This window comes from Bradyrhizobium retamae, from assembly GCF_001440415.1.
GTDB classification, from domain to species: Bacteria; Pseudomonadota; Alphaproteobacteria; order Rhizobiales; family Xanthobacteraceae; genus Bradyrhizobium; species Bradyrhizobium retamae.
In genome coordinates this window covers 56,602-112,826 of record NZ_LLYA01000024.1, presented here as the reverse complement: position 1 = coordinate 112,826, position 56,225 = coordinate 56,602, and the positions used below count along the sequence as shown (strand labels likewise).

The window sequence follows — 56,225 nt, the reverse complement described above, 5'->3', positions numbered from 1 at the left end:
CTGGCGATCGCGCTGTGGCAACTCGCCGGCAGCGCCGGCTGGGTCAATCCGCTGTTCCTGCCGGCGCCATCAGCGATCGCGGTCGCGATCTACAAACTCGCCGTCAGTGGCGCACTCTGGCAGCACGTTTCCGCTTCCGTCGTTCGCATCGGCTCAGGCTGGCTGATCGGCACGATGGCCGGCGTGATCGTCGGTTTTGCAATCGGCCTCTCGACCCTGGCGCGCGGCGTCGGCATCACCTTCATCTCCGCGCTGTTTCCGATTCCGAAGATCGCGCTGCTGCCGCTCCTGATCCTCTGGCTCGGGATCGGCGAAGAGCCGAAGATCGCGACCATTGCGTTAGGGGTGTTCTTCTCCACCGCGATTTCGGTCTATAGCGGCGTCGACGCGGTACCGCGCAACCTGATCCGAATGGCGCAGAGTTTTAACGTGCCGTTCCATGCCATCGTCATCAGAGTGATCTGGCCCGGCGCGCTGCCCTCGATCCTCGCGGGTTTCCGCATTACGGCGTCGGTCGCGCTGCTACTCGTTGTCAGCGCGGAAATGATCGGCGCGCAGTTCGGCATCGGCGCCTTCGTGCTGCAGGCCGGCAATCTGATGCAGACCGATCAGCTCCTCGCCGGCGTCGTGATCCTGTCGCTGTTCGGGCTTGCGGTGGGCAAGGCGATCAACGTGCTGGAAGCGCGGTTGTTACATTGGCGGTGAATGGTTGAGCTGCCGTCATTACGGACTTGTAGGGTGGGCAAAGGAGCGTCAGCGACGTGCCCACCATTCTTGCGGAGATGGAAGTGGTGGGCACGCTTCGCTTTGCCCACCCTACGAATTCTCGCATTACCTCACGCATTCCCGCGATCTTCGCGGAACAGGTCGATCTTCTGCTGCACCGGGCGGTCGGAGAAAGAGAACAGCACTGAATCAACATCCGCTTCGTGCGTGACCCAGTGCCAGCTCGGCACCACGAACAGATCGCGCGCGCCCCATTCGAACGTCTGGTCGCCGATCCGGGTGCGGCCCTTGCCTTCGATCGCGGCGAATACGGTGGCATCGGTCGAGCGGTAGCGCGCGGTCTTGAAACCCTTCGGCAGTAACTGGATGAAGGTGCCGATGGTCGGCATCGCGAAATCGCCCGTCTCGGGATTGGAGAATTTCAGTTTCAGCCCGTGGCAGGCGTCCCATTCGTCGCGCGCCTTGGCGCGCTCCAGCGCCTCGCGGGTGTAACTATAGGGATAGTTGAAGATCGGCGAGGTCTTGGATTTTCGCTTCTCGTCGACCGGCAGCAAATTGTGGCCGTAGCGCGCAAAGCTGTCGCCGGCGGGCTTGGAGATCTTCTGCTGGTCCTCATTTGACCCTTCGGCAAACGAAGCATCGAAGAACTGCACCATCGGGATATCGAGACCGTCGAGCCAGAACATCGGCTCATTCGTCTCGTTGGAATGATCGTGCCAGGTCATCGACGGCGTGATGATGAAATCGCCGGCCTCCATCGCCGTGCGCTCGCCATCGACGGTGGTATGGGCGCCCTTGCCTTCGAGCACGAAGCGCAAGGCCGATTGGCTATGCCGATGAGCGGGCGCGACATCGCCCGGGACCACCATCTGCACGCCGGCAAACAGCGAGGTCGTGACCTTCGACTGGCCGCGTAGCCCCGGATTTTCCAGCACCAGAACCCGCCGCTCGGCTTCCTTGGCGGTGATCAGCTTGCCGGCCTCGGTCATGTAGTAGCGGATCGAATCGAACTTCCATAAGTGAGGCCGGCAGGCGCTGCGCGGCTCCGGCGTGACGAGGTCGCCCAGCACGTTCCACAACGCGGAGAGATTGTCGCCGTCGATCTTCTTGTAGAACGCCTCGCGTTCCGGCGTCTTCTGCACGGCTTCCATGGCAAGCCTCCCGTCATTCCTTGTCGGTAGATTGACAGTATACTTACAATATCGATAGCGTCAATGTGGTAAACCCGAACAGGCCAGAAGAATCAGGGAGGTTCCGATGAAGCTGCATGGCTATTTCCGCAGCAGCGCGGCATACCGCGTCAGGATCGCGCTCAACCTCAAGGGGCTCACGGCAGAGCACCTGCCGCATCACCTTCGCAAGGGCGAACAGATTGCGCCGGGCTATCTCGCGATCAACCCGCAGGGGCTGGTGCCGACGCTGGAGGGCGACGACGGCGCGGTGCTGACCCAGTCGCTGGCCATCATCGATTGGCTGGACGAGACCCATCCCAGCCCGCCGCTATTGCCAAAGGATCCGCTGCGCCGCGCAAAGGTGCGCGCCTTTGCGCTCGCCATCGCCTGCGACATCCATCCGGTGCAGAATTTGAAGGTGCTGGCCCGGCTACGCCAGCTCGGCCTGCCGGAAGAGAAGGTGACGGAGTGGGCGGCTTGGGCCAATCGCGAAGGCCTCGCTGCCTGCGAGACCCTGATCAAGGGCGAGAACGGGCCGTTCTGTTTCGGCGACACGCCGACGGTTGCCGACCTCTGCCTGGTGCCGCAGCTTGCCAACGCGCGGCGCTTCGGCGTCGACGTTTCGGTTTTTTCCCGCCTGCTCGAGGCGGAAGCCGCGGCAAAGCAAATAAAGGCATTCACCGATGCCGCACCGGACAGGCAGCCCGATGCCGAGTAAGTCACAACCGATCACCATGGACGCGGTCTATACCGCGCCCGGCTATCTGTTCCGGCGGATGCAGCAGATCGCGGTCTCTATCTTCGTCGAGGAGTGCAGCGCATTCGACCTGACGCCGGTGCAATATGCGTCGCTGGTGGCGATCCACACCCATCCGGGCATCGATGCCACCCGGCTGTCGGCGGTGATCGCGTTCGACCGCTCGACCCTCGGTAACGTCATCGAACGGCTGGAGAGCAAGGCGCTGATCGAGCGCAAGCCCTCGCGCGAGGACAAGCGCGTCAAGCTGCTCTATCTCTCGAAATCGGGCGCAGCCGTGCTACGCGACATCATGCCGTCGGTTGAGCGCGCGCAGCTCAGGATGCTGCAGCCGCTGAAGCCTGCCGACCGCAAGACCCTGCTGACGCTCCTGACGCAACTCGTCGATCTCAACAATGAAGCCTCGCGCGTGCCGCTGCGCGCCGAGGACGCGCTGGAGCATCTGGGGAAGCAGGGTGAGGGGGCGTTAGGGACAGGGGTTAGCTGATCGTCATTGCGAGCGCAGCGATGCAATCTACAGCGCCACAAGCGGAGGAATGGATTGCTTCGCTTCGCTCGCAACGACGGGTGGCTACATCTTTATTAACGCCTGGCGGTCGATCTTGCCTGTGCCGGTCTTCGGCAGTTCCTCGATGAACCGGATCTCGCGCGGATATTTGTAAGGCAATAGCTTTGCCTTGACGTAATCCTGCAGCTTCTTCGTCGCATCATTGCTGTCGAACTCGCCCTTGTTCATCACCACCACCGCTTTCAGGGTCATCCGGCGGTCCGGCAGCTCGGCCGCAAACACCGCGCATTCCCTGATGTCGGGATGCTCGGCAAGACAGAGCTCGACCTCCAGCGGATAGACCCACTGGCCTGAAATCTTGACCAGGTCGTCGGCGCGGCCGCGGAAGAAATGGAAGCCGTCGGCATCACGCACGAAGCGATCGCCGGTATAGATCCACCCCTCCTCGCGAATGGTCTCGGCGGACTTGTCCGGCCGGTTCCAGTACAGCGGCGTGTTGGAATCGCCGCGTACCCACAAGATTCCCTCCTCGTTGTCGGCGACTTCGCGGCCGTCCTTGTCCCTGAGCAGGATTTCATAGCCGGGCACGCGCAGGCCGGCGGCGCCGAGTTTTTTCTTTTCGGGGAGGTTGGAGAGATAGATGTGCAGGACTTCCGTCGAGCCGAGCCCTTCGATGATCTCGAGCCCCGTCAGCTTTTTCCAGCCGTTGAACACTTCCGCCGATAAGACTTCGGCCGCCGACAGCGCCATCCGCAGCGACGAGAAATCGGTTGTCGCCGCACCCTCGGCCTTGGTCAGCGAGGTGTAAAGCGTCGGCAATCCGTAGAACACGGTAGGCCGGTATTTTTCGATCGCCGCGAAGATCGCTGCTGGCTTCGGTTGTCCCGGCAGCAGCAGCGTCGCGGCACCGACCGAGAACGGGAAGGTGATGGCGTTGCCGAAACCGTAGGCGAAGAAAATTTTCGGCACCGAGAAGCAGATGTCGTCGGGCCCGAGCTTGAGCACACTGCGGGCAAACGCCTGCTCGCTATAGGCCATGTCGTGCTGCAGATGCACGATGCCCTTGGGGCGGCCGGTCGAGCCCGACGAATACATCCAGAACGCCATCTCGTCGCGGTGGGTGTCGGCTTCCGGAAGATCGGTGGCGAAGCCTTGCAGCCACTTTGCCGCGTCGACCGTGTTCGGCACGGCGTGCTCGCCCGCTACGCCATTGACCACAACAAGGGTTTGCAGCGGCGTATCCCTGCAGGCCTCCGCGTTGAACCGCGTCGTAAACTCTGCCTCGGCGACGGCTACAGTTGCGCCGGCGTCCGAGAGATAGAACTGCAGGAGCTCCGGCGGCGTCAGCGTGTTGATCAACAGCGGCACCAAGCCGGAGCGCACCGCGCCGAAAAATGCCGCCGGGTAGGCCGGCGTGTCGTCGAGGAACATCAGGATGCGGTCGCCACGCTTCAAGCGCAGCGATTGAAAGCCGTGGCCCCATTGCGCGGCCTCGGCGCAGAGCTCCGCATAGGTGCGCGTGCCGCCGGGGCCGGTCAGCGCCAGCCGGCCGCGGCGACCGGCCGCAAGATTATCGAACAGGATGCGGCTCGCGTTATAGCGTTCCGGGATCGCAAAGCCGATCTCGCGTGCGCCAGGGTTGTCGCGGGGGACCAGATCGGAAATTTCGGACGTCATGCCTGGCTCCCGATTTTCTTCGCCGCCTCGTAACGCGTCATGAATTCCGGCGACATCGCGCGCAGCCGCGCGTCGGCGATCCGCCCGGAGCGGGTGATGTAGCTGTAGGCAAAATCCATCAGGTCGAGCTTCATGTGTTCGGGGAAATGTTCGTACCAGTCGGCGCTGGTGCGCGCCGCCGTCACCAGCTTCTGCACGATCGGCTTGCGCTCGGCCTGGTAGCGGGCGAGGCCTGCGGGAATATCGTTATCCGCCTCCAGCGCCTTGGTTAGCGCGATCGCGTCTTCGATGGCGAGCCGCGTGCCTGAGCCAATCGAGAAATGCGCGGTGTGCAAGGCGTCTCCGATCAGCACCATGTTGCGGTGGGACCAGTTCTCGTTCCAGATCCAGGGAAAATTGCGCCACACCGATTTGTTCGACACCAGCGAGTGACCGTCGAGGGTCTCCGCAAAAATCTTTTCGCAGATCGCCTGCGACTGTTCGATCGTCATGTGCTCGAAGCCATAGGCCTGCCAGGTCGCCGCATCGCATTCGACCAGGAACGTGCTCATGGCGGGCGAATAGCGATAGTGATGCGCGTTGAAGAAGCCCAGATCGGTCCTCACAAACGTCTGCGACAGCGTGGCAAAGCGTTTGCTGGTGCCGTACCAGGCGAATTTGTTGGTCGAATGCGAAACCGAGGCGCCGAATTCCTTCTCAAACTCGCGGCGCACCAGCGAGTTCAGTCCGTCGGCGGCAACGATCAGGTCGTATCCGCCGAGTTCGCCGATCGACTGGATCGTGGTGTCGTACCGCGCCGTCACGCCTGCCCCGCGCACGCGCTGCTGCAGGATGGTGAGCAGTTCGAGCCGGCCGATCGAGGAGAAGCCGACGCCGTCGATCTCGACGCTCTCACCACGCAAATTGAGCGTGATGTTCTTCCAGCTCTCCATCCGCGGCGTGATGGCGTCGACCGTCTCGGGGTCATCGGCGCGCAAAAATTCCAGCGCCTGCTCGGAGAACACCACGCCAAACCCCCAGGTCGCGCCTTCGGGGTTCTGTTCGAACAGGTCGATTTGCGCGTCCGGATGACGGCGCTTCCAGAGATAGGCGAAGTAGAGGCCGCCGGGGCCTCCGCCAATGACGGCGATACGCACGTCTTCCTCCCAATCGACAGTATACTTACTAATTTGGGGTGGAGACTAATCTGTGCCGGATATTTGCGCTAGAGGAAAATATCGCCGGGAACCGTTCTGCGGCCCGCATCTACCTTAACGTTAGCGCACGAACCGGTACCCGTCGCGCCATTAGGGCATTTCAGGTTTGAAACCGCTTTCCGCCGAAGACGCGATAAGCTCGGCTGCAGCGAAAGATCGCCGCAGGCTGCGGGATTTAGCGCGCCGCGAATTGCGACAGCACTTCCTTGCAGGCAGGCGAAAGCTGGGCAGCGTTGGTCGCAAGACACTGCACGATCCGGCCACCGCCGGCGGGCACGCCGCCGCAAATCGTGCGCACGTCAGCACCGCAGGCCGAGCGCAGCACGAACAGCTCTTCGCGCGGCCGCATCGGTCGCAGCACGATCACGGTCGGCGCCGCCGTTGGCGCAACGGTAGCCGCGGCTCCCGCCGCGGCCGGAACCCCGCCGGCTGCGGGCGTTGCGGCTGCTGCTCCACCGCCACTGGCGGCGGCGACCGCCTTCTCGCAACCGGCCGAGAGTTTCCCCTTGTTCTTTTCCAGGCATTGCAGCGCAGGAGCGCCACCGGTCGGTACGCCCGCGCAGACCTTCGGATAATCGGAGCGGCACGCGCTGCGAATGGCGGAAATCTGGGCGCTAGTCGGCTGTCCGGCAGCGGGGGCGGCGGGTGCAGCCTTCGGTTCGCCGGATTTGGACGGCGCCGCTGTCGCGGCGGCCGGTGCCGCAGATTTCTGCGGCGCGGCTTCGGCCGGCTTGGCGGTGTCGACGGGCTTGGCCGTCTCCGCGGGCTTGGCCGCCGCCGCTTCCACCGCGCGCACCGCGCTCTGGCAGTTCGATGAAAGGCTCGACATGTTCTTTTGCAGGCATTGCAGCGCGGCCTCACCGCCCGGCGGCACGCTGGAGCAACGCGCGATGTAATCGGAACGGCATTGCGACTTGATTGCGTCGCGTTGCGCCTGGCTTGGCGCTTGCGCAAGCACGGGTGCTGCAATTGCGAATGTCGCGGTTGCCAGTAATGATCCAAGCTTTCTTGCGCGCGTCAACGTCTTGATCATTTGAATAAATCCTTTGTCGTCGCCGGAAGCCGCCGCTTCAGCCAAAATGAAATGTGCTTTCAGAAAAATTCCGGACGCATCATTTTCGCTTTCCGGTTTCGCCGCAAGCGGATTGTTGCTATTTTCATGGGATGGCGGAAAGCCGATTTCCGAATAAAGCCTTTTCCAGAACAAGACGGATTGAGGCACCAAAAATGATGGCTTTGCGTTCGCCTGCACGCTTGAGATCACACCGCACCGCCGCGCAAAAAGGCGCTGCCGCCTGCCGTGCAGCTTTCGCCGTTGCTGCAATGGGCATCTTAAGTGCCTGCGAACAAAATACTTTTGTCCCTCCGCCGCCGCCGAAGGTCGAAGTTGCGCCGCCCCTGCAGCGGCCTTTCACGCGCTATCTCGAAGCGACCGGCAATACGGCGGCGATCAAGAATGTCGATCTGGTCGCGCGCGTGCAGGGTTTTCTGCAATCGATCAACTACACGGACGGCGCCTACGTCAAAGAAGGCACATCCCTGTTCACGATCGAGCCGGACACCTACAAGCTGAAGCTCGAACAGGCGCAGGCCGCGGAATCCGGCGCGCAGGCCTCGGTGCGACAGACCGAGGCGGATTTCAAGCGCCAGCAGGAGTTGGTGCAGCGGCAGGCCGTTTCCCAGGCCACGCTGGATAATTCCACCGCGGCCCGCGACAATGCGCAGGCGAGCCTGCTGCAGGCCCAGGTCAATACCAAGATCGCGGCAGTCAACTACGGCTACACCAATGTGGTCGCGCCGTTCGACGGCGTCGTCAGCGCGCATCTCGTCTCTGTCGGTGAACTCGTCGGTGCCTCGTCGCCGACGCAACTCGCCACCATCGTGGCGCTCGACCCGATCTATGTGAATTTCAACGTCAACGAACAGGACGTGCTGCGGATCCGCGAGGAAGCGCGCCGGCGCGGCCTGACGCCCGATGATCTCAGGCAAGTACCGATCGAGGTCGGATTACAGACCGAGACCGGCTTTCCGCACAAGGGCAAGCTCGACTACGCCGCCACGACGCTGAACCAGTCGACCGGCACGCTGCCCGTGCGCGGCGTGCTGCCCAATGCGGATCGCGCGCTGCTGCCGGGATTCTTCGTCCGAATTCGCGTGCCTTTGGACCAGGTGCAGAACGCGCTGCTCGTGCCTGACGTCGCGCTCGGCAGCGATCAGTCCGGCCGCTACGTGCTGGTCGTGAACGGCGAAAATGTCGTCGAGCAGCGCAAGGTGCGCGTCGGGCCGCTAGAAGGCGAACTACGCGTCATTGAGGAAGGCCTCAAGGCCGATGACCGCGTGATTACCGCCGGGCTATTGCGTGCGATACCCGGCCAGAAGGTCGATCCGCAAGTGAAAATAGTCGAAGCTCAGCCGGCGTCGGCCAAGTAGGAGCCGGCCATGATTTCAAAATTTTTCATCGAACGGCCCGTTCTTTCCAACGTCATCGCGATCCTGATGATCCTGATCGGCGGCGTCAGCCTGTTCCGGCTCGCCGTTGCGCAGTATCCCGATGTCGTGCCGCCCACGGTGCAGGTTACCACCCGCTATCCCGGCGCCAGCGCGAAAACCGTGATCGACACGGTAGCGCTGCCGATCGAGCAGCAGGTCAATGGCGTCGAGGACATGCTCTACATGCAGTCTTACAGCGGCGCCGACGGCTCCTATTCGTTGACGGTTACCTTCAAGATCGGCACCGACCTCAACTTCGCGCAGGTGCTGGTGCAGAACCGGGTCTCGAGCGCGCTCTCGCAACTGCCGCAATCGGTGCAGAACCAGGGAGTCACCGTCCAGAAGCGATCGACGGCAATCCTCTTGTTCGTGACGCTGACATCACCGAAAGCGACCTATGACAGCCTGTTCCTGAGCAACTACGCCACCATCAACATTCGCGACGAGCTGTCGCGCCTGCCCGGCGTTGGGAATGTGACTGTGTTCGGGGCCGGCCAGTATTCGATGCGGGTCTGGCTCGATCCGAACAAGCTGCAGGCGCGCAACCTGATGCCGCAGGACGTGATCTCGGCGATCCAGCAGCAGAGCCAGCAGGTCACAGCAGGCCAGGTCGGGGCGCCGCCGGCGCCTGCAGGGCAGGCGTTCCAATATACGCTGAACGTCAGCGGCCGGCTCGACGACACTACTGAGTTCGAAAACGTGATCGTCAAGACCGGCAGTAGCGGCGACATCACGCGCGTGCGCGACGTCGGCTGGGTTGAACTCGGCGCCCAAACCTACAGCCAGATGTTCTCACTCAACAACAAGCCGGCCACCGGCATCGGCGTGTTCCAGTCGCCGGGCGCCAACGCGCTCGAAGTCGAGCAGGCGGTTCAGAGAAAAATGGCGGAGTTGGCGAAGGGATTTCCACAGGACATCAAGTACGACACGCCGTTCAACACCACCAAATTCGTCTCCGAATCGATCAACGAGGTCTACAAGACGCTCATTGAGGCCGGCTTGCTCGTGCTCGTCGTGATCCTGATCTTCCTGCAGGACTGGCGCGCGATGCTGGTGCCGGCGACGACGGTGCCGGTGACCATCATCGGCGCGTTCGCGGCGATGGCCGCGCTCGGCTTCACCGTCAACATCTCGACGCTGTTTGCGATCGTGCTCGCGATCGGCATCGTGGTGGATGACGCCATCATCGTGGTCGAGGGCGCAGCTCATAATATCGAGAAGGGGATGTCCGGCCATGACGCCGCGATCAGCGCGATGGATGTGCTATTCGCGCCGATCATCGGCATTACGCTGGTGCTGATCTCGGTGTTTTTGCCCTCGGCATTCCTGCCGGGGTTGACGGGCCGGATGTACGCGCAATTCGCGCTGGTCATTGCCGCGACCGCGCTGCTCAGCGCCATCAACGCGGCGACGCTGAAGCCGACGCAATGCGCCCTGTGGCTGCGCCGGCCCGCGCCGCCGGAACAGCGCAACTTCTTTTACCGGGGGTTCAACGCGGTCTATAACCGTCTGGAGGCCTGGTATGGCCGGGTGATCAGCCGTCTGGTCGCGCACAGCAATGTATCCGTCATCTGCGCGCTGATCCTGATCGCGATCGGCGGCTACGGCCTGTCGCGGGTGCCGACCGGCTTTATCCCGATCGAGGACCAGGGCTATCTGCTGGTGGCGGTGCAATTGCCGGATGGCGCGGCGCTCGACCGCACTCAGCGTGTGCTCACCCGCGTCAGCGACATCACCAGTAAAACCGCGGGCGTCGATCAGGTGATCACGATCGCGGGCATTTCCGCGCTCGACAATTCTTCCAGCCTCGCCAATGCCGGCGTGGCCTATCTGATCCTCAAGGAATGGAGTGCGCGCGGCGAGGGCGAGGATCTGCGGTCGCTGTTCGTCGGCCTGAACGAAAAACTGTCTGTGATCGAGGAGGCGCAGATCCTGGTGGTCCCGCCGCCGCCGATCCAGGGCATCGGCAATGCCGCCGGCTTTGCGATGCAGGTGCAGCTCCGCGACGGCAATTCCGATTTTAGCAAGCTGCAGGCAATCACGGGCGCGATGGTTTCCAATGCGGCGTCGCAAAGCGCGCTGCAGCGGGTCAGTTCGCCATTCCGTTCGATGGTGCCGCAGTTCGACGTCGAGGTTGATAGGGTCAAGGCGCAGACCATGCATGTCACGACCGACCAGATCTTCTCGACATTGTCGTCCTACATGGGTTCGAGCTTCGTCAACCAGTTCAACAAGTTCGGCCGCACCTTCCAGGTCTACGCACAGGGAGACGCGCAATTCCGCCTGACGCCGCGCGACATCGAAAAGCTGACGGTACGCAACAGCCAGGGCGACATGATCCCACTCGGCGCCGTGGCGAAGATTACGCCCGCCGTCGGCCCGTCGCTGATCAGTCTCTACAATCTCTATCCGTCGGCAACCATCATCGGGCTGCCGGCCACGGGTTACAGCTCCGGCCAGTCGATGAATCTGATGGAAGAGATCGCCGCCAAGACCCTGCCGCCGGGCACCGGCTTCGAGTGGACGGCGATGTCGTACCAGGAGAAGGTCGTCGGCGGCCAGATCTACTGGGCGTTTGGACTCGCCCTGCTGCTGGTGTATCTCGTGCTGGCTGGACAATACGAGAGCTGGTACGCGCCGATCTCGGTCATTCTCGCGGTGCCGCTGTCGCTGCTCGGGCCGATGCTGGTGCTGAGTGGGCTGAGGATCGAGAACAACCTCTACACCCAGATCGGCATTATCCTGTTGATCGCGCTGTCGGCCAAGAACGCCATCCTGATCGTCGAGGTGGCGCTCGAGCTCCACGTGCGCGACCGCAAGCCGCTGTTGGAATCCGCGGTCGAGGCGGCGCGGGCCCGTTTCCGTCCGATCCTGATGACGTCGTTCGCTTTCATCCTCGGCGTCGTGCCCTTGGTGCTCGCCACCGGCGCCGGCGCGAATGCGCGAAAATCGATTGGCATCACCGTGTTCTCGGGCATGCTGGCGTCAACGTGCCTGGCGGTGCTGTTCGTGCCGACGTTCTTCGTTGTGATCCAGCGGTTCGAGAACTGGCTGAAGGAGCGGAAGGCGAAGAGGGCGGGCGTGCAGGCGACGCCGAAAGTGCCGAGCGTGTCGTCTTAGCAGTCAGTTACCTCGGCCGGCGTCCCTTTATCGCATGCGCGCGCGCGTCACAAATGATGCGTCCCCCCGCATCCTCATGGAGGCGAGTGCGCACCCGCCTCTTGAGTGCTTCTGCGTCTGCAGATTCCATCGTGGCAATGATGGGGGCGATCGAAGGGGCTTCCAGGTTAATTTTCCAGAATTCGTCGAAATGCGCAAAAGTCCGCTGTACCGAGATCTCCCGCGTCTCCACGGCCTCGAGACCGGCACCTGTCCACAAGTCCTGCAGCGCTGGCATTGTGGATGCGTCCATCCGCGACGGGCGTGGAGGCGCAAGACCCATCGCACGCATCTCGACGTGGATCGGATCCAGGGGAAATCCGCCACCCAACATGTCCCACATGTAGGCCGCGACTGTGCCGCCCGGGCTGACCACTCGAACCATTTCCTCGACGCCTTTGGCTGGATCGGGAACGAATACCAGGACCAACGCCATGACGGCTGCATCGAAGCTGTCAGCGGGAAAGGGAAGCGCCATGGCGTCGCCTTGGCGAAACTTCGCCAGGCGCGCCGCTAGTCTGCTGCGTGCAAATGCAAGTTGCCCTTCGGACGGATCAATACCCTGAACGTCCACCGGAGCGCATCGCTCGACCAGGATGTCGGTGAAGGCACCGTTGCCGCAGCCGACGTCGATCCATCGCACGCCCATCGGCGGGGCCAGCCAATCGAGAAAGATCTCGCCGGCGAGTCGGCTTCAGACGCCCATCATGCGCTCATAGCTGGAGCCGTCATCGAAGCGAATTTCAGCCATTAGCTACACCCCCGCCGCCACCCTACCGGAAATTCGCGATCGCAGAGTGCCCCTCTGCTCGGGTTACACCCTCACCATCCTCTTGCCGCGGTTCTCGCCGGCGAGCAGGCCGATCAGCGCTTTCGGCGTGTTCTCGATTCCGTCGATCACGTCCTCCTGCACTTTCAACTTGCCGGAGGCGACCCAGGACTGCAGATCGGCAAGCGCCGCGGCGCTCTGGTCCATATAATCCATCACGATGAAGCCCTGCATGATGAGGCGCTTCACCACGATCAGGCCGGGCACGCCGCGCGGACCGTGGGCCGACGGTACGCCGTCATATTGCGAAAGCGCGCCGCAGCAGGCGATACGGCCGCGGTTGTTCATCAGCGAAAGGCAGGCTTCGAGAATCTCGCCGCCGACATTGTCGAAATAGACGTCGATGCCCTTCGGCGCGGCTGATCGCAGCGCCTTGAAGGTGGCGCCGTCCTTGTAATCGACCGCGGCGTCAAAGCCGAGTTCGGACGTGAGCCACTGGCACTTGTCCTTGCCGCCGGCGATGCCGATGACGTTGCAGCCCTTGATCTTGGCGATTTGCCCGACGATCGATCCGACGGAGCCGGCGGCAGCCGACACGACGACGGTCTCGCCTTGCTTCGGCTTGCCGACATGCAGGAGACCAAAATAGGCGGTGAGGCCGGCGATGCCGTAGACGCTGAGCAGATGCGTCATCGGCTCCATCTTCGGCATCTTGTTCAGATGCTTTGCCGGCACGGCGGCATAATCCTGCCAGCCGGTATCGCCGAATACGATATCGCCCGGCGCGAGGCTCGAAGCCTTCGAGGCGACGACCTCCGCGATGCTGCCACCAGCCATCACCGTGTTGGCCTCGACGGCGGCGCGATAGGTGGCACCGTGCATCCACGCGCGGTTGGCGGCATCAAGCGAAATATAGCGCGTCCGCACCAGCGCCTCGCCATCTTTCGGTTCGGGCACCGCGCCGTTGACCATCTTGAAATGCTCCGGCCCGAGCTTCCCGGTCGGCTTTTCGACCAGCAGGATCTGACGATTGACGATGTCGCTCATGGTGCTTTCTCCCCTCGGTGTCGCATTCTGGCGCTTTCCAGTGCACTGTCCGCGGAATAGCTGCTCGATTGCACAGATTGTGCGCCACGTTCAGAAAAATTCCAAATCCTCCGCGCGGCCGCCCTTTGCGACGGTTGCGTATTCGATCGCCAGGAATAATCCACCCGCCACATACACTCTGCGCTTTTGTTCCAGAGCCATCTCCTGCGAGAGCCCCACGGCATCCGCGATTGTCGCCGCGACATGAAGGGTTGCGTCGGAATTGCCAAGTCGCGCGGCGGCGGCGATGGCTTGCGGGTCCGCGCCCTTGTGGTGCGCCGCTGTGCAGATGATCGTATCGAACGACGGCGCCAGCACGCCGACGATCTCGTCGGCTTTCTTGTCGCGCGAGGCGCCAGTGACGAGAATCCAATCGTCGCCGCCATGAATAGCCGTGAGGCTCGCGTGCGATTGCCGGATGCCGTCCGGCGTATGGCCGACGTCGATCACCGTGAGCGGGTCTTGCTCGATGACCTCCAGGCGGCCGGGCCAGCGGACATTGCGCAGGCCCGAACGGATGGCCGCTTCGATCCGCTCGGGGGCCTTGCGCGGCTGCTCGCGTTGCAGCCAGAGCAGGAATAGCGTGACCGCGATGGCGGCGTTGTTGAACTGGAACGCTCCGGGCAGGCCAAGCTCGATGCGGCGAAAATCATGATAGCCGAACTGGAAATCGAAATGCTGCCCCGACGCGGACTGGGCCTCGTTGTCGACACTGATCTCGTCACGGACGAACAGTGGGGTGCAGCCGCGCCAGCGATGATACTCGACGAGATGTCGCCGCAGGTCGCGGCAGTTTTCACCATAGATGATCGTGCCGCCGGCGGCGCAGGCGTCGCTCTTGTCGGAGGCGATTAGTTCAAGCGAGTTTCCGAGCAATTCGACATGCTCGTAATCGACCGACGTGACGCAGGTCTCGCGCGCGCCGATCAGGCGGACTGGATCGTAGCGTCCGCCGATGCCAGCTTCGAACACCGCGAAATCGCATTCGCTCTTCTGGAAGTGCAAGCAGGCGAGCGCGAACAGCGCTTCGAAAGCGCCGAATTGTTCACCGCGACGGCTCGAGACGTCGGCGACGACCGCCGCTACCTTACGCTTCAGAAGGGCGAGCGCGTCGTCGTCGATTTCGACGTTGTCGACCTGTATCCGTTCGTTGAAGCGAAACAGATGCGGGGAAGTGAAGAGACCCGTGCGCAAACCGTAAGCGCGGCCGATTCGAGCGCACATCGCCGCCGTGCTGCCTTTGCCATTAGAGCCGGTCACCACCACCGAGATGCGCCGCAGCCGCGCGCGATCGACGGCCAGCATGTCCAACAGCTCTGCCATGCGCGCGAGGCAGACGCCGTCACCATATTTCGGCAGGTCGAACACTAGAGCAATCCCATGGTCGAGAAGGTGTGATGCCAGATCTTCAGGATTAGGTCGCCGCGGTCGGAATTCTCCAGCAGCCGGATCGCCGGGTTGGAATTGACCTCGATGACCTGCATGGAATCCGGTTGGCCACCGATATCTACGAACATGTCGATGGCCGCTACGCGAAGTCCGATCGCGCGCGCAGCCTGCCGCGCCAGCACGATGGCCCCCTCGGACGGTGCATCCGCCAGTACCATCGTGCCGCCAGCACTGAGATTCATCCGCCCGGGGATCTCGCGCCGTTCGCCATTTGCCGGCACAGTGTCGAGTGACGGGTCGTGATCGGACAGCGAAGCCGGCGAAAGGCCGCGGGCCCGCAAAGCGTCATTATGGGCCGCCAGCAGTTCGCGGAACGTGCGCACGCCGTCGCCCGAGATGAACGGCGGGCGTTTTCGCGCGCAGTAGAGCGCGTCATCGTCGAGCAGGAAAACGCGATACTCGGTGCCATCGACGATCGGCTGGATCAGAACGGCGTCATAATACTTCATCACCGCATCGAGATAGCGAACGAGCGCTGCTTCGCCGTGAACCGCTTGCGCGAAATCGCCGCGCGCTCCAGTGAGCGGCTTGACGAAGGCCGATCCACCCAATGCCTTGAAGCCGGCAATCGCGTCGCTGCGTTCATGGCCCGCCGGGCGATGCGCGCGGTGGCGATTGTGCAGGAAGAAATACTCGCCGCCGAGCGCGGGCACACCGGCGTCTCGGAGAATCCTGCTGGCAAAGAACTTGTCCGACGCCAGTGTCGAAGCCGTCGCGTTGTTCTGCGGATACCAGGAGCATCGGCCGGCGCCGAAATGAAGCAGCCTGTCGCGCGCGGCGATGCTGAAGATCAATCCCGAGCCGCCGTCGAGGTCGCGAAACGCCAGCCCGAATTCGGCAGCCGCAAACTCTGCATAGACCGCCTGGTCCGGATAGAAGCCCGGTTTTCCTTTTCGAAACTCAGTTGGGCTTCGCATGCGATCTCTTTTGAAACGTTCTTAATTCGACGTAGTCTTTTATTGCCAGATCGGTGCCGAATTCAGCAAGTTAATTGCGCGAGAAAGCGTTAACGAAGGCGATCGAACCTTTTTGCAAATTAGGCCGACAGCCATTCCGAGTTCTCAATTGTGCTGCAGGTCATATTGACTATGTGTCTCGTGTGCGCAAATGAAGCGCCAAATCGCCGCTGATTTCGCTGATTTTGGCACTTTGAGGCCCGAAGACCGAAACGTTCTACATCGAGACGTCAGGAAGAACGAAAACACATGAGCGCGTTCTATAGAGAGAAAGTCCTTTCTGTCCGCCACTGGACCGATACCCTTTTCAGCTTCCGGGCTACCCGCGATTCCGGTTTCCGCTTCCAGAACGGCCAGTTCGCAATGATCGGCCTCGAGGTCGAGGGCCGGCCGCTGCTGCGCGCCTACAGCATGGCGAGCGCCAATCACGAGGAAGAGCTCGAATTCTTCTCCATCAAGGTTGCGGACGGGCCGCTGACCTCGAAGCTGCAGAAGATCCGCGAGGGCGACGAGATTCTGGTCGGCCGCAAGGCGACCGGCACGCTGATCACCGACAATCTGATTCCGGGCAAGCGCTTGCTGCTGCTCTCGACCGGCACGGGCCTCGCCCCATTCGCCAGCCTGATCAAGGATCCCGACGTCTATGAGCGGTTCGAGACCATCGTGCTCGTGCACGGCTGCCGTCAGGTCTCCGAACTTGCTTATGGTGAAGATCTGGTCGCCAAGCTGCGCGACGACGAGTTGTTCGGGCCGCTGCTGTCGGAGAAGCTCTTGTACTATCCGACCGTGACCCGCGAGCCGTTCCGCAATCGCGGCCGCATTACCGACCTGATCTCATCCGAGCAGTTGTTCAACGACATCCACCAGCCGCCGCTCAATATCGAGACCGATCGCATCATGATGTGCGGCAGCCCGGCCATGCTGGAAGAGCTGAAGCAGATGTTCGAATCCGGCGGGTTCATCGAAGGCAGCGGAAACACGCCCGGCCATTTCGTGATCGAAAAGGCGTTCGTTGAGCGCTGACGGTCACCGTCATTCCGGGTTCGCGTCTGCGACGCGGCCCGGAATGACAGGCTCCCCATAGCCCGCCCCTTTCCCTCACTGCTATAACCCTCCCGTAACGTCGCTCGGCTCGTTGCCGACGCGACGATTGATAGAGCGTGCGTGCCGGTGCACAACGAGGTTGTGCGGCAAGGACTGCACTCGGCTCCACGTCATTACGCTGCACTGCACAAAGGCGACAGGTTTATTCGGACCGGGAGCATCCCGTTTATTTTTCAAGTCGCCGTCACTTCCGTGAAGGTCGCTTCGTATATCGTGTAGCGCCCGTTCCGGCCATTGAACTAAGCTGCCGTCCGGCAAGGATAATTTGGGTGAGGGAGTTCCATGGAAACGCTGCTGCTTCCGTTCTCGCCACGCTACATCGTGCTGACGATCTGCGCCGTCATCACGGCATTGCTGATCGGCATCGGGATCTTCGACAATAATCTGAAAGTGTGGGAGTTGCTGCTGCTGCCGATCGTGGTCTTCGGCGCGCTTACATTGCTGGGCATTCGCGATCTCGTGCAGAAGAACCACGCGGTGTTGCGCAATTATCCGATCTCGGCGCACATTCGTTTTTTGCTCGAAGAAATTCGGCCGGAGATACGGCAGTACTTCTTCGAGAGCGAGAAGGACGGCAAGCCGTTTTCCCGCGACACCCGCGCTCTGGTGTATCAGCGTGCCAAGATGGAGCTCGATAAGCGGCCGTTCGGCACCCAGGAGGACGTCTATCGCGACGGCTACGAATGGATGCACCATTCGATGTTGCCGAAGGCGGGTGCCGTCGAGCAGTTTCGCGTCACCATCGGTGGTCCGGATTGCACTAAGCCGTACTCGGCCTCGGTCTTCAACATCTCGGCGATGAGTTTTGGGGCGCTCAGCCCCAACGCCGTGCGGGCGCTGAACGCTGGTGCGAAAAAGGGCAGCTTTGCGCATGACACCGGCGAGGGCGGCGTCAGTCCTTACCACCGCGAGCACGGCGGTGACATCATCTGGGAAATCGGCTCGGGCTATTTCGGCTGCCGCAACCGCGACGGCACATTCAACCCGGAAGAATTTGCCCGCGTCTCCAGCGACGATCAGATCAAGATGGTCGAACTCAAGATCAGCCAAGGAGCCAAGCCCGGACATGGCGGGGTCCTTCCGGCGGCCAAGGTCTCTGAAGAGATCTCCAAAATTCGCGGTATCCCCATGGGCGAGGATTGCATTTCGCCGGCCACGCACCGCGCGTTCTCGACGCCGCTGGAAATGATGGTTTTCATCGGCGAGATGCGGCGACTATCCGGCGGCAAGCCGGTCGGGTTCAAGCTGTGCGTCGGTCATCCCTGGGAATTCCTGGCGATCTGCAAGGCGATGCTGCAAACCGGGATATATCCTGATTTCATCGTGGTGGACGGCAATGAAGGCGGCACCGGTGCTGCGCCGCTGGAATTCATGGACCATTTGGGCATGCCGATGCGGGAGGGCGTCAATTTCGTCCATAATGCACTGATCGGCATCAGTGCGCGTGACCGCGTCAAGATCGGTGCCGCCGGCAAGATCGCGACCGCATTCGACATGGCGCGTGCGATGGCGATCGGCGCCGACTGGTGCAATTCTGCGCGCGGGTTCATGTTCGCGCTCGGCTGCATCCAGTCGCTGAGCTGCCATACCGATCGATGCCCGACTGGCGTGAGCACCCAGGATCCGCTCCGCGCCCGCGCGCTGGTGGTGCCGCACAAGATTGAACGGGTCTACAACTATCATCACGCCACCCTGCACGCCCTGTCCGAGCTGATCGCCGCGGCCGGCCTCGACCATCCGCGGCAATTGCGGACGATCCACTTCTCGCAGCGATCCTCCACGAATGACACGTTGTCATTCGCGCAGCTCTATCCACAGCTACGTCCGGGCGAGTTGATCGAAGGCACCCAGGATCCGCGCTTCCGCGATGCATGGGCGATGGCGCGCGCAGTTTCGTTCCAGCCAGCGGGATAAAATCCCGGCGGTTTCCCCGCTGCCGCGCGGAGGCGAAGGGAGCGCGGCCGGGAGAATTTGCCGCTTCAAAGGCGGATGCCGAATTTGGCGAGCGTCCAGGCGGTGAGGAAGTAAAGAGCAATCGTCACCGCGCAGCCGGCGGCGAGGCTGGGCCAGAAGCCCACGCCCGCCCTGAGCAGCGCCGGCAATATCAGGAACAGCGGTAGCGACGGCAGCACGTACCAAAACGTCGATTCAGCCACACTGGCAATCCGCTCCGCATCGCCGGTGTCGTGCCAGAGCCACAGGAAGCTCAACAGCGAAAGCAGCGGCAGCGACACGATGAGCGCAGCGAACGCCGGGCTGCGCTTGGCGATTTCCGACACCGCCGCGATGATAATGCCGGACAGGGCGCATTTGATCACGAAGTAGAGCATGGGGTGCCTCAAGGGGCACTAGAACTCTCCGTGCAGCCTGCCGGAGAACACATGGACCGGGCCGCGGTCGGCATTGTAGGCGGGATTGGTGATGAACTGGTAGTCGGCGGTGAGCGTGAAGTTCTTGTCGATGGCGTAGGCGTAGTAGGTCTCGAGGATTCGTTCGTTGCTGTAGCTGAGACGGCCGTCGCCGATCAGCAGGCCGAGACCGCCGGCCGCCAGGAAATCGCGGTGCGCGCTGGAGAGACCATTGATTGCGCCGCCCAAACCGAACGTATCGCTCGGGCGTCCCCAATAGCTGCCCTTGACTGACAGGCCTGCCGAAACGCTGCGGTCGATGTCGGTAAAGGACAGGATTTCGTTGCGGCCGTCGTTCCAGCTCGCGCGGGCGAACAGGCCGACATCATTCATGATCTGTTGTTCGGCGTTGACGTAGAAACCGTATTTCAGGTTTTCGCGCCGGATGCTGGGCATGATGTCGTTGATGTCGAGCGTCGGATCTGCGGCGCTGATCGCCAGCGCATTGCGGTAGTTGCCGGTATTGCCGCGATTGGCGAAGATGCCGAGCCGCAATTTGCCGGGCTGATCGAACACAGTGTGACGTTCTTCGAACTCGACAACAGCTCCGCCGGTCTTGAAGGTGAGGACATCGCTGTTGGGAGCAGAGGGCACCTGAAACACGCCCGCGCGGACCGCCCAGTCCTTGCGATTGAGTTCGACCACCGCGCCGCGGGTAAATCCGGGGAGATCGGCCGGAAAGTCATAGGCCGCGGACGCCCACATTGCCCAGTTCATGAAATCCACACGCGGGTCTTTTGCGTAGGAATTGCCGTCAAAAAAATCTCCGACGGCAAATCGCCCGACCGTTACCGTGATCCGGTCGATGTCGCGCTTGCCCGGCAACTGATTGGCCGCATCGGCCACTTCTTCCTGTTCGCCGCCCAGCCCGAACGTCTGCCGGAAGAAATAGCGCTGTGCGCGGAATCTCGGATATTCGGCGCCGCCTTTTTGCGCTTCGCCGTTTGAAAAACCTGCCAAGCCTAATGTGCCGCCGATTCCGAAGCCCTGCGCAAGCTCCGGACCAAAGTAGAGCTCTCCGCCGTCCCACAACCGCCAGCCGAGAAAGGCTCCGACCGTCCAGGTCTCTCTGACGCGTCCGGCGCCCGGCAGGCTGTTCGTACCGTGATACGGCGAGCGGAAGCTTGGATAGCCCTGCGGAAGGAATGTCGTCTGGGCGTGGACGTTCCAGTCCTTGGACGCTGGAGGGGTGGGGGGCCTGATGGCGTAATCGCTCGATGTCGCAGAACCCGGCCCGTCCCAGATCTTGTAGTTCAATCCGAGCTTGACCGTATGGACCTTTGGATCGACCCTGACGTCCGGCAGCGGCACGTCCGCAAGTCCATAGGCTCGGGCGCCCAGATAGATGTAGTCGTATTCGAGTTTTGCGCTCCATCTGGCGTCGGCGGCATACTCGATGCCAGCGCCTGCGGTCCAGCCGAGATGTGTATGCCCACGCGTAGATAACACGCTTCCGTCGACATCATTGATGTCGACATGGGCCCTAGCCCAGGCGACGCCGCCGGTCACGTAGGGCAACAGCGTTCCGAAGGCGTAACCGACGCGGCCCCGTGCCGTGGCAATATAGTCGAAGGTCGTGTTGAAGAGAGCCGGCGCAAGCCTCGGACGATCAAGCGTGCTCAGGAACGAAACATCGGCTTCGCCCCCCAACACCAGGTTGTTCGGGAGCTGAAAATTGTAACCGGCCTGATAGCCGCCGATCAGGCCGGTGATGCTGTGGGGAAAGAACACGCCTTGCAGCGGCAGGGGACTGGCATCAGGGCCAAGGCTGCCGCCGCCATAACCGACATGGCCGCCGAGATAGAATCCGCTCCAGTTGTAGACGGCTCTCAGCGCCGGTGCCTTCAACGGCATATCTGCAGCGGCGGCAACGCCGTCAAATGCGAGCAGGCTCAGGCCTACGCCTGCCAGCAGATACTCTCGGGATCGGCTGCGACGGCTCATGATTTCTGTACTTCCAGCGCGAACATTCCGGCGACTTCTCTCATCATCACTGCAGATTTGCCGGCGCGCTGCCTACCAAGGAAATCGGTTAGAATTATCAGCCCGCCCGTTCTTGTGGATTGGTCGGTGGTTCCAGCCCCAGATCGGGAACAGGCAATCCGTTGGACAATCCTTATTGCGAGCAATTCGCAACTACAACAAGGATTGAACCGCTTCGTCTGAATGACATCGTCACGTGACATCCGCGCAACGCAGCCGCAGGAGCGGATGTTTCGAACGAAAACTTGGCTCGGGCGATCCGGGACGGATGCCGGTTCGCGCGCGTGAAGATAGCGACTCTTCAGGTTGTCGGTCTGCAGCAAAAAGGTGACCCGCCCGGGGGGACAACCGGGCGGGTCGGGTGCGGCACGGGGGTGGATGAGGCGCCCGTGCCGGACGCTGATCCACGACAGAAGCGTTTTCGAGCGAAGTGGCCTTCCGGTTCGCGTGAAGAAAACGCGTTAAACACGAGAAGCGCTTGCAGGGTCTGAAGTGGTTCGTTGAAGAAGTCGCTTCTCAGACAGCAACCGAGTCAGCGCGGAAATCAGTATGCGCAGGTCCGGACGCGGCCGATGTAATTGCCGAAAGCGTCGAACTGGCGAACCCAGCCGCAGCGGCGATAGCCGTCATAGTAGTAGTGGGGACCCGAAGCTGCGATGGCAGTGCCGACGATGGCTGCGCCCACGAGGCCGGCGCCGACACCCCAGTGCAGCGGCTTGGCCTGAGCCTGTGTGGAAGCCATGCCGCCGGTAACGGCAAGAGTAGCGAGAGCGAGAGCGGCGAACTTGGTCTTGATCGACATGGAAATCTCCATCCTGTGTTACGCGGCCATTGTGGTCCGCATGCCCAGTTGGACGGAGCGCGTTGAAAGGCGGTTCGAGACGGCGGCCGGAAATATGGTTTCGTCGTTTATTTCCTCGATATTTCAGATGGTTAGGATAATAGATCGCGATTTTATGCTTTACGAAGAAACAATTCCGGATCGAATTTGTCGACGTCATCGAGCAGTTCGCAGAACGCCCGCGCGCCGTGATCGAGCAGTTGTTCGCCCTTCTCCGCAGTGGCTTTGGTGGCGTCGCCCACTGCGCCGCTTTCGTTAAGGTCCTGCGCCTGCCACGCGAAAGGGACCGGCCGATGCGCCGAGAGCCAACGAAATTCCTTCTCCATCGAGATACTGGCAGGGCGAAAATCGGCGATCGCCTCGCTCCGCACCGTGTGCGGATAGCGCGCCAGCATGATGGAGGTCTCGACCGCGCCGCCATGAATGCCGTGACGCAGCTCTTCCGCGGAAAACAAGCCGTCCGGCGCGCCGAAGCGCGACCAGCTCGTGGTCACCACGAGCAGCCTGTGATGTGCGCGCAGATCCTGCGCGACCAGCGACATCGCCGCGCTGTTGCCGCCATGGCTCGTCACAATCACGAGCTTGCGGATTCCGCATCGCGCGACGCGCTCGCCGATCGCCGTCCACTCCTTCAATGCGGCCTCGGTCGGCAGCGTCAGCGTGCCCGGAAAATCGATGTGCTCGGTGGAGATGCCGACCGGCTGCAGCGGCAGAAAGGTGACGGGCAGCGCGACAGGCAACAGCTCGCGCACCCGCGCCAGATAGGCCTCGCCGATCAGGACGTCCGTTTCCAGCGGCAGATGCGGGCCGTGCTGTTCGGTGGCTGCCAATGGCAGCACCGCGATCCAGCGCGCGGCGTCGGCCGTGGCAATGTCGGGCCAGCGGATGTCGGTCCAGTCGCGGGGCGGAACGGTTGAGGCCATCGAGCGAAGCGTTTCTTTGGATGAATTTGCAGAGTAGTTTGTTAGATAGTCCGGGAATGGTCCGATCCCTGGACAAATCCTCTTGGGGACGTTGTCCTTAGCCTCTCATCATGGGCCAGAATGATCGACGGAGTCCAACCATGAACCCGGCCTTTTTGCTGCGAACGTTAACCGCAGGTCTTTTGGCGTTGGCCGCAGGACCGACGCAAGCGCGTGGCGAAACCCTCGACAAGGTGTCGTTCGGAACCAATTGGGTCGCGGAGGCCGAGCATGGCGGCTTCTTCCAGGCGGTCGCCGACGACACCTACAAGAAATACGGCCTCGACGTCACCATCGTTCCCGGCGGGCCCAACACCAACAACCGCATCCTGCTGACCGCCGGCAAGCTCGATTTCTTCATGAGCGCGAACACGCTGCAATCGTTCGACGCCGTTGCCAATAACGTGCCGCTGATTGCGGTCGCCGCGATCTTCCAGAAGGATCCGCAAGTATTCCTCACCCATCCGGAAACCAAAATTGCGAAACTCGAAGATCTCAAGCCGCTGACGCTGCTGGTGTCCAAGGAAGGTGTCGCGAGCTACTTCCAGTGGCTGAAGTCCGAATATGGGTTCAGCGAGAGCAAGGTAAAGCCCTACACCTTCAATCCGCAGCCTTTCATCGTGAACAAGCAGAGCGCGATGCAGGGTTACGTTACCTCCGAGCCCTACGCCGTCGAGAAGGCCGCCGGCTTCAAGCCTGGCGTGATCCTGCTGGCCGATCACGGCTTCAATGCCTATTCGACGCTGATCGAGACCCGCCGCGAGATCGTCGACAAGAAGCCGGACCTGGTGCAGCGCTTTGTCGATGCCTCCGTCATCGGCTGGTACAACTATCTCTACGGCGACAATTCCGCCGGCAACGCGATGATCAAGAAGATCAACCCCGAAATGACCGACGAGCTGCTCAGCTATTCCGTCGCCAAGATGAAGGAATACGGCATCGTCGATTCCGGCGATACGTTGCGCGACGGCATCGGCGCCATGAACGATGCGCGCGTGGCGAGCTTCTTCGACAAGATGGTGCGGGCCGGCGTGGTTCGCCGCGATATCGACTACCGCCAGGCCTACACGCTTCGCTTCGTCAACAAGGCCGTCGGTCTCGATCTGCGGCCGAAGAACTGACGCGAGATGGTCGGGCCCGCTTTGTCGGAGATGGATAGCGAAGCGGCGGGCCTTGCAGTGCGTCTGCGCGCGGTAAGCAAGACCTATGACAATGGCGTGACCGCGCTGGGGCCGCTCGATCTTGATGTCGCAAAGGGCGACTTCGTCTCGCTGCTCGGGCCTTCCGGCTGCGGAAAATCCACCGCGCTGCGGCTGATCGCGGGGCTCGGTGCGCCGAGTGCGGGCACGGTGAACGTTCCCCATCGCGCCAACAAGGCGGATGGGCGGCATCCCATCGGTTTCGTGTTTCAGGAGCCCACGCTGATGCCGTGGGCTAGCGTGCGCGACAACGTTTGCCTGCCGCTGAAGCTTGCGCATGCGGCGCCGGCCGAAGCCGACCGGCGTATCGAGGAGGCGCTGGCGCAGGTCGGCCTTGCCGAATTTGCGGATGCATACCCCCGTGAACTGTCGGGCGGCATGAAGATGCGGGTCTCATTGGCGCGGGCGCTGGTCACCGATCCGGACATTCTCCTGCTGGACGAGCCGTTCGCAGCGCTCGACGAGATCACGCGTTTTCGGCTCAACAACGACCTGCTGGCGCTGTGGCGCAAGCTGCACAAGACCGTCATTTTCGTCACCCATTCGGTGTTCGAGTCGGTCTACCTGTCGCAGCGGGTGATCGTGCTGACGGCGCGTCCCGGGCGCATCCGCGGCGAGTTTCGCATCGCGACGCCGGAGCCGCGGGGGGAGGAGTTTCGCACCTCGGCCGACTATGCCGGCTATTGCCGCGAGGTCTCGAATGCGCTGGCGCCTTCCTATTCCGGGCAGCGCAGCGCATGAGTTCCGTGCAGAACATCGGCCGCATGCTGCTTCCCGTCGTCGTGCTCGCGGCGGGCCTGGCGTTGTGGGAATTCGTTGTCCGCGTCAACGATATCCAGCCCTATGTGTTGCCGAGCCCGACAACCGTGTTTCAGACGCTCGTCAGCGACTGGCCGGTGCTGTCGGAATCGCTCGGCATCACCTTGCTCACCACGCTGGAAGGTTTCATCGCCGCAGCCATCGGCGGCGTCGCGCTGGGGCTGGTGTTCAACCAATCGAAATGGCTGGAATATTCGCTGTTTCCCTATGCGGTGATCCTGCAGGTCACGCCGGTGATCGCAATTGCGCCGTTATTGCTGATCTATCTGCCGCAGCAGACCGCGGTCATTGTCTGCGCCTGGATCGTCGCTTTTTTTCCGGTTCTGTCCAACACCACGCTCGGGCTGAATTCGGTGGACCGCAATCTGGCCGGGCTGTTTCAGCTCTATGGCGCGTCAAGGCTTCAGACGCTGCGGTACCTGAAATTGCCGGCGGCGCTGCCGTTCATCCTCGGTGGCTTGCGGATCGCGGGCGGCCTGTCGCTGATCGGCGCCGTGGTAGCCGAAATCGCCGCGGGCACGGCAGGCGCCGGCTCCGGTCTTGCCTTCCGGATCGCCGAATCCGGTTATCGCCTCAACATTCCCCGAATGTTCGCGGCGTTGTTGTTGCTGTCGGTGGCCGGGATTGTCATCTATGGGCTGCTGGCGCTAGTTTCGCATCTGGTACTACGGCGCTGGCATGAGAGCGCGCTTGGAAAGGAAAATTGATGGCTGCCGCGAATGTTTCGTCCGAGAAGATCGATCTGTTGATCTACGGACCTGTCAGGCCGATCCTGGAGAATGGCTTTCCGGATCAGTACGTCCTGCATATGGCGGAGAGCCGGGCTGACCTCGAGCGCTTGACGCCCGATACGGTCGCAAAGATCCGCGGCATGGCGGTCACCTATCACATGGTGCCGGCGGACGCGAAGGCGCTGTCGCAATTTCCGAAGCTTGAAATCGTCGCGAGCTTCGGCGTCGGCTACGACCACGTCGACTCGGCTTATGCGAGGGAGCACAATATCGTCGTCACCAACACGCCCGATGTGCTGACGGAAGAAGTCGCCGACGTCGCGATGGGGCTACTGATCGCGACCTTGCGCGAATTCGTCAAGGCCGACCGCTATCTGCGCTCCGGCCTATGGCAGACCCAGAACTATCCCTTGAGCGCCGGTTCGCTGCGCGACCGCAAGATCGGCATCGTCGGCATGGGTCGCATCGGACAGGCGATCGGCCGCCGGCTCGAGGCCTCGCGCGTGCCGGTTTGCTATCATTCGCGCAATCCGTCGTCGGCCGTGTCCTACCAGCATTATCCCGACCTGATCGAGATGGCGAAGGCGGTTGATACGCTGATCGTCATCGTGCCCGGCGGCGCCTCGACCGCCAAGATGATCAATGCCGACGTGTTGCAGGCGCTTGGTCCGCGCGGCGTTTTGATCAACGTCGCCCGCGGTTCCGTCGTCGACGAGCCGGCGCTGGTCGCGGCGCTGAAATCCGGCACCATTCTCGCCGCCGGACTCGATGTGTTTGCCAACGAGCCGAACGTGCCGGACGAGTTAATGGCCATGCAAAATGTCGTGCTGTTGCCACATATCGGCTCAGCTTCGGTGGTAACGCGCAATGCCATGGATCAGCTTGTCGTCGATAACCTGAAAAACTGGTTTGCCGGCAAGGCGCCGCTGACGCCCGTTCCGGAAATTCCGGTGAAGGGACGCTGATGTTGCTTAGGCGTTCAGGCATTACGGCAGCAGCGCTGACGGCGCTGCTCGCGCTTGCGCCGCAGGTCTCGGCGCAGGATGCCGCTGCCCTGAAGAAGGAAATGATCGGGCAGTGGGAACTTGCCACCACCGAGCGCAGCAAGACTTGCGTCGTCACGATGAAGGGCGATGCGACGCCGCAAGGGCTCAAGCTCGAGCTTGAGCCCGGTTGCGCCAAGGCGTTGCCGTTCACCAAGGACATCACGGCCTGGAATATCAAGGGGCTGGACATCGTGCGGCTGCAGGATGCGGCAGGCCAGCCGGTAATCGACTTCACCGAGGTCGAGAGCGGCATCTTCGAAGGCTTGCGGACTGGCGAGGGCGTCTACATCCTGCAGAACCTCGCGGCCGCCCGCTCGCTCGCCAAGTCGATGGACCAGATGATCGGCGACTGGTCGATGGTTCGCGGCAATGGACAGACGGTCTGCGGCCTGACGCTGACCAACACAGAGGCGACCGGGGATAATTTCCAGGTGTTCCTGAAGCCGAAATGCGATCCGGCGGTTGCGGCCTTCGCGCCAAACCAATGGCGGCTGGAGCGCGGACAGATGATCCTGATGTCGGCCAGAGGCGAGAGCTGGCAGTTCGAGGCCGACGACAATGCGCAGTGGCGGCGCGTGCCGGATACCGCCGATCCCCTGATCATGATCCGGGGGCAATAGGCGGTATCCCCGGAACCTGGATTTTTTTCTAGCGCATGTCGATCCGGCCGCGGCCGGATCGTCGTTCCCTGTAGCGAGACGGAATGGCCGGCCTGATGCCGCCAACTCGCAGCACAGGAGTTGTTCATGCGTTTCATGTCCATCGTTACTTCCCCGCAACCGATGAAGGCCCCGACGCCCGCCCTGATGGAAGCGATGGGCAAGCTTGCCGAACGCGAGATCAAGGCCGGCCGGATGATCGACATGGGCGGGCTGACCCCGTTGCAGCAGGGGGCGCGGGTCTCGATCGACGGCGGCAAGCTGCGAGTCACCGACGGCCCGTTCGTGGAGGCCAAGGAAGTGGTCGGTGGCTACGCCATCTTCGAGTTCCGCGACAAGGCGGAAGCGCTGGCCATGGCCCAGGAATTCATGCAGCTTCATCTCGACCACATGCCCGGCTGGGAAGGCACCTGCGAACTGCGCGCCATGGCCGGCCACGGCCTGGAAACGACCTGCGGCGACGTCGAATCCCCCGCGCACGCTTGATGGCGCGGCATAGCCGATCTGGTCGGCGGCGATGACGGCCGCCGACGTCAATCGCACCATCCTTGCGGTCTGGCGCATCGAACAGCCGCGCCTGATCACAGGGCTGTCGCGAATGCTGCGCGATGTGCCGCTGGCGGAGGATTTGACCCAGGAAGCCTTGGTCGCGGCGCTGGAGCATTGGCCCGCCGGCGGCGTGCCGGAGAAGCCCGGGGCGTGGCTGATGGCGCTGGCCAAGCGCCGTGCGCTGGATCATCTGCGCCGCCGCAGCATGCTCGCGCGCAAGCATGAGATGCTGACGCGCGACCTCGAGCAGGAGCAACTGGCGATGCCAGACCCGGACGTCGCACTCGACGACGATATTGGTGACGAGTTGCTGCGGCTGATCTTCACCGCCTGCCATCCAAAACTGTCGCGCGAGGCGCGCGCGGCGCTGGCGCTCCGAATGATCTGCGGTCTGACCACGGAAGAGATCGCGCGCGCCTTCCTGCAGCCGGAAGCGACCATCGCCCAGCGCATCGTGCGGGCGAAGCGGACGCTGTCCGAATCCGGACTGGCCTACGAAACGCCACGCGGCGAGCAGCTTTCGGAACGACTCGCCTCGGTGCTGGAGGTCGTCTATCTCATCTTCAACGAAGGCTATACGGCCGCCCGCGGCGACGAATGGCTACGGCCGCAGCTCTGCAACGACGCGCTGCGCATGGGCCGGGTGCTGACGCTGGTCGCGCCGCAGGAAGCCGAAGCCCACGGCCTGCTCGCGCTGATGGAGCTGAATGCTTCGCGCACCGCGGCGCGCACCGACGCAGCCGGCGATCCGATCCTCTTGATGGATCAGAACCGCGCGCTGTGGGACCGGCTTCAGATCCGCCGGGGATTGCTGGCGCTGGCACGAGCGCACGAGCTCGGCGGCGGGGGCGGATTCTATGCACTGCAGGCGGCGATCGTCGCCTGTCACGCCAGGGCCGTTACACCTGATGAAACCGAGTGGCCGCGCATCGCCGAGCTCTACGCCAAATTGGGCGCGCTGGTGCGCTCGCCGATCATCGAGCTCAACCGCGCCGTGGCTATCGGTATGGCCGAAGGGCCGGCGGCTGCGCTCGCGATCGTGGACGGATTGGCCGGCGAGCCCGCGCTGAAGACCTATCACCTCTTCCCAAGCGTCCGCGGCGATCTGCTGCACAAACTCGGCCGCGTTGCAGAAGCCCGCGCTGCGTTCGAGCTCGCGTCAACGCTTGCGACCAACAAGCGCGAACGCGAATTGTTGCGGCGGCGGGCCACTGAGACGAGCAGTGGCGCGCCGAAGTCGTTCTGACTTCAGATGAACCGGAATTGCGACCGCTCGCGTTTGGCGAGTTTCGGAATCGCCTGCCCGAGAATGATGTTCTTGAAGTGATCGGTCTGCTGATGCTCGGCGAAGGCCGCTTCGCCTGCGAATACCTCGTAAAAGAAGAATTCTCGTGGCTTTGCGATGTTCTGGTGAATCTGGAATGCCTTCACGCCGGGCTCACGCTGTGCCTGCGGCAGAAAATCTTTCAGAAGCTCCGCGACGGTGGCTTCCTCACCCGAATTGACTTCCCAGAATGCGGTGACGATCAGGTTCTGGTTTGCGTTGTTGGTAGCAGCCATAATGTTCTCCTGTGAAATATTAAGCACGTGCTCGTTGGAGCGGCGATGCGGATCACAATGGCTGATTTTTCGACAAGAATGCTTCGGTGCATGTCGAATAATAATGTCAACATCGAAGCCGGAACCAGCTTGGCGATGCGCGCGTTTCCCCGGAGATAATTTTGCCTGGAGCAGCCGCATGGCCAAAAAGACCGTGCTCGCCATCGGCATCGAGCCTTCCTTCGTCGACTTTAGCGCCTTCCCGGGGCTCACGGCTGAACTGATGACGAGCTATGTTGGAGCTCAGATCGAGCAGCTTCGCGCGATGGGCTATGAGGCCGATAGCTGCCTGATCGATCTCGGCGATACCGCCGAAGCGGTCGCCGCCGCGGCGCTGGGCGCAAAGCATTATGACTGCGTCATGATCGGCGCCGGGCTGCGCGAGCCGCGAGAGCGGCTGCACTTGTTCGAGCGGATCATCAACCTGGTTCACCTCGCCGCGCCGCAAACGCGCATCTGCTTTAACACCACACCGGCCGACACCGCCGAGGCGGTGCAACGATGGGTCGCGCCGTGAGCGCGCTTGCGCTCAAGTGGTGCGGAAGGCGCCGAGCAGGCTGCCGATGATCTTTTGCCCGCGGGCTCGGAGCCTTTTCGGATTCTCTGCCCCGGGCAGCAGCAGCGCTACCTCGCAGATCATCGCATCGACCATGCGGCTCAGGAGCTCGATATCCTCGAAATCGAGCTCGCCCTGGCGTTTTAGCGCGGCAAGCGTCGCGGTGAGCAGGGCCATCGGATGGGCTTCCTCGATCTCCCGGTAGCGCGCATTGCCGAGCACGGCCGGCGCTTCCTGGATGACGATGCGCGCATAGGCCGGTTCGAGGCAGGCGTCTAGATAGGCTTCGATGCCCTCGGTCAGGCGGTCCCATATCTTGCGCTCCATCTTCGCTCGCGCTTCGATCCTGGCCGCGGCCTCGATCTGCAGGGCGACGACGACGGCGTCGAACAGCGCCTTCTTGTCCTCGAAGTGGTGGTAGAAGGCGCCGCGCGTCACGCGCGCGGCGCGCGAGATCGCCTCGATTCCCGCCGCCTGATAGCCCTCGCTCGCAAAAATGTCCCGGCCGGCCGCCAGCAGCGCCTGCCTCGTGGCTTCCGTGTACTCCTCGCGGCGGGTTCGTTCGCGTCCAGCTTCCTGCATGCCCCCACATACCACTTGACGCCTATGATCCTACTAACATATAACATACATGCAGTATGTGAAATACATCTGGTGTGAATTCGAGCAGAAGAGCTCAAGGGAAGGAATGGGAGGAGGGCATGAACAGCGATCGAATGTTCGAATTGGCGCAGGCCCTGGCGAAGGCAAAGAGCCGTCAGGACGTGCCGGCGGCGTTAAAGGTCCTCCACGACGACATGGTGCTGGAAAACCCGGCCTTCGGAACCACCGCCCGTGGCCTTGCCGACAATGAGAAGATGCTGAGCCGGTTCTTCGCTTCATTCCCGGATTACAATGTCGTCCTGCAGGGCCACGCCGCCAATGACGATACGCTCGTCTGTTGGTGCCGCGTGCAGATGACAATGACCGGCGATCGTTTCGGCGTGGTGCCGAACGGCAGGCGCGCAGACCTCCCGGTGTTCATCCAGTTTGCGTTCAAGGACGACCGGATTGTCCACGAGCGATTCTTCTTCGACCTTGCCGAACTCTGCGCGCAGTCCGGCGTCTCGACCGACGCGGTACGCCGCAGGATATTTGGCGATGCCGGCGTCCGGCAGCTTGCCGCCGAATGACTTCCTCCCGCGAACCAGGCCCCGATGATGACAGTAGATCCACGCGTCAAACCGGTCGCCGCGATCAGGACGGCATCATTGTTCGACATCGTCGTCGATCTCAATCCGAAACTGAACATCGGCGATGGCCCGCTCGGTCGCCGCATCCTGTTCGGCACGGCCGGCGGCACCTTCGAAGGCCCAAAGCTGCGCGGCGAGGTGGTGCCCGGCGGCGGCGACTGGGCGCTGTTCCGCACCGATGGCGCGATGTCGCTCGACGTCCGCCTGACGCTGCGCACACATGACGGCGCGCTGGTGCACATGACCTACGGCGGACGCTGGATCACGCCGCCCGAATTGCGGTCAGAAATGGCTGATCCCGCGAAACGATATCAGGTTGACCCGTCGCGCTATTACTTCCGCACCAATCCGCTGTTCGAAACCGGGGCGGAACAATATGCCTGGATGAACGACATCGTCTGCGTCGGGTCGGGATACTTGGTCGAGGGCGGCATCGCCTACAACGTCTGCCAGATCGTCTGACGCAGGTGCCTTCACGCGGCCGGAAGCGATCCGCGCTGGCGGATGATCGTCCAGATCCAGGCTGCAGCGGCAAGCGCCACGGCGGCATAAGGAGCCCACGCTTGCGGCTCTCCCATCGTCCGCAGCGTTATGCCGCTCAGCAGGCACCAGAGCACGGGGATCGGCAGCAGCCATGGCACAAGCCCGCCGCGGGCAAGGAGCAGAACGCCGAGCGTCGCGATCGCCGTCGGATCCGGCGCGATGCCAAAGACCTCGGATGAGGCCCAGCCACGTCCCTGCAGAGGCGCAAGCAATGGCTGTCCGGCAATCGCGAAGGCAAGAATGAGATATCCTGTCCAAGCGACTGGCCCGCGGCGGTCAAAGGCAAGACCATCGCGCAAAGACAAGATGAGGAGCAGTCCAGCTTCGACGGCGAAAGCCAGCGCGATATAGGCGGCAGCCCAGTTGATGCTTGAATAACGATTCCACAGGAACGACCACCCGACGAAGATCCAGAGAACCGCCAGGATGAGTACGATCCAACGTGCCCAGATTCCCGGCCGCCACGTGATGAGCAGGATGATGAGCAGGCCGGTGGCAAGCGTCACGACGTGCAGAGGCCAAAGCGCCGCATTGTGCGTTTCGAACATCCGCCAGTAGACGCGCGGCGAAAACAGCAGGAAATCCTCCGCGCGATAGGTCCACCACTCCGACATCAAAGCGCCTGCACGTGGGCCGAGATGCGCTGCCGCGTGGCGAGGTCTGGCATCGGTCCGGCGGCGGCCGAGAGGTTTTCCCGCACGTGGTCGACGCGCGTGGTCGCGGGAACTGCGACGGTGACGGCCGGGTGAGACAGAATGAACTTCAGCATGAGCTGGGCCCAGCTCGACACCCCGAGTTCGGCCGCCCACTCTGGCAGCGGCTTTTTCCCAAGGCGATTAGTCAGCTCGCCCTGCCGGAACGGCCGGTTCACAATCACCGCGATCCCGCGCTCTGCCGCCAGCGGCAGCAGTCGTGCCTCCGCCTCGCGATCCACGACATTGTAGGAGAACTGCACAAAATCGATAGGCTCGTTTCGCATGATCTGTTCGACAAGATCATGACGGCGGCCTTCGGACGTGGTGATTCCGACGTAACGCACCGTACCGGCGGCTTTCATCTGGAGGAGCGTCTGCAGATGCGCCTTCCAGGCGAGCAGGTTGTGAACCTGAACGAGGTCGAACTTTGGCACGCCCCAGAAGCGACGCGACTGCTCGATCTGGGCCGGGCCTGCCGTCGCCGAGGACGTCCAGACCTTTTCGGCCGAGAATATTGCGGGCGGCCGCCCGAGCTTTTGAAGGCCGTAGCCTACCACCGGCTGCGACGACCCATACATGGGGGAGGAATCGATCATGCGGCCGCCACCCTCGAAGAAGGCGGCCATGACAGCAGCGCATTCGTCCCTGAGCACCGGATCGTTGCCGACGTTGAAGGTAATCCAGGTCCCTAGTCCGACGATCGGCATCTCCTCGCGGCTCGAGGGAATAGGACGGCGCGCGGGCTGGCCTTGCTGGGCATGCAACGAGCTTGGCAAATGCGCGGCAGCGGCCGTCGCCAAGGAAGCTTGCAGGAACGTTCGGCGTGTCGTCTGCATCCGAGGCTCCATCATCTCGGCGCACTGATCCCAATATGCTTCTCGCGCGCCATCCTCAGCTAAACAGCATTAGATCAGCTCCAGTCCCCTCAAACTTGCGTGACCGTTTCTGCCGACGATGATGTGGTCGCGCAGGGATATGCCGAGTGGCGCAGCGCCGCGGACTGAGGCAATGACGCTATTCGGCACGAGTTCCTCGTGGTTTGCCTCTTCGTCCTCCCTCATGGTGACGTTGGGAAATCGCGCCGATCGTCCTCACGGCCCGTTCCATGCGCAGGTCCCACATGTGGCCGCAGCTCAGACGGAGGCACCTGCGATAACGCTTGCTCGCAGCGAATGCCTCACCGGGCACAAAGCAAATCCCCGCGCGGAGCGCCTCCTCCAAAACGACGCGACTGCTGATTGAGGTCGGCAGCTCCACCCAGAGCACGAACCCCCCGCCGGCCGCAGGCGTGCTGCCTGCTGTTTACAGGGATCGCAGCCTGGGATCGAACTCGTCGCGTAGCGCATCGCCGAACAGGCTGAAGCCGAACACCGCAAGACTGATGGCGATGCCCGGGAAGATGGCTATCCAGGGTGCGCTCTCGGCGTATTCCTCGGCGCCGCCCTGAAGCATCAGGCCCCATGCCGGCGTCGGCTCCTGCACTCCGAGACCGAGATAGGAAAGCGATGCTTCGAGCAAGATTGCCTGACCCACGAAGGCGGTGATCATGATGAGAAACGGCGCCATTACATTCGGAATCATGTGCCGCAGAATGATCCGGGTGTGGCTGAAGCCGTTGGCGCGGGCGGCGTCGATGTAGGGAAGTTCGCGGATCGCCAGCGCACTCGAGCGAACGACGCGGGCGCAGCGCGGAATGAACGGTATGGTGATCGCGATGATCACGTTCTGCGCCCCTGTCCCGAAGATTGCGATGACGGCGAGCGCCATGATGATCAGCGGGAACGCCATGAATATATCGATGATGCGCTGGAGGATCAGATCGATCTTGCCGCTGAAATAGGCGCTCGCTACCCCAAGCACCAAGCCGAAGGTGGCGCCGACGAACGACGACGCAAATCCGACGAGCAGGGCAGTGCGCGCCCCGTAGACGATGCGCGAGAACACGTCGCGTCCGTATTGATCCGTACCGAGCCAGTTCTCGAGACTCGGTGGCTCGTGCATGCGATCGAATGCGTTGGCGACCGGGTTGTACGGGGCGATGAAATCGGCAAACATCGCAACCAGCACCATGACGATGATGACTGCGCCGCCGGCGGCGCCCAGTGGATTGCGGCGTGCAAAACGACCGATCGCCGAAAGCCTGCTCGGTGCCTTCCGCTCATCCGTCAGCTCGACCTTCGTCCCGAGGTCGGTCGCGATAGTCATGCAAAGCCTCTGATTCCAGCCATCATTTGTACCGAATCCGCGGGTCGAGCCACGCGTAGACGATGTCCACAACAAAGTTGGTGACCACGAATATCGCAGCCACCAACATGACCAGTGCCTGGGTCATCGTGTAATCGTGATTGGTCACGGAAGCGACAAACAGCTTGCCTAGCCCGTTGAGGTTGAACACCTGCTCGGTGACCACCAGACCGCCCATCAGGAACGCGAATTCAATGCCGATGATCGTCACCACCGGCAGTAGCGCGTTTCCGAGCGCATGGCGCCGGATGATAAGCTTCTGGACGAGCCCCTTGGCGCGCGCCGTGCGGACGTAATCCTCGCGCAGTACTTCGAGCAGCGCCGAACGCGTCATACGTGTCGCAACGGCGGAATAGCGGTAGCCGGTCGCCAGGGCCGGGAAGATGGTCATGCTCAGGTTGTGCAAGGGGTCGACCCAGAGCGGCACATATTTAATCGGCGGCATCCAGGGACTTCCGAACACCGACTTGCTGGTGATCAGCAGGCCAAGGATGATCAGGACGCCGAGCCAGAAGGAAGGCATCGCGATTCCGGCGATACTGAAGGCGCGCACCACGTAGTCGATCCAGGTGTTCTGTTTGACGGCGGAGATCGTGCCGAGCGGAATGGCCAGCATGATGGCGGTAAGCGTGGCCATGATCGCGATCTGCAGCGAAAGTTCGAAGCGCAGCGCGACCTCTTCCACGATCGGGCGTCCGGTCCACATCGACTTGCCGAAATCGAATCGGACGAAGCCCCAGATGAAATCCAGGAACTGCACTACATAGGAGCGATCAAGGCCCAGCTCGGCGTGGCAGAGATCGATCGCCTTGGGATCGACGTATCCGGCCCCACCCGCCATGCGCAGCACGCAGACGTCGCCCGGCACCAGCCGCAAGAGGAGGAACACGAGCAGCGCGGCGCCGAGCAGCGTCGGGATCATCAACAGGAGTCGCTTGAGGATGTACTGGTACATGATCGCTGCTGCAGCACTTCGCTCGCGGTGTCGCGGCGGTTTCCCATTCACTGCCTTGCTCTGGCAAGAGCCCTGGAAACCGCTGCTGTCGTCGACCGCCGCCGGGCGGTTACTTGTCGAGCCATACGTTGGCGAGATCCTGATTGAGGTAGTGGCTGGGACTGATCTTCCAGCCCTTCACGTAGGATCGGTGCGGAATGATCCGGTTCCACCACAGCGTGACGAACGAGTGCGCCTGCTCGTCAAGCACGCGCTTCTCGAACTGCCGCATCAGCTTGCGCTGCTCGGCCTCCTCGGGAGCACGGTTCATTGCCTCGAAGATCTTGTCGAGATCGCGATCGGTGTACCCGCCATAGCTCTCGTTGCCGATGTCCGTCGACAGGAACTTGCCTATGTCGAGCAGCGGATTGACGACCGACTGGCAGTTGAAGTCCATCGTCACGTCGAAATCCTGTGACCTGAGCCGCGCGTAGAAGGGTCCTGTCGGCTCCATTTTCTGCTCGACCGTCACGCCGATCTGCCGCCACTGGTCGATGAGCCACGTGCCCACGATCGTATATGGCTGGTCGACGGCGCGGTTGGACAACACAAACGTCAAGTCCGAAACGCCGGCCTCCTGCAGCAGCCGCTTCGCCTCGGCACGCGACTTGTTGATGTCCGGCCAAAAGCCAGGGATCTGTTCGAGCTCCGCCTTCGTCGCCGCCAGCGGGTGACCCGGGAACACGACACCGCCAACCGCCTTCACGATGGCGATGCGCGAAAGGCTCTTCGATCCGTCCCAGCGGTCGACCGCCAGCGTGAGCGCGCGGCGAACGCGGACGTCGTCGAACGGCTTCTTCTTGTGGTTGGGGGTGAACAGGAGCACGCAGTTCCAGTCGCTCTCCTGGACCGTGATGTCCCCGCCGAGTGCTTCGACGAGGTCGTCGCGGCTCTTCGGCGGGAAGCCGCGGAACTCGATTGCGGCTCGGTCGCCGCGGATCGCTTGCACGCGCACCGCCTGCTTATTGGAGAAGATCGCCTCGAAGCCGTCGAGATAGGGCTGCCCGGGAACGTGGTAGTCGTTGTTGCGCTCGCCGCGCACGGAGGCGCCTGCCTCTCTTCCCGCGAACTTGAAGGGCCCTGACCCCATGACATTCTTCTCGTACCAGCGGATGTCCTGGTCGAGCTTCGCCTTCGAGTAGATGAAGTTGTAAGGCGTCGCCAGCGCCGGGATGAAGGCGCCCGATGGATACTTGAGTTTGAATACGACCGTGTGGTCGTCCGGCGCGCTCACGCTGTCGACCATGACGAAATAGGCCACGCGCGCGCTGGTCGTGCCCTCCGGTGGGAAGATGATCTTTTTGTATGATGCGACGACGTCCTGCGCCGTCAATGGCGTTCCGTCGTGGAATTTCACGCCCTGCTTGATCTTGAACGTGTAGGTCCTGCCACCGTCGGTCGGAGTTGGCATTTCCGTGCACAGGTCGCACACGAAGTCCGTCGGTGAGGACGGATTTTCCGGATTGACCTTGATGAGCAGGCTATAGAACGGCGCAAAGGGATGGATCAGCGCGAACGTCGTCTCGCGGTGACCGTCCCAGCTCGGCGGCTCGTCCGGCACCACAAAGTTCAGTATCCCGCCTTTCTTAGGCGCAGCCTGACCTGGAGCTCCGGAGAAGCCGATGGCAACGGCCGCGCCGACCGCGATTATTGACGCGGCCCTGAGATATTTCGCAAGGTTCATGATCTTTCTCCCTCTGGAACACACTCCTCCTGGCTTTTATGGGCCGGGCTTTACGCCCCTGGTCGGTCGCCCTTCTTACGGGGCTTTCATTCAAATTACGGAACAAGCCACCCAATGGCCGGGCCGCAGTTCCCTGAACTCCGGGACAATCTTCGCACAACTGTCGACCGCAAGCGGACAGCGCGGATGAAACACGCACCCCCTCGGCGGATTCATCGGACTCGGCACTTCGCCTTTCACGATCCGATGGGCGCGCGCCCTCTCCAAGTCGGGATCCGGCACCGGCACAGCCGCGAGAAGCGCCTGAGTATAGGGGTGCAGAGGATTGCCGTACAACTCGTCGCAATCCGCCAGTTCGACGATCTTGCCGAGATACATGACTGCGACGCGATGGCACAGGTGGCGGACGACGCTGAGGTCGTGCGCGATGAACAGATAGGTCAGTCCGAACTGGTCCCGCAGGTCCTCCAGCAGGTTGATGATCTGCGCCTGAATCGACACATCCAATGCTGAGATCGCCTCGTCGCAGATGATGAATTCCGGACGTACCGACAGGGCACGTGCGATGCCGACCCGCTGGCGTTGGCCGCCGCTCATTTCGTGGGGATAGCGGTCGGCAAACTTGGGATCCAGGCCACACAGGCGGAGCAATTCCGCGACCCGCGCGTCGCGAGCTGCCTTGTTCGGCTCGGTCCCGTGCACCTTCATCGGCTCGGAGATGATCTCCCCGATCTTCATGCGCGGATTGAGAGAGCTGTAAGGATCCTGGAAGATGACCTGGATCTTCTGCCGCAGGGCCCGCATCGATTTCTGATCGAGATCGACCAGATTCTTGCCGTCGAACAGGATCTCGCCTCCGGTCGGATGCTCGAGCCGCAGGATGCACCGACCAGTGGTGGTCTTGCCGCAACCCGACTCGCCGACCAATCCGAGCGTCTCTCCTTTGCGGATGGTGAGGTTGATTCCGTCGACAGCCTTCACGCGAGCGACCTCTTTGGAGAAGAGAGCGCCCTCAATCACCGGAAAGTGCATTTTCAGGTTGCGAATCGTGACCAACTCCGGCGCCAGGGCGACGCGCCGTTCCGATTGGCGCCTATGCTCGAGCGCGACGTCCGGCACGACGATCGACGCCTGTACCGCCGCTTCGGCGCTCTGCCGTACCGCGCCGGTTGGTTCCATGGGGGTCATGACGATCTCGCCATCGATTCGGCTACGCTATGCGCCTCAAAGCATGCCGCGAGATGATCGCCGCCGTCGATCCGCTCCAAGGGAGGTGACTGACTCGCGCAGCGCGCAATGGCAAAGCCGCAGCGCGGTTGGAACGAGCAGCCGACGCCGAGGCGCGAAAGGTCGGGCGGCTGTCCCTGCACCGGATCGAGCCGAGCCCGGCGCGGCTGATCCATGCGCGGCACCGAACGCAGCAGCGCCAGCGTGTATGGATGGTGGGGATGGTGATAGATGTCGTGCGCAGTTCCACTCTCGATGATCCTGCCCGCGTACATGACATTGACCCTGTCAGCATAGCGCGCGACGATACCAAGATTGTGGGTGATGATGATCAGCGCCACGCCCAGACGCTGCGTCAGATCCTTCATCAGCTCGAGAATCTGCGCCTGAACCGTCACGTCGAGCGCCGTCGTCGGTTCGTCGGCGATGATCAGCTTGGGCTCGCAGCACAAGGCCATGGCGATCATCACGCGTTGGCGCATGCCGCCGCTGAAGTGATGCGGATACTGCCTCAGTCGACGCTCCGGATCCGATATCCCCACCATGCCCAACAGCTCGATCGCACGCGCGACCGCTTGGCCCCGGGTCATGTCGAGGTGCTGCTCCATGGTCTCGGTGAGCTGTCTCCCGATCGTCAGTACTGGATTGAGCGAGGTCATCGGCTCCTGAAACACCATGGCAATGTCTTTGCCTCGGACCTCTCGGATTTCCTCATCGCTCAGCTTGAGAAGGTCTCGGTCCTGGAAGCGAATGCTACCGCCAATGATACGGCCGGGCGGATCGGCAACCAGCCGCAGGATTGAGAGTGCGCTGACGGACTTGCCGCATCCAGACTCACCGACGATAGCCATCGTCTCGCCCTGATTGACATCAAAGCTGATACCGTCGACGGCCTTGACCACACCGGCCGCTGAGAAGAAGTGGGTTTGCAAACTGTCTATCTTGAGAAGCCTGGACACTCGCGCCTCTCGTCATCCGTCACTGTACAGATGGTCTTTCAGCCGTTCGACCTGGCCCGCCTCCATTTCGTCTTGATCTTTCGAGTCTCTCGGCCGCAAGTCAAACCCAATCCTGTGGTACTGCGACAATTTAGACTAAGGTCTTGAATGCATCGGCCCGGCTGGCGGACCAGCCGCCATGCATCCTGGTCATCACTGGCGCGACGCCGGAAGGCTGCCGGAAGGCCGTCGATTGCCTGATCAAGGATCGCGACGCTCTGTTGGCGTTCTACGATGTCCCGGCTGAGCATTGTTGCACTTGCGAACGATCAACCCGAGAGCGAGGGCGTCGGATCGCTGGAAGGGTGGTTGTGCATTATTCACCCTGAGACGGCAGGCCGCGCCGATGGCTCAGAACGATCCCGCCACCGAGCCGAGCGCGATGACGGCAACGAGGGCGATGAGTGCGCCGACGATGCCGACCATGACGATGTCGCGATAGCTGTCCCGGTGCGTCGATCCGCAGACGGCGAGCAGCGTGACGACCGCGCCGTTATGCGGCAGGCTGTCGAGCGTACCCGAACTGATCACCGCCACGCGATGCAGCAGCGCGGGATCGAGTCCGATCTCCGCCGCGCGCGTCATATACGTCGCCCCGAGTGCGTCGAGCGCAATGGTCAGCCCGCCCGATGCCGACCCCGTGAGCGCGGCGAGCACGTTGGTCGCCACCGCGAGCGAGACCAGCGGACCGCCGCCGATCCCGAGCACGGTGTCGCGCACGACATCAAAGGCGGGCATCGCCGCCACCACGGCGCCGAAGCCGACCAGGCTCGCAACGCTCAGGGCCGGTAGCACGGCGGCGTTGGCGCCGGCGTCCATGGTTGCACGCAGGGCCGGCAATCGCCGATGGCTGACGGCGAGGACCGCCACGATTGCGCAGGCGAGGGCTGTGATGACAGCCCATACGCCGCCGACGGCCGCAAGCGACGTTTCGCCCCAGCGAACCTCGGCGAGAAAGCGGGTGTCCAGCGCCGGCAGGATAAGCAGCGACATCGCGAGATTGACGATAATCACCACAATGAGCGGCAGCGCGGCGGGTACAACTGACGGCGGAACGTCGGTCACCGCACCGTGTACGATCTCCGCTGGATCGAACTCCCGCGCGGTGGTGGCGCGTTCGCGCAGCTTTTCGTCCGTGGCAAGACGGGCGGAAGGCATCGGCACGCCGTCGCCGAAGCCTTCGCCGTTTCTTTTTGAGTTGGCCACTTCGCGGTTGAGCCACCACAGGCCGAAGCCGAGCATGATCAACGATGCCAGAATGCCAAGGCCGGGCGCGGCGAACGGCGTGGTGCCGAAGAACGGCATCGGGATCGCGTTCTGGATCGATGGCGTGCCGGGCAGCGCCGACATCGTGAAGGTGGAGGTGCCGAGCACGATTGCCGCCGGCATCAGCCGCCGCGGGATGCCGGCGTTGCGAAACAGCTCGTGCGCCATCGGTGCGAGCACGAAGAAGGCGACAAACAGACTGACGCCGCCATATGTGACGAGCGCTCCGGCGAGCACCACTGCGAGCACAGCCCGCCGCCTGCCCAGCCGCCGCGTCATGAAGGTCGCGATCGCGGCGACCGAGCCGCTGTCTTCCATCAGTTTGCCGAACAGGGCGCCGAGCAGAAACAGCGGAAAGAACTGAGCCAGAAAGCCTGCCGCGCTGACCATGAAGGTCTGGGTCCAGTGTGCCAGCAGCGGCTCGCGGGAAAACAGTGCGGCAACCAGTGCGGCAAGCGGCGCGAGCAGCAGCACGCTCCAGCCTCGATAGGCGAACAAGATCAGCACGCCGAGCCCGATCAGGATGCCGAGAAGTCCCAACAGGGTCATCGCCCTCAGCACTCCGCAAGCAGTGCATCGAGATCGGCGGTGGAGCGCCGGCCGAGGTCGCCAGCATGCGCCTTGAGGAATGCGTCGGCGCTCTTGCGTCCTTCTTCCTTGAGCAGCGAAACGAACTCCCATTCAGCGTTGAGCTTAGATGATGCGCCGAACTCCGTGAGCGTGTCGGTCATGATCCGGTGCGTGCGCATTCCGGCCCAGCGCGCGCCCTCGCCGTGTCCGGGGTCCGCCACCTGGCGCAGCAGCGCGATCATGCGCAATTCCTTCATGAGCGGCGAGTTGAAGGAGATTTCGTTGAGGCGGTTGAGAATTTCGTTTGCCGTACGCGGCGGTTTCGGTCGTTCGCGCGGATTGATCTGCACCAGGATGGTGTCATGAGCGTCGCTTTCGCGCACCAGCGGCGTGAGGGTCGGATTGCCGGCATAGCCGCCATCCCAATAGGGTTCACCGTCGATCTCGATCGCCTGGAACATGGTCGGTAGACAAGCCGAGGCAAGCAGGACGTCGGCCGTGATCTCCGCATTGCGGAAGATGCGGCCGCGGCCGGTGCGCACATTGGTCGCGGTGACGAACAGCCTGATTGATGCCCGGGCCAGTCGCTCGAAATCGATGCTTTCGGCGAGGATGGCACGCAGCGGGTTGAGGCCGAGCGGATTGAGATCATAAGGCGAAAGCACGCGGGCCATCAGGTCCATGGCGACATAGGCGGGTGAGGTGTCGAGCGTCCAGCGGCCCATCAGTCGGTCGAGCGGCGAGCGCTGCAGCGGGCTGAACGCGGCAGCGCGCGACACGCTTCGCCAAAAGGCCGCGAGCGCCGCCCGCGCGCCATCGGCACCGCCTTGCGTCCACCCGTCGGCCACCAGGGCTGCATTCATTGCGCCCGCCGACGTGCCGGAGATTGCCTCGATCCGCAGCCACGGCTCCTCGATCAGACGGTCGAGCACGCCCCAGGTGAAGGCGCCGTGGGAGCCTCCGCCCTGCAAAGCAAGGTCCACCAGAACGGGTTCGCGCGTTGTTTCGTCCATCGTCACCCTCGGTGGCCGGAAGATGAAACGACACTCAATTCAGGACGCCCCGATACTTCCTCTCGACCCTTCGTAAGATCGGCGCAGTAGTGCGAACAGACTGCCACCTGTCGCCGCGCCCAGCAGGTAGGCGACGGCGACCAGCACAGCGAGCGGCACGCGGGCATTCAGGCCGAGGAAGGACATGGTGACGACCTCGAGGTTCTGCAGCGCGAAGATAATGGTCGCCACGACGAACAGAATGATCACGGCGAGGTGGATCCAGCGCATGGGCGCCTCCCTTTCGTCGATCAAGAGACTGCGCCACGCGCAGCCTGCCAACCACACCTCAGCGAGCGCGGCGCAGGCCGAAGCCGAGCCCGATCCAACCAGCGCCAGCCATGATGAGATCGATGGCGAGGAACAGGCCGAGGATATAGAGACTCGAAACCGGCCAGCGCAGCAGGATCAGCACGCCGAGCAGTAGCGTGATCACGCCGGATAGCGCCACCCAGATCCAGGGCGCTTCCCGTTTCATGCTGAAAGCCAGCACGATCCGCATGATGCCCGAGACCAACAGCGCTGCGCCGAGAACGAGGGTCAGTAGCACTGCGGCCAGCAGCGGATTCTGGAACGTGACGAAGCCGGCGATGATGTAGAGCACGCCGAGCAGGGCCCAGAGCAGGAATTTGCCCCAGCTCTTGATCTGGAAGGCGCCAAACACCTCGGCGACGCCGGCGATGATCATCATCACGCCGACCACGAGAACGCTCACGAAGGTGGCCATCGCGACGCTGCCAAGCGCGATAAACCCGGCGAGCAGATAGACGACGCCGAGTGCGACGATCCACCCCCACTTCGCGCGTAGCGGTGCCGTATCTGAAGCGGCCTGAGGGCTCTTTACGCTGTCTGAAGTGCTGGTCATGACGGTCCTCCGATGCGAAAACCTATCCGACGTTAGTTGGTCGGTCCGTCGATGCGAGAGTGCGCGCCGCGGAATGTTCGACGCGTTGATATTAGCGCAACTGCGCGTTGCGATCACCTGATTTCGATATCATCGGTCGTGATTTCTCCGTGCGAGGTCCTGCCGCGGCACAATGCTGGTCGCTTCGTTCGCGATAAACGATTATTGAGCGGTAGCAATACGCTACATCAGCTTCAGCCCTTTCAGGCTGGTGTGACCGTTCTTGCCGACGATGATGTGGTCGTGCACGGAGATGCCGAGCGGCTTTGCGATCTCGACGATCGCCTTGGTCATCTGGATATCGGCCTGCGAGGGCGTGGGATCGCCGGAGGGGTGGTTGTGCACCAGGATCAGCGCGGTCGCCGATAGTTCGAGCGCCCGCTTGATCACTTCGCGCGGATAGACCGGGGTGTGGTCGACGGTGCCCGTCTGCTGCACCTCGTCGGCGATCAGTTGATTGCGCTTGTCAAGGAACAGCAGGCGAAACTGCTCCTTGTCGGCAAACGCCATCCCGCTCCGGCAATAATCGATCACGTCGTTCCAGGACGAGAGCGCAATCTTGCGCTTGATCTCGCCTTTCGCGACCCGGCTCGCCGCTGCGGCGAGCAGCTTGATCTGGTTGATCGAGGCTTCGCCGATGCCGTCGACCTCGCGCAGGCGCGCCACCGGCGCATGGATGACCTCGGCGAACGAACCGAATTTTTTCAAGAGTGCTTTCGCCAGCGGCTTGGTATCGCGCCGGGGCAGGGCCGGAAACAGCGCCATCTCCAGCAGCTCGTAGTCGCTCAGCGCCTCCGGCCCGGCGGCATAGAAGCGCTCGCGCAAGCGTTCGCGGTGGCCGTGATAGTGCGGCGTATCGGCGGGTTGATCCGGGGGATTGCTGGTCTTGGCTGGCATCGGCCGTAAACATGCCGTGCTGCCCAGCTTTTGCAACCCGGAATTGCGGGTACCAGAAGGAAAAGGCGCCGCACAGAGCACGGCGCCCTCGGGTCATTCAAAACTTGCCGCGGTCACGCTTTCACGGCCGCGAACGCGTAGCCGTTGCCGTCCTTTGCGAGCGTGCCGACGTTCGGGAAGCCGAAGTGATAGCCCGTGATCATGCCCTTTTCGGCGATGACGCGATCGAAGAACGCACGGCGCGTGGCTTCCGCCTTCGGCCCGTCCGAATCGAACATCGAGAACCAGCCGGGATTCTTGACGAACAATTGGTGGATGCCGGTCACGTCGCTCTGGATGAACAATTGCTGCCCGCCCGATGCGACCAGGAACGACATGTGGCCGATGGTATGGCCGGGCGTGGCGATGGCCTTCACGCCGGGCGCAAGGTCGGCGCCGTCATTGTACTGTTTGATGTTCTTCCAGGTCGGGAAGGTCGCCTGAATCCGCTTGACGTGCGGGCGGAAGGCTTCCGGCATCTTTTCCACCAGCGCCGGATCGGTCCAGAACTTGTACTCCACCTCGGGCATCAGGATTTCCGCGTTCGGAAATACCTGCGCGTTGGTCTCCTTCACCCACAGCCCCGAAATGTGGTCGGGATGGAAATGCGAGATCACCACCGTGGAGACGGCCGCCGGGTCGAGGCCCGCCGCCTTCATGTTGTCGGCGAGCTTGCCGACCGTTGCTGGGCCATTGCCGCCAAAGCCGGTGTCGAACAGCACGACCTTGCCGCCGGTCCGGATCGCCGTGACGGTGAATGGATTGTCGAATTTGTCCGGACCGATCCCGCCGGCCGTCAGAGCCTTCTTGACGTCGTCGAGCGAGGCGTTCTTGACGAAGCCTTCATTGAGGACGCGCTCGACACTGCCCTCATGCAGGCTGAAGGCCTCGATGTCGCCGACCTTGAATTTGAGGCTGTCCGCCGCGCGCTGCGCATGCGCCGCGCCGATGAACGAGACCGGTCCCTTGAGGCCGAAAACGAGCGCTGCCCCCGTGCTCCCGAGGACCAGATCGCGACGTGAAATCTCGAACATTGCTCTTGCTCCCTTTGGTTGATCCCTAACCCGCTAGAGGCTCTCGCTGCCGGAAGGCGCCCCGTGCCGAGTCCTACACCGGCGCGCCCGGCCTATTCCGCAAAGATCAGGATTAGTTGACTGGCCGCAGGAAGGCGATGTCGTATTGAGAACGACTTGCAACAGGCCGCTTTGGCAGCCTCGTTCAAGCAGTCGCGTCGTTCATCGCAACCAAAAAGTTGAGCCGACTGCGTTCGATGTAGCCGGGTTGGGCCGAAGCGGAATTTAGGTGGCCGCCAGCGGCTTCTCGCCGTTGCGCTCCGACAGCGTGAAGATTTCGACGCCGGTCGCGGTCACGCCGACCGAATGCTCGAATTGCGCCGAGAGCGAGCGGTCACGCGTCACCGCGGTCCAGCCGTCGGACAGGATTTTTACATGCGGCTTGCCGAGATTGATCATCGGCTCGATGGTGAAGAACATGCCGGGCTTGAGCATCACGCCTTCACCGGGCCGGCCGATATGGATGATGTTGGGCTCGTCATGGAACATGCGCCCGAGGCCATGGCCACAGAAATCGCGCACCACGCTCATGCCCTGCGGCTCGACAAAACTCTGGATGGCATGGCCGATGTCGCCGGTGGTGGCGCCGGGCTTCACCGCGGCGATGCCGCGCATCATCGCCTCATAGGTGACTTCGATCAGCCGCTCGGCCTTGCGGGCGATCGGGGCGATCACATACATCCGGCTGGAATCGCCATACCAGCCGTCGACGATGAAAGTGACGTCGATATTGACGATGTCACCTTCCTTCAGCGCGCGGTCGCCCGGCATGCCGTGGCAGACCACGTGATTGATCGAGGTGCAGGTCGAGTAGCGGTAACCACGATACATCAGCGTCGCCGGATAGGCGCCATGGCTGAAGGCGAAGTCGCGCACGAATTCGTCGATCCGCGACGTCGGAACGCCCGCCTTGACGACGTCGGTGAGCTCGTCGAGGCATCTGGCCACCAACGCGCCGGCCCTGCGCATGCCGGCGAAGCCGCTTGCGCCATGCAGCTTGATCTGGCCGGTTTTTCGCAAGGAGGTGTCGGTGGCTTCGATATAGCTCATGGGCGGGTCTTGCTTCTGGAACGGAAAAAGGGGTTGATTTTGAATGCCTAATTTAATGATCCAACCGGTCAGCGCAAGCCGAGGTTGGGCCACGGCGCGGCTTTAAAAGGCCTGCATCTAGCCGGAAACTTCCACTACGGGCTCGACCGGCAGCGCGCCGCCGCGGACGCGGATTTCGCGGACCGGATAGGGAACGCGGATGCCCTCCCGCTTGAACGCGTCCCACAGCTCCAGCATCACGTCGCTCTTGACGTTGTCGAGTCCGTCAGGATCCGGCAACCAGAAGGTCAGCGAGAACTTCATCCCGGCCTCGGCGAACTCGGTCAGGATGCAGTTCGGGGGCTTGTTCTTGATGGCGCGCGGCACGGCGCCGGCAATGTCGATGGCCAGTTTGCACACCGCCCGCGGATCGGCGTCGTAATTGGTGCTGAACAGCACCTTCACCAGCGTGTTCTTGTCGGTATAGGTCCAGTTCACGACCTTCTGTGTCACCAGGTCTTCGTTCGGGATCAGGAACTCGCGGCCGTCGCCGGCGGCAACCGAGATGTAGCGCGTCTTCATCGTGCTGATGCGCCCGGTGTTGTCGCCAATGGTGACGAGATCGCCCGGCTTCACCGACTTGTCGACCAAGAGGATGATGCCGCTGATGAAGTTGGCGACGATCTTCTGCAGACCGAGACCGATACCGACGCCGGCCGCGCCGGTGAACACCGCGAGCGCCGCGAGGTTGATGCCGACCGCGCTCAGGGCAACTGCAATGGCAAACACCATCAGCGTGAACCGGACGATCTTGACCAGCAGCACCTGGATCGACGGCGTCAGATCGCCCGACCGGGTGATGCGGCCTTCCACAAAATTGCTGGCGATGTTGGTCAGCCACAGCGCCACGATCAGGAGCGCGCCGAGCTTGATCAGGAGCAGCGGCGTCAACCTGAGATCGCCGAGCACGATCGAGACCGAATCGAGCGCCTCGACCACCGGCTCGAGCTGGCCCAGAATGCTCAGGGCCACGACCAGCCAGGCCGAGATCGACACCAGCCGGACCACGAAAGTGTTGCGGATCACCGAGGTAACGAGGTTGATGACCAGCCACGCGAAGGCGAGCTTGGCGGCAACCGCGAGCAGATAGCTGCGGCTCGGCCAGGTCGACGCGATCATGACCCCGCGCGCCAGCGTCATCAGAAGCGCGAACACCGCCGTCGACGTGCTACCGACCAGCATGCGGACGAACAGCCGGAACGGCGCCGGCCAGCCCATTGCAACCGACGAAACGTCTATCCTGGAGCGCACGGCGGTGGCGCCGGCCCAGGCGATGCCTGCGGCCGTCAGGATCAGTCCCAGTTGCAGATAGAACCAGGGTGAGGTGACCTCCGCGCCGACCGAACGCGCGGCGTTGTGCAGGATCTCGATGATCTCTTTCAGGTCCATCAGAAAATTCTCGTTCGAGGCTCTGGCCCCATCAGACAAAGGTGATCGCGAATAGCAGGCAGATTCTCACAGGCGACGTGCGGATGCCATCGATACGCCGCTACGCGGGCAGGTCAGGCCGGTAAATCTGGCACATTGCCGCGATCGCAGAAATGGGTTGGCGATCAAGTGTGGCAACGATAAGGATGCAATTGCAAGTATTTGCGACGACATCGGAGGTTCATGGCTTCTCTCGACTCGGTCAGCATCGCCATCTTTCTGGGCGCCATTCTGGTGATGGCGGGCATCCTCTCGAGCCTGCTTGCGTTGCGCTTCGGGGCGCCGCTGCTGCTGGTGTTCCTCCTGATCGGCATGCTGGCAGGCGATGCCGGGCCGGGCCAACTGCCGTTCAACGATGTCCGCTCCACTTACCTGGTGGGATCAGTGGCGCTCGCGCTGATCCTGTTCGACGGCGGCTTGCGAACCAAGTTTCAAAGTATCCGCACCGTGCTGGCGCCATCGATGGTGCTGGCGACGATCGGCGTGTTGCTCACGGCGCTGGTCACGGCGCCGGCGGCCAAATATGCGCTCGATCTGAACTGGACCGAGGCGCTGCTGGTCGGAGCCGTGGTGGCGTCGACGGATGCTGCGGCGGTGTTCCTGCTCGTGCACACGCAGGGCCTGCGCCTGCGCCCCCGTGTCGGAGCGACGCTGGAAGCCGAATCCGGCACTAACGATCCGTTCGCGATCTTCCTCACCCTGATGCTGGTCGAGTTCATTTCGATCGGCGAAAGCTCACCCGGGCATGTCGCCATCGAACTCGCTCGGGGAGGGTTGCTCGGGGCCATCGTCGGCGTGATCGGCGGCCATTTGATAGTGCGGGCGCTCAATCGCGTGGCGCTGCCACAGGGCCTGCATGCGCCCTTTGTCACGACGGCGGCGCTGGTGATCTTCGGCGCAGCGCAGATCTCGCAGGCCTCGGGATTTCTTGCCGTCTATCTCGCCGGCATCATCATCGGCAACCGGCCGACGCGCGCCCACAATTCGGTGGTGACCTTTCTCGACGCCGCGACCTGGCTCGCGCAGATCGTGATGTTCGTCCTGCTTGGGCTTCTGGCGTCGCCGCAGCGCCTGGTGGACAGCGTCGTTCCGGCCGTGGCCGTGGCGCTGGTGCTGATGTTGGTGGCGCGGCCGCTCGCGGTGTTCCTTTCTCTGGCGCCGTTCCGGTTCAATTGGCGGGAGAGGATCTTCATCGCCTGGACCGGTCTGCGCGGCGCGGTCGCGATCTTTCTTGCCTCGATCCCGATGCTGGTCGGACTGCCCAAAGCCTATCTGTACTTCGACGTCGCCTTTGTCGTGGTCGTCATCTCGCTGTTGCTGCAGGGCTGGACGCTGGCGCCGGCGGCGCGCTGGCTGCACGTGGCGCTGCCGCGCGTGGAGCGCGGTCCGCGGCGCGTGGAGCTCGATCTGCCCGGCCAGCTCGAGCAGCAACTGGTCGGTTATCCCGTGCGGGCGAAGAGCCTGTATTTCCGCCGTGGCCTCATTCCATCCTGGTCGAAACCGACGCTCGTCATCCGCGACGAGCGGATTCTCTCGCCCGCCGAGGCTGACCCGATCGCGGCCGGCGATTACATCTATCTGCTGGCGCCGCCGGAAAAGGCCGAGGCGCTGGATCGTTTCTTTGTCGATATGCCGCCGAGCACGGCGCCCGACCCGCATCTGCTCGGGGACTTCATGGTGTCGGGCGAGCACACGCTGAGTGAACTGGCGGAGGTCTATGGTATCGCCATCAGCGAGGATCAGGCCAAGCTGACGCTGTCGGATTATTTCGATATCCATCTCGACCACGCGCCGAAGGAAGGTGCGGAGCTGGCGCTCGATCCCATCGTCCTTGTCGCGCGCAATATCAGCGGCGGCCGCGTCAACGTGGTTGGCCTGCGGCTGCCGGAAGATGAAGAGAAGGTCGTGCCCCTGACAAGTTGGCAGGCCTTCAAGCGCAAGCTTGCGGAGATCTGGTCGTCGGTGGCGGGGGTCTGATTCTTGCTACGCCGCTCCGCCGAGTCCGCAACCGCTGGTGCGACCACTTCGTCCGGAAATTACTCCTCCAGCGTAAATCCAACGCGCAAGGTGACCTGGTAGTGCCGAACAGACCCATTTTCGATATGGCCTCTGGTCTGCACCACCTCGAACCATTTCAATTCGCGAATGGTTTTTGATGCGCGGGTGATGGCGTTCTGAATGGCATCCTCGATGCTCTTTTCGGACGATCCGGCGAGATCCAGGATCTTGTAAACGTGATCCGTCGTTCCAGCGGTATGCGGCATTGCTAACCTCCGTTGCGGCGATTGGTGCCTGCATCCTCCTGTTCAAAATTTTGATGCGATCAGGAGCGTGTCCATTCTGAACGAGTTCTCACGCTCTTCAGTTCCATGATTTTCTGCCTGCTGCCGTGACTTTGCGGTCCCCGGCGGCTTGCCATCACGAGCGCTGGGACGGGGAGCGATGAAAGGCTCCGCGTGCAGCGCAACGCGCTCCGGTTGCCGGAGGATAACGAAAAGGCCGTGCCGCTGACGCGCGCAAGCTTGCGATGTCTGGTCGTCGGTGGCGGGGGCTGAGCACACAGTTTCGCGTGCTCAGGAGCTCTCAGACGCCTTCGACGACCACGAAGTCAGCGTCCGCATATTGTTGGCGGATCGTTTTCGCTTTCTGGTACTCGGCGCTCCGGTAGCAGGCCATCGCAGTGTCGCTATCGGCGAATTCGACGACGACGTTACGATCGCGCGCGTGGCCCTCCATCAACTCGAATGGGCCGCCGCGCACGATGAACTTCGCTCCGAATTTCTCGAAAGCCGGCTGCGCGGCGGCGAGATAGTCCGGGTAGCGTTCGGGTTGCCGAACGCTTACCCGCACGATCCAGTAGGCTTTGGGCATGATCAAACTCCACGTTCGTTTTCAGGCGACGGCCGGCATGGCCGATGTCGCAGCCGCCCTACGCATCACGTCCGCAACGGTTCCATAGGCTTTCGTCCAGGCAGCTTTCGCCGTTGGCGTCCAGGCTTCCTTCAGGCCCTGTTCGAGGGTCCAAAGTAGTGCTGCGCCGACCGTCTCGTAGTGCGCATCGGTCACGCCATAGCGGGCGTGGTTCCGGCCGAGGTTTTCAAGCACAGGGATAAGCGGTTCGAGGTTTTCGAGGCCGTTGACGACCGCGCCAAGGGCCGCCAGCAGCTTGCGGCGCTGCTCTTTCATATCCGTGCGACCAAACATCGGCTGCAAGAAAGGATCGAGTGTGAACAGCCGTTCGTAAAACAGTGTGGCCGCCACGTCGGCGATGGGACGACCTTTGCCCAGGTGACTTTAACTGTTGCCTTGTCTTCCGGCGACATGCTCGTGCTTCCAAGAAAATGTGAACTCAATTGAATGAAATCAGCAGCTTGGCCGTACTGTCGCGGCGGCATCTGTATGGCGGCACGTTGCGAGGGCGGTGATTGCCGTGATCACTCGTGCAAACGCGGCGTGAATAGCTGCCGACCGTGCAATCCGCGCTTCCCGAATGATTCGATCCTTCAGTGCGAGGAAATCGGCTGGCGACATTCGGCTGATATCGGGTGGGCTCGTCTCGATCCGGTTTATCGTGTGCGTCATGGACTCGATCCTTCGTCCTTGCGTCGTCTGAAACGATGAGGTGCGATGGGTTTACGATGAGGCGGTAATCACATAAAATGAATAATAATGATCATTATGATCTTCTGGAGAGATATATGGACCTGTCCGATTTGAAGATCTTCAGCGCTGTGGTCCGTGAGGGTGGCGTGACTCGCGCGGCGCAACGGCTGTATCGGGTTCAATCCAACGTGACGACGCGCATTCGCCAGCTCGAAGAGGAACTCGATGTTCCGCTTTTCATACGCGAGGGAAAACGCCTGCATCTGTCACCGGCGGGACGGGTATTGCTGGACTACGCGGACCGGCTGCTCGCGCTCGCCGGCGAGGCGCGTAACGCGGTTCAGGATCCGAGGCCGCGCGGAGTCTTCCGTCTCGGCGCCATGGAGAGCACCGCCGCGGTCCGCTTGCCCGGGCCGGTGAACGAGTATCATCGCCTTTATCCGGACGTGGTGCTCGAACTCCGCACCGGGAATCCCACGGCGCTTTCGAAGGCGCTTCTGGCCAATGAGCTCGATGCGGCGCTGGTGACCTTGCCGATTGCCGAGGCGCTGTTCGAAAAGGTTGCCGTGTTCGAGGAAGAGCCGGTGATCGTCTCCGCCGCCGACACCCCGGCGATCGGCAAAGGTAAGAACGCGTACTTTCCGAGGACTATCCTTGCCTTCGAGCATGGCTGTCCGCATCGCAAACGGCTGGAAGATTGGTATGCGCTTCGAAATCAGATGCCGGAGCGCACCATCGAACTGGGTTCCTATCATGCGATGCTTGGGTGTGTCGTTGCCGGTATGGGTGTTGCCCTGCTGCCGAGAAGCGTGCTGACGACGTTTCCAGAAAGCCGGCGGCTGAAGGTCCATCGCTTACCGCCGGGCGAGAACCGCGCCGACACCTACCTGATCTGGCGTAAGGGCGCCGATTCGCCAAAGGTGCACGCGCTGCGTGATCTGCTGGCGAAGCAACGGGCCAGGTCTGCAAGGAAGGCATTGCGATGAAGAGAAAGGCCCCAGCCGTCGGCTGAGGCCTTCCCGTCACGTGCTATACGCGCTCAATAGATGTAGGGAGCGCAGACATACACGGTACGCGGACCATACTTGGTGAAGATGGTCTTGTAGCAGCTTCCGCCAACATAGAACGACGTTCCAAAGTGGCGATGGCCCCAGTGACCATGCCCATGATGTCCATGCCCATGATGACCATGGCCGTGGTGACCATGGCCGTGATGGCCACCATGCTTGCCGCCGGCGGATGCCGGTGCGACCGCAGCCGCGGTCATGGCAATGGCGGCGACGGCAGCGAGGGTAATCTTACGAAACATTTCTGTTCTCCGCTCCAGGCATGATTGCCTGATATGCCTGTGAGACGTGCCCGGGGCGGAGAAAGTTCGAGGGATTTTCATGAACGCGCGTTCACGTGTGACCTACCGCACGCAGCAAGCGTTTAGTGGCATCCCGCCTTCGCTCGTGCGGTCAGGAATCGCGATCCTGCGCAGGTCTGATGCAATATCCGCGGTTGAGGAATGAACCGGGTATCATTAGCCTGTGGGGCAAGGCCGCTTCACGGCCGCACGGTGGAAACGCAGGAGAGACACAACAATGTCCGGCCCCTCTGACGACCCACTCGGCTTTGCACCCGATTATGATTCTCCCGTTCCCTATATGCAGCGGACCCGCGACTACTACGCGGCGATTGGCTACACCACGCCCTACCGTTGGGCGCATTATGTCGACGCGCCGTTCCAGCCGCTGAAAAAGCCGCTCGCGCAATCGCGCGTCACCATTGTCACCACGGCCGCCCAATATGATCCCACCAAGGGCGATCAGGGACCGGGCGCGGCGTACAACGGCAGCGCCAAGTTCTACCAGGTCTATGACGGCGACACTTCGAAAGATCACGATTTGCGTATCTCGCATATCGGCTACGACCGCAAGCACACCACGGCCACCGACAGCGGCACCTGGTTTCCGCTACCGCAGCTTCTGAAAGCCAAGGCCGCGGGGCGGATCGGCGAGGTCGCGCCGCGCTTCTTCGGGGCGCCGACCAATCGCAGCCACCGCGTCACCATCGACGTCGACGCGCCCGATATCCTCGCCCGCTGCCTCGCCGACAAGGTCGATGCCGCCGTGATCGTGCCGAACTGCCCGGTCTGCCATCAGACCTCGGCGCTGGTCGCGCGTCACCTCGAAGCCAACGGCATCGCCACCGTGGTGATGGGCTGCGCCAAGGATATTGTCGAATACGCGGCGGTGCCGCGTTTCCTGTTTTCGGACTTCCCGCTCGGCAATTCCGCCGGCAAGCCACATGATTTGGAGTCGCAGGCGCTGACGCTCGAACTGGCGCTGCGGCTACTCGAATCTGCGCCCGGCGCGCGCACCACGATGCAGTCGCCGCTACGCTGGAGCGAGGATGCTTCCTGGAAGCTCGACTACAACAACATCTCGCAGATGAGCCCGGAAGAGTTGGCGCGCCGCCGCGCCGAGTTCGACAAGCAGAAGGAAATCGCGCGCGGCAACCGTGCGGCCTGACGATGCCAGCCGCCGCGAAGACAAAAAAGCGACGAGCCGTTAGGAGGATGCTCCTTTGACCCGACCGTTCGAAGGCGTGAAGATTCTCGACTTCACGCAGGTGCTGGCTGGCCCCTATGCGAGTTACCAGCTCGCGCTGCTCGGGGCCGACGTCATCAAGGTGGAGCGGCGCGAGGGCGAGGACATGCGCCGCACGCCGCTGAGTCGCGAATGGGCCGAGCGCGGCCTCGCGCCGGGCTGGCAGGCGATCAACGGCAACAAGCGCAGCCTGACACTCGACCTCTCGAAGCCGGAAGCGATTGCCATCGCCAAGCAGCTCGCCGCCCAGGCCGACGTGGTGATGGAGAATTTTCGTCCCGGCGTGATGGATAAGCTCGGCATCGGCTATGCCGCGCTGTCTGAGATCAACCCGCGGCTGATCTATTGCGCCATTTCCGGCTTCGGCCAGACCGGGCCGGAGCGGCTGGGCGCCGGCTATGACGGCAAGGTCCAGGCGCTATCCGGCATCATGTCGATCACCGGCCATCCCGAGACCGGGCCGACGCGGGCGGGCTTCGCGGTTTGCGACGTGCTGTCCGGCGCGACCGCAGCCTTTGGCGTGTCGAGCGCGCTGTTCCAGCGCACCCATACCGGCAAGGGCCAGTTGGTCGACGTCTCGATGCTGGAGGCGACGCTGGCGTTTCTGTCCGGACAGGTGGCGGACTATTCGGTCGCCGGCCACCGTCAGCAGCTTTCCGGCAATCAGGCCGTGAGCCGAAGACCCACCGCCAACCTGTTCAAGGCCGGCGACGGATATCTGCTGCTCGCCGTCAACAGCGAAAAGCAATACCGCGCCTTGATGACCGCGCTCGGCCGCGCCGATGCGCTTGAGGATTCCCGCTTTGCCGACTGGTTTGCCCGTCAGGAAAACGAGCCGGCGCTGCGGGCCATCATCGAGGAGGCGCTGTCCAGGAAGGAGCCGCGCGAGTGGGAAAAGCTCCTGGAAGCCGCAGGCGCGCCCTGTGCCAGCATCTGGAAGATCGAGGAGGTGATCGACCACCCGCAGATCGCCGCGCGCGGCGCCATTCAGGAGATCGATACGCCCTATGGCCAACTGCGCTTCGCCGGCAGCGGCTTTCAGCTCGCCCATGGCGGCGGAAGGCTGGACCGCATGGCGCCCGCGCTCGGCGCCCACACCGACGAGGTGCTGGCCTCGCTCGGCTATGACACGAAGGCGATCGCGGAACTGCGCGCGGGCGAGATCGTCTAGCGGTAGCCGGGGCAGGGGCGTCTGGCTCCTGTCCCGTTTTGAGCATGCCTGCGCATGGCGACCCTGCACCAAGCCGCTTTAAGCGGCCGGGCTTACCGTCTAAAAGACGCCTTTCCCGATCCAAGAAGGATAGATCATGCCCGCCTATCGTTCCCGAACCACGACCCACGGCCGCAACATGGCGGGCGCCCGCGGCCTCTGGCGCGCCACCGGCATGAAGAACGAGGACTTTGGCAAGCCGATCATTGCGGTGGTCAACTCCTTCACCCAGTTCGTGCCTGGCCACGTGCACCTGAAGGACCTCGGCCAGCTCGTCGCGCGCGAAATCGAGAAGGCGGGCGGCGTCGCCAAGGAGTTCAACACCATCGCGGTCGACGACGGCATCGCGATGGGCCATGACGGCATGCTCTACAGCCTGCCGTCGCGCGAAATCATCGCCGACAGCGTCGAATACATGGTCAACGCGCATTGCGCCGACGCGATGGTCTGTATCTCCAACTGCGACAAGATCACGCCCGGCA

56 protein-coding genes and 1 pseudogene (2 of these 57 only partly in view) are annotated in these 56,225 nt (G+C 62.5%); 22 read left to right on the top strand and 35 right to left on the bottom strand.

Going from position 1 to position 56,225, the window contains the following annotated elements:
* On the top strand, positions 1-705 hold the 3' portion of the coding sequence (locus CQ13_RS05645; protein WP_057842009.1) for an ABC transporter permease. Its footprint begins 123 nt before the window's first position; only the last 705 of its 828 coding nucleotides appear in the window; its start codon lies beyond the left edge, outside the window; it ends in the stop codon at positions 703-705.
* A gap of 131 nt (positions 706-836) precedes the next feature.
* On the opposite strand, the gene gtdA is transcribed toward CQ13_RS05645, so the two are convergent.
* Positions 837-1,877 carry a gentisate 1,2-dioxygenase gene (gene gtdA / locus CQ13_RS05640; protein ID WP_057842008.1) on the bottom strand — a complete coding sequence of 347 codons (1,041 nt, stop codon included), beginning with the start codon at positions 1,875-1,877 and terminating at the stop codon, positions 837-839.
* A 106-nt stretch (positions 1,878-1,983) separates the two neighbouring features.
* On the opposite strand from gtdA, the gene maiA reads away from it, so the two are divergent.
* Together maiA and CQ13_RS05630 are read left to right on the top strand one after the other, a co-directional pair.
* Positions 1,984-2,616: a maleylacetoacetate isomerase gene (gene maiA / locus CQ13_RS05635; protein ID WP_057842007.1), complete on the top strand. Its 633-nt coding sequence runs from the start codon at positions 1,984-1,986 to the stop codon at positions 2,614-2,616.
* Positions 2,606-3,142: a MarR family winged helix-turn-helix transcriptional regulator gene (locus tag CQ13_RS05630; protein ID WP_057842006.1), complete on the top strand. Its 537-nt coding sequence runs from the start codon at positions 2,606-2,608 to the stop codon at positions 3,140-3,142. Before maiA ends, CQ13_RS05630 begins: the two co-directional genes overlap by 11 nt.
* An 84-nt stretch (positions 3,143-3,226) precedes the next feature.
* On the opposite strand, the gene CQ13_RS05625 is transcribed toward CQ13_RS05630, so the two are convergent.
* The 4 genes from CQ13_RS05625 to CQ13_RS45320 form a co-directional block, all read right to left on the bottom strand.
* Entirely contained in the window at positions 3,227-4,840 is a 1,614-nt protein-coding gene (locus CQ13_RS05625) for a benzoate-CoA ligase family protein (protein WP_057842005.1), read from the bottom strand.
* Positions 4,837-5,976, bottom strand: coding sequence for an FAD-dependent monooxygenase (locus tag CQ13_RS05620; protein WP_057842004.1), 1,140 nt, complete (start codon positions 5,974-5,976; stop codon positions 4,837-4,839). Before CQ13_RS05620 ends, CQ13_RS05625 begins: the two co-directional genes overlap by 4 nt.
* Positions 5,977-6,211: 235 nt before the next feature.
* Positions 6,212-7,069, bottom strand: a complete 858-nt coding sequence (locus tag CQ13_RS05615; RefSeq protein WP_057842094.1) for a cysteine rich repeat-containing protein — start codon at positions 7,067-7,069, stop codon at positions 6,212-6,214.
* 124 nt (positions 7,070-7,193) lie between these two features.
* Positions 7,194-7,367: a hypothetical protein gene (locus tag CQ13_RS45320; protein ID WP_245309033.1), complete on the bottom strand. Its 174-nt coding sequence runs from the start codon at positions 7,365-7,367 to the stop codon at positions 7,194-7,196.
* Between CQ13_RS45320 and CQ13_RS05610 the strand changes: the two genes are divergently transcribed.
* Positions 7,360-8,466: an efflux RND transporter periplasmic adaptor subunit gene (locus CQ13_RS05610; protein WP_245309031.1), complete on the top strand. Its 1,107-nt coding sequence runs from the start codon at positions 7,360-7,362 to the stop codon at positions 8,464-8,466. The genes CQ13_RS45320 and CQ13_RS05610 overlap by 8 nt on opposite strands.
* Before the next feature lie 9 nt (positions 8,467-8,475).
* The gene (locus CQ13_RS05605) at positions 8,476-11,646 is read left to right on the top strand and encodes an efflux RND transporter permease subunit (RefSeq protein WP_057842003.1); all 3,171 of its coding nucleotides are present in this window, start codon (positions 8,476-8,478) and stop codon (positions 11,644-11,646) included.
* Positions 11,647-11,653: 7 nt separating this feature from the next.
* On the opposite strand, the gene CQ13_RS05600 is transcribed toward CQ13_RS05605, so the two are convergent.
* From CQ13_RS05600 to CQ13_RS05585, 4 genes are all read right to left on the bottom strand, one after another.
* Positions 11,654-12,334, bottom strand: a complete 681-nt coding sequence (locus CQ13_RS05600; RefSeq protein ID WP_197427250.1) for a class I SAM-dependent methyltransferase — start codon at positions 12,332-12,334, stop codon at positions 11,654-11,656.
* A 165-nt stretch (positions 12,335-12,499) separates the two neighbouring features.
* Complete coding sequence (locus CQ13_RS05595; protein ID WP_057842002.1) at positions 12,500-13,501, bottom strand: NADP-dependent oxidoreductase; 1,002 nt, start codon at positions 13,499-13,501, stop codon at positions 12,500-12,502.
* Positions 13,502-13,591: 90 nt separating this feature from the next.
* Positions 13,592-14,908 (bottom strand): bifunctional folylpolyglutamate synthase/dihydrofolate synthase, encoded by a 1,317-nt coding sequence (locus CQ13_RS05590; RefSeq protein WP_057842001.1) that lies wholly within the window; start codon positions 14,906-14,908, stop codon positions 13,592-13,594.
* Positions 14,908-15,906: a hypothetical protein gene (locus tag CQ13_RS05585; RefSeq protein WP_057842000.1), complete on the bottom strand. Its 999-nt coding sequence runs from the start codon at positions 15,904-15,906 to the stop codon at positions 14,908-14,910. The genes CQ13_RS05590 and CQ13_RS05585 overlap by 1 nt, the downstream gene beginning before the upstream one ends.
* Positions 15,907-16,194: 288 nt before the next feature.
* Between CQ13_RS05585 and CQ13_RS05580 the strand changes: the two genes are divergently transcribed.
* Positions 16,195-16,968 (top strand): ferredoxin--NADP reductase, encoded by a 774-nt coding sequence (locus CQ13_RS05580; protein ID WP_057841999.1) that lies wholly within the window; start codon positions 16,195-16,197, stop codon positions 16,966-16,968.
* 363 nt (positions 16,969-17,331) lie between these two features.
* Positions 17,332-18,963 carry an FMN-binding glutamate synthase family protein gene (locus CQ13_RS05575; RefSeq protein ID WP_057841998.1) on the top strand — a complete coding sequence of 544 codons (1,632 nt, stop codon included), beginning with the start codon at positions 17,332-17,334 and terminating at the stop codon, positions 18,961-18,963.
* Positions 18,964-19,028: 65 nt separating this feature from the next.
* Here CQ13_RS05575 and CQ13_RS05570 read toward each other — a convergent pair whose 3' ends face one another.
* The 4 genes from CQ13_RS05570 to CQ13_RS05555 all read right to left on the bottom strand — a co-directional run bounded on the left by CQ13_RS05570 (position 19,029) and on the right by CQ13_RS05555 (position 23,204).
* A complete protein-coding gene (locus CQ13_RS05570; RefSeq protein WP_057841997.1) occupies positions 19,029-19,379 on the bottom strand; it encodes a DUF3147 family protein in 351 nt (116 codons plus the stop codon).
* An 18-nt stretch (positions 19,380-19,397) separates the two neighbouring features.
* Positions 19,398-21,401, bottom strand: coding sequence for a carbohydrate porin (locus CQ13_RS05565; RefSeq protein ID WP_057841996.1), 2,004 nt, complete (start codon positions 21,399-21,401; stop codon positions 19,398-19,400).
* Positions 21,402-21,984: 583 nt separating this feature from the next.
* On the bottom strand, positions 21,985-22,242 hold the full coding sequence (locus tag CQ13_RS05560) for a hypothetical protein (RefSeq protein WP_028351026.1): 258 nt from the start codon (positions 22,240-22,242) through the stop codon (positions 21,985-21,987).
* Positions 22,243-22,394: 152 nt separating this feature from the next.
* A complete protein-coding gene (locus CQ13_RS05555; protein ID WP_057841995.1) occupies positions 22,395-23,204 on the bottom strand; it encodes a creatininase family protein in 810 nt (269 codons plus the stop codon).
* 140 nt (positions 23,205-23,344) lie between these two features.
* Between CQ13_RS05555 and CQ13_RS05550 the strand changes: the two genes are divergently transcribed.
* The 7 genes from CQ13_RS05550 to CQ13_RS05520 all read left to right on the top strand — a co-directional run bounded on the left by CQ13_RS05550 (position 23,345) and on the right by CQ13_RS05520 (position 29,492).
* Positions 23,345-24,364, top strand: a complete 1,020-nt coding sequence (locus tag CQ13_RS05550) for an ABC transporter substrate-binding protein (RefSeq protein ID WP_057841994.1) — start codon at positions 23,345-23,347, stop codon at positions 24,362-24,364.
* A 6-nt stretch (positions 24,365-24,370) separates the two neighbouring features.
* Positions 24,371-25,183: an ABC transporter ATP-binding protein gene (locus CQ13_RS05545; RefSeq protein ID WP_057841993.1), complete on the top strand. Its 813-nt coding sequence runs from the start codon at positions 24,371-24,373 to the stop codon at positions 25,181-25,183.
* Positions 25,180-25,968 carry an ABC transporter permease gene (locus CQ13_RS05540; protein ID WP_057841992.1) on the top strand — a complete coding sequence of 263 codons (789 nt, stop codon included), beginning with the start codon at positions 25,180-25,182 and terminating at the stop codon, positions 25,966-25,968. Before CQ13_RS05545 ends, CQ13_RS05540 begins: the two co-directional genes overlap by 4 nt.
* Positions 25,968-26,957, top strand: coding sequence for a 2-hydroxyacid dehydrogenase (locus tag CQ13_RS05535; RefSeq protein WP_057841991.1), 990 nt, complete (start codon positions 25,968-25,970; stop codon positions 26,955-26,957). Before CQ13_RS05540 ends, CQ13_RS05535 begins: the two co-directional genes overlap by 1 nt.
* Complete coding sequence (locus CQ13_RS05530; protein ID WP_057841990.1) at positions 26,957-27,658, top strand: AprI/Inh family metalloprotease inhibitor; 702 nt, start codon at positions 26,957-26,959, stop codon at positions 27,656-27,658. Before CQ13_RS05535 ends, CQ13_RS05530 begins: the two co-directional genes overlap by 1 nt.
* Before the next feature lie 126 nt (positions 27,659-27,784).
* The gene (locus CQ13_RS05525; RefSeq protein ID WP_057842092.1) at positions 27,785-28,183 is read left to right on the top strand and encodes a YciI family protein; all 399 of its coding nucleotides are present in this window, start codon (positions 27,785-27,787) and stop codon (positions 28,181-28,183) included.
* A gap of 31 nt (positions 28,184-28,214) precedes the next feature.
* Positions 28,215-29,492 (top strand): RNA polymerase sigma factor, encoded by a 1,278-nt coding sequence (locus tag CQ13_RS05520; protein WP_057841989.1) that lies wholly within the window; start codon positions 28,215-28,217, stop codon positions 29,490-29,492.
* A gap of 2 nt (positions 29,493-29,494) precedes the next feature.
* On the opposite strand, the gene CQ13_RS45315 is transcribed toward CQ13_RS05520, so the two are convergent.
* Positions 29,495-30,016: a putative quinol monooxygenase gene (locus CQ13_RS45315; RefSeq protein ID WP_245309029.1), complete on the bottom strand. Its 522-nt coding sequence runs from the start codon at positions 30,014-30,016 to the stop codon at positions 29,495-29,497.
* On the opposite strand from CQ13_RS45315, the gene CQ13_RS05510 reads away from it, so the two are divergent.
* Positions 29,985-30,362, top strand: a complete 378-nt coding sequence (locus tag CQ13_RS05510; protein ID WP_057841987.1) for a hypothetical protein — start codon at positions 29,985-29,987, stop codon at positions 30,360-30,362. The genes CQ13_RS45315 and CQ13_RS05510 overlap by 32 nt on opposite strands.
* A 12-nt stretch (positions 30,363-30,374) precedes the next feature.
* Here CQ13_RS05510 and CQ13_RS05505 read toward each other — a convergent pair whose 3' ends face one another.
* A complete protein-coding gene (locus tag CQ13_RS05505; protein ID WP_028351014.1) occupies positions 30,375-30,983 on the bottom strand; it encodes a TetR/AcrR family transcriptional regulator in 609 nt (202 codons plus the stop codon).
* Between the two features lie 119 nt (positions 30,984-31,102).
* On the opposite strand from CQ13_RS05505, the gene CQ13_RS05500 reads away from it, so the two are divergent.
* The gene (locus CQ13_RS05500) at positions 31,103-31,573 is read left to right on the top strand and encodes an ester cyclase (protein WP_057841986.1); all 471 of its coding nucleotides are present in this window, start codon (positions 31,103-31,105) and stop codon (positions 31,571-31,573) included.
* Positions 31,574-31,600: 27 nt separating this feature from the next.
* Positions 31,601-32,095, top strand: a complete 495-nt coding sequence (locus CQ13_RS05495) for a DUF3237 domain-containing protein (protein ID WP_057842091.1) — start codon at positions 31,601-31,603, stop codon at positions 32,093-32,095.
* Positions 32,096-32,106: 11 nt separating this feature from the next.
* Here CQ13_RS05495 and CQ13_RS05490 read toward each other — a convergent pair whose 3' ends face one another.
* From CQ13_RS05490 to CQ13_RS05420, 16 genes and pseudogenes are all read right to left on the bottom strand, one after another.
* Positions 32,107-32,790: a DUF6064 family protein gene (locus tag CQ13_RS05490; protein WP_057841985.1), complete on the bottom strand. Its 684-nt coding sequence runs from the start codon at positions 32,788-32,790 to the stop codon at positions 32,107-32,109.
* Positions 32,790-33,707 carry an aldo/keto reductase gene (locus CQ13_RS05485; protein ID WP_082637330.1) on the bottom strand — a complete coding sequence of 306 codons (918 nt, stop codon included), beginning with the start codon at positions 33,705-33,707 and terminating at the stop codon, positions 32,790-32,792. The genes CQ13_RS05490 and CQ13_RS05485 overlap by 1 nt, the downstream gene beginning before the upstream one ends.
* A 69-nt stretch (positions 33,708-33,776) precedes the next feature.
* A pseudogene (locus CQ13_RS47000) lies at positions 33,777-33,863 on the bottom strand (RadC family protein); the annotation flags it as partial.
* A 310-nt stretch (positions 33,864-34,173) separates the two neighbouring features.
* Positions 34,174-35,076 (bottom strand): ABC transporter permease, encoded by a 903-nt coding sequence (locus CQ13_RS05480; RefSeq protein WP_057841984.1) that lies wholly within the window; start codon positions 35,074-35,076, stop codon positions 34,174-34,176.
* A 22-nt stretch (positions 35,077-35,098) separates the two neighbouring features.
* The gene (locus CQ13_RS05475) at positions 35,099-36,070 is read right to left on the bottom strand and encodes an ABC transporter permease (RefSeq protein ID WP_057841983.1); all 972 of its coding nucleotides are present in this window, start codon (positions 36,068-36,070) and stop codon (positions 35,099-35,101) included.
* Positions 36,071-36,179: 109 nt separating this feature from the next.
* Complete coding sequence (locus tag CQ13_RS05470; protein ID WP_057841982.1) at positions 36,180-37,793, bottom strand: ABC transporter substrate-binding protein; 1,614 nt, start codon at positions 37,791-37,793, stop codon at positions 36,180-36,182.
* Positions 37,794-37,883: 90 nt separating this feature from the next.
* Entirely contained in the window at positions 37,884-38,825 is a 942-nt protein-coding gene (locus CQ13_RS05465) for an ABC transporter ATP-binding protein (protein WP_197427252.1), read from the bottom strand.
* 152 nt (positions 38,826-38,977) lie between these two features.
* Positions 38,978-39,979: an ABC transporter ATP-binding protein gene (locus CQ13_RS05460; protein ID WP_057841981.1), complete on the bottom strand. Its 1,002-nt coding sequence runs from the start codon at positions 39,977-39,979 to the stop codon at positions 38,978-38,980.
* A gap of 390 nt (positions 39,980-40,369) precedes the next feature.
* The gene (locus CQ13_RS05455) at positions 40,370-41,824 is read right to left on the bottom strand and encodes a GntP family permease (protein WP_057842088.1); all 1,455 of its coding nucleotides are present in this window, start codon (positions 41,822-41,824) and stop codon (positions 40,370-40,372) included.
* A 14-nt stretch (positions 41,825-41,838) separates the two neighbouring features.
* Positions 41,839-42,867 (bottom strand): patatin-like phospholipase family protein, encoded by a 1,029-nt coding sequence (locus CQ13_RS05450; RefSeq protein ID WP_057841980.1) that lies wholly within the window; start codon positions 42,865-42,867, stop codon positions 41,839-41,841.
* 39 nt (positions 42,868-42,906) lie between these two features.
* A complete protein-coding gene (locus CQ13_RS05445) occupies positions 42,907-43,137 on the bottom strand; it encodes a LapA family protein (protein ID WP_057842087.1) in 231 nt (76 codons plus the stop codon).
* Between the two features lie 58 nt (positions 43,138-43,195).
* Positions 43,196-43,771, bottom strand: a complete 576-nt coding sequence (locus CQ13_RS05440; RefSeq protein ID WP_057841979.1) for an HdeD family acid-resistance protein — start codon at positions 43,769-43,771, stop codon at positions 43,196-43,198.
* 222 nt (positions 43,772-43,993) lie between these two features.
* On the bottom strand, positions 43,994-44,707 hold the full coding sequence (gene radC / locus CQ13_RS05435; RefSeq protein WP_057841978.1) for a RadC family protein: 714 nt from the start codon (positions 44,705-44,707) through the stop codon (positions 43,994-43,996).
* A gap of 113 nt (positions 44,708-44,820) precedes the next feature.
* A complete protein-coding gene (locus tag CQ13_RS05430) occupies positions 44,821-45,780 on the bottom strand; it encodes an MBL fold metallo-hydrolase (protein ID WP_057841977.1) in 960 nt (319 codons plus the stop codon).
* A 264-nt stretch (positions 45,781-46,044) separates the two neighbouring features.
* Positions 46,045-46,869, bottom strand: a complete 825-nt coding sequence (map, locus tag CQ13_RS05425; RefSeq protein WP_057841976.1) for a type I methionyl aminopeptidase — start codon at positions 46,867-46,869, stop codon at positions 46,045-46,047.
* Between the two features lie 117 nt (positions 46,870-46,986).
* Positions 46,987-48,297, bottom strand: coding sequence for a mechanosensitive ion channel family protein (locus CQ13_RS05420; RefSeq protein WP_057841975.1), 1,311 nt, complete (start codon positions 48,295-48,297; stop codon positions 46,987-46,989).
* A 222-nt stretch (positions 48,298-48,519) separates the two neighbouring features.
* On the opposite strand from CQ13_RS05420, the gene CQ13_RS05415 reads away from it, so the two are divergent.
* The gene (locus CQ13_RS05415; RefSeq protein ID WP_057841974.1) at positions 48,520-50,313 is read left to right on the top strand and encodes a potassium/proton antiporter; all 1,794 of its coding nucleotides are present in this window, start codon (positions 48,520-48,522) and stop codon (positions 50,311-50,313) included.
* Between the two features lie 59 nt (positions 50,314-50,372).
* Here CQ13_RS05415 and CQ13_RS05410 read toward each other — a convergent pair whose 3' ends face one another.
* The 3 genes from CQ13_RS05410 to CQ13_RS05400 all read right to left on the bottom strand — a co-directional run bounded on the left by CQ13_RS05410 (position 50,373) and on the right by CQ13_RS05400 (position 51,597).
* Positions 50,373-50,600, bottom strand: a complete 228-nt coding sequence (locus CQ13_RS05410) for a dodecin (protein WP_057841973.1) — start codon at positions 50,598-50,600, stop codon at positions 50,373-50,375.
* Between the two features lie 319 nt (positions 50,601-50,919).
* A complete protein-coding gene (locus CQ13_RS05405) occupies positions 50,920-51,207 on the bottom strand; it encodes a DUF1330 domain-containing protein (protein ID WP_057841972.1) in 288 nt (95 codons plus the stop codon).
* A 21-nt stretch (positions 51,208-51,228) separates the two neighbouring features.
* A complete protein-coding gene (locus tag CQ13_RS05400; protein WP_245309028.1) occupies positions 51,229-51,597 on the bottom strand; it encodes a globin family protein in 369 nt (122 codons plus the stop codon).
* A gap of 437 nt (positions 51,598-52,034) precedes the next feature.
* Here CQ13_RS05400 and CQ13_RS05395 point away from each other — a divergent pair, with 437 nt between their 5' ends.
* Positions 52,035-52,925: a LysR substrate-binding domain-containing protein gene (locus CQ13_RS05395; RefSeq protein WP_057841970.1), complete on the top strand. Its 891-nt coding sequence runs from the start codon at positions 52,035-52,037 to the stop codon at positions 52,923-52,925.
* A 53-nt stretch (positions 52,926-52,978) separates the two neighbouring features.
* Here the strand turns inward: CQ13_RS05395 and CQ13_RS40540 are convergent, their stop codons facing one another.
* The gene (locus tag CQ13_RS40540; protein WP_197427249.1) at positions 52,979-53,248 is read right to left on the bottom strand and encodes a hypothetical protein; all 270 of its coding nucleotides are present in this window, start codon (positions 53,246-53,248) and stop codon (positions 52,979-52,981) included.
* A 277-nt stretch (positions 53,249-53,525) separates the two neighbouring features.
* Here CQ13_RS40540 and CQ13_RS05390 point away from each other — a divergent pair, with 277 nt between their 5' ends.
* From CQ13_RS05390 to ilvD, 3 genes are all read left to right on the top strand, one after another.
* Positions 53,526-54,455: a glycine/sarcosine/betaine reductase selenoprotein B family protein gene (locus tag CQ13_RS05390; RefSeq protein WP_057841969.1), complete on the top strand. Its 930-nt coding sequence runs from the start codon at positions 53,526-53,528 to the stop codon at positions 54,453-54,455.
* 55 nt (positions 54,456-54,510) lie between these two features.
* On the top strand, positions 54,511-55,704 hold the full coding sequence (locus CQ13_RS05385; protein WP_057841968.1) for a CaiB/BaiF CoA transferase family protein: 1,194 nt from the start codon (positions 54,511-54,513) through the stop codon (positions 55,702-55,704).
* A 136-nt stretch (positions 55,705-55,840) separates the two neighbouring features.
* On the top strand, positions 55,841-56,225 hold the beginning of the coding sequence (gene ilvD / locus CQ13_RS05380; RefSeq protein ID WP_057841967.1) for a dihydroxy-acid dehydratase. It continues 1,460 nt past the right edge of the window; 385 of the gene's 1,845 nt are visible here — the first part of the coding sequence; the start codon lies at positions 55,841-55,843; its stop codon lies off the right edge, out of view.

Coding starts and splice junctions, on each gene's coding strand:
- CQ13_RS05560 (WP_028351026.1), bottom strand. CDS start 22,242: ATGTCGATCAAGACCAAGTTCGCCGCTCTCGCTCTCGCTACTCTTGCC.
- CQ13_RS05580 (WP_057841999.1), top strand. CDS start 16,195: ATGAGCGCGTTCTATAGAGAGAAAGTCCTTTCTGTCCGCCACTGGACC.
- CQ13_RS05430 (WP_057841977.1), bottom strand. CDS start 45,780: ATGTTCGAGATTTCACGTCGCGATCTGGTCCTCGGGAGCACGGGGGCA.
- CQ13_RS05585 (WP_057842000.1), bottom strand. CDS start 15,906: ATGCGAAGCCCAACTGAGTTTCGAAAAGGAAAACCGGGCTTCTATCCG.
- CQ13_RS05410 (WP_057841973.1), bottom strand. CDS start 50,600: ATGCCGCATACCGCTGGAACGACGGATCACGTTTACAAGATCCTGGAT.
- CQ13_RS05485 (WP_082637330.1), bottom strand. CDS start 33,707: ATGCAGACGACACGCCGAACGTTCCTGCAAGCTTCCTTGGCGACGGCC.
- CQ13_RS05570 (WP_057841997.1), bottom strand. CDS start 19,379: ATGCTCTACTTCGTGATCAAATGCGCCCTGTCCGGCATTATCATCGCG.
- CQ13_RS05495 (WP_057842091.1), top strand. CDS start 31,601: ATGACAGTAGATCCACGCGTCAAACCGGTCGCCGCGATCAGGACGGCA.
- CQ13_RS05545 (WP_057841993.1), top strand. CDS start 24,371: ATGGTCGGGCCCGCTTTGTCGGAGATGGATAGCGAAGCGGCGGGCCTT.
- CQ13_RS05555 (WP_057841995.1), bottom strand. CDS start 23,204: ATGGCCTCAACCGTTCCGCCCCGCGACTGGACCGACATCCGCTGGCCC.
- CQ13_RS05420 (WP_057841975.1), bottom strand. CDS start 48,297: ATGGACCTGAAAGAGATCATCGAGATCCTGCACAACGCCGCGCGTTCG.
- CQ13_RS45315 (WP_245309029.1), bottom strand. CDS start 30,016: ATGCCGATGGCGAGCACGGTCTTTTTGGCCATGCGGCTGCTCCAGGCA.
- maiA (WP_057842007.1), top strand. CDS start 1,984: ATGAAGCTGCATGGCTATTTCCGCAGCAGCGCGGCATACCGCGTCAGG.
- CQ13_RS05540 (WP_057841992.1), top strand. CDS start 25,180: ATGAGTTCCGTGCAGAACATCGGCCGCATGCTGCTTCCCGTCGTCGTG.
- CQ13_RS05565 (WP_057841996.1), bottom strand. CDS start 21,401: ATGAGCCGTCGCAGCCGATCCCGAGAGTATCTGCTGGCAGGCGTAGGC.
- CQ13_RS05605 (WP_057842003.1), top strand. CDS start 8,476: ATGATTTCAAAATTTTTCATCGAACGGCCCGTTCTTTCCAACGTCATC.
- CQ13_RS05630 (WP_057842006.1), top strand. CDS start 2,606: ATGCCGAGTAAGTCACAACCGATCACCATGGACGCGGTCTATACCGCG.
- CQ13_RS05595 (WP_057842002.1), bottom strand. CDS start 13,501: ATGAGCGACATCGTCAATCGTCAGATCCTGCTGGTCGAAAAGCCGACC.
- CQ13_RS05610 (WP_245309031.1), top strand. CDS start 7,360: ATGGGCATCTTAAGTGCCTGCGAACAAAATACTTTTGTCCCTCCGCCG.
- CQ13_RS05550 (WP_057841994.1), top strand. CDS start 23,345: ATGAACCCGGCCTTTTTGCTGCGAACGTTAACCGCAGGTCTTTTGGCG.
- CQ13_RS05450 (WP_057841980.1), bottom strand. CDS start 42,867: ATGGACGAAACAACGCGCGAACCCGTTCTGGTGGACCTTGCTTTGCAG.
- CQ13_RS05415 (WP_057841974.1), top strand. CDS start 48,520: ATGGCTTCTCTCGACTCGGTCAGCATCGCCATCTTTCTGGGCGCCATT.
- CQ13_RS05535 (WP_057841991.1), top strand. CDS start 25,968: ATGGCTGCCGCGAATGTTTCGTCCGAGAAGATCGATCTGTTGATCTAC.
- radC (WP_057841978.1), bottom strand. CDS start 44,707: ATGCCAGCCAAGACCAGCAATCCCCCGGATCAACCCGCCGATACGCCG.
- CQ13_RS05510 (WP_057841987.1), top strand. CDS start 29,985: ATGGCCAAAAAGACCGTGCTCGCCATCGGCATCGAGCCTTCCTTCGTC.
- CQ13_RS05500 (WP_057841986.1), top strand. CDS start 31,103: ATGAACAGCGATCGAATGTTCGAATTGGCGCAGGCCCTGGCGAAGGCA.
- CQ13_RS05600 (WP_197427250.1), bottom strand. CDS start 12,334: ATGGGCGTGCGATGGATCGACGTCGGCTGCGGCAACGGTGCCTTCACC.
- CQ13_RS05440 (WP_057841979.1), bottom strand. CDS start 43,771: ATGACCAGCACTTCAGACAGCGTAAAGAGCCCTCAGGCCGCTTCAGAT.
- CQ13_RS05390 (WP_057841969.1), top strand. CDS start 53,526: ATGTCCGGCCCCTCTGACGACCCACTCGGCTTTGCACCCGATTATGAT.
- CQ13_RS05615 (WP_057842094.1), bottom strand. CDS start 7,069: ATGATCAAGACGTTGACGCGCGCAAGAAAGCTTGGATCATTACTGGCA.
- CQ13_RS05405 (WP_057841972.1), bottom strand. CDS start 51,207: ATGCCCAAAGCCTACTGGATCGTGCGGGTAAGCGTTCGGCAACCCGAA.
- CQ13_RS05395 (WP_057841970.1), top strand. CDS start 52,035: ATGGACCTGTCCGATTTGAAGATCTTCAGCGCTGTGGTCCGTGAGGGT.
- CQ13_RS05480 (WP_057841984.1), bottom strand. CDS start 35,076: ATGACTATCGCGACCGACCTCGGGACGAAGGTCGAGCTGACGGATGAG.
- CQ13_RS45320 (WP_245309033.1), bottom strand. CDS start 7,367: ATGCCCATTGCAGCAACGGCGAAAGCTGCACGGCAGGCGGCAGCGCCT.
- CQ13_RS05520 (WP_057841989.1), top strand. CDS start 28,215: ATGACGGCCGCCGACGTCAATCGCACCATCCTTGCGGTCTGGCGCATC.
- CQ13_RS05470 (WP_057841982.1), bottom strand. CDS start 37,793: ATGAACCTTGCGAAATATCTCAGGGCCGCGTCAATAATCGCGGTCGGC.
- map (WP_057841976.1), bottom strand. CDS start 46,869: ATGAGCTATATCGAAGCCACCGACACCTCCTTGCGAAAAACCGGCCAG.
- CQ13_RS05505 (WP_028351014.1), bottom strand. CDS start 30,983: ATGCAGGAAGCTGGACGCGAACGAACCCGCCGCGAGGAGTACACGGAA.
- CQ13_RS05530 (WP_057841990.1), top strand. CDS start 26,957: ATGTTGCTTAGGCGTTCAGGCATTACGGCAGCAGCGCTGACGGCGCTG.
- CQ13_RS05490 (WP_057841985.1), bottom strand. CDS start 32,790: ATGTCGGAGTGGTGGACCTATCGCGCGGAGGATTTCCTGCTGTTTTCG.
- CQ13_RS40540 (WP_197427249.1), bottom strand. CDS start 53,248: ATGTTTCGTAAGATTACCCTCGCTGCCGTCGCCGCCATTGCCATGACC.
- CQ13_RS05575 (WP_057841998.1), top strand. CDS start 17,332: ATGGAAACGCTGCTGCTTCCGTTCTCGCCACGCTACATCGTGCTGACG.
- CQ13_RS05465 (WP_197427252.1), bottom strand. CDS start 38,825: ATGCACTTTCCGGTGATTGAGGGCGCTCTCTTCTCCAAAGAGGTCGCT.
- CQ13_RS05445 (WP_057842087.1), bottom strand. CDS start 43,137: ATGCGCTGGATCCACCTCGCCGTGATCATTCTGTTCGTCGTGGCGACC.
- CQ13_RS05525 (WP_057842092.1), top strand. CDS start 27,785: ATGCGTTTCATGTCCATCGTTACTTCCCCGCAACCGATGAAGGCCCCG.
- CQ13_RS05475 (WP_057841983.1), bottom strand. CDS start 36,070: ATGTACCAGTACATCCTCAAGCGACTCCTGTTGATGATCCCGACGCTG.
- CQ13_RS05625 (WP_057842005.1), bottom strand. CDS start 4,840: ATGACGTCCGAAATTTCCGATCTGGTCCCCCGCGACAACCCTGGCGCA.
- gtdA (WP_057842008.1), bottom strand. CDS start 1,877: ATGGAAGCCGTGCAGAAGACGCCGGAACGCGAGGCGTTCTACAAGAAG.